This is a genomic window from Flavobacterium reichenbachii (genome assembly GCF_002217435.1).
GTDB lineage: Bacteria > Bacteroidota > Bacteroidia > Flavobacteriales > Flavobacteriaceae > Flavobacterium > Flavobacterium reichenbachii.
On record NZ_MUHF01000027.1, the window covers coordinates 57672 to 109126 of the forward strand.

41 protein-coding genes (1 of these 41 only partly in view) are annotated in these 51455 nt (G+C 34.4%); 13 read left to right on the forward strand and 28 right to left on the reverse strand.

Annotated features, from left to right (window positions below):
- The 11 genes from B0A68_RS20845 to B0A68_RS20895 all read right to left on the reverse strand — a co-directional run.
- Window positions 1-1337: the 5' portion of a hypothetical protein gene (locus B0A68_RS20845; protein WP_123947535.1), read on the reverse strand. Its footprint begins 130 nt before the window's first position; the window shows 1337 of its 1467 coding nt (coding positions 1-1337); it begins with the start codon at window positions 1335-1337; its stop codon lies beyond the left edge, outside the window.
- Window positions 1324-2781: a RagB/SusD family nutrient uptake outer membrane protein gene (locus tag B0A68_RS20850; RefSeq protein ID WP_240475219.1), complete on the reverse strand. Its 1458-nt coding sequence runs from the start codon at window positions 2779-2781 to the stop codon at window positions 1324-1326. Before B0A68_RS20850 ends, B0A68_RS20845 begins: the two co-directional genes overlap by 14 nt.
- A gap of 4 nt (window positions 2782-2785) precedes the next feature.
- Window positions 2786-6154 (reverse strand): SusC/RagA family TonB-linked outer membrane protein, encoded by a 3369-nt coding sequence (locus B0A68_RS20855; protein WP_035680430.1) that lies wholly within the window; start codon window positions 6152-6154, stop codon window positions 2786-2788.
- Between the two features lie 7 nt (window positions 6155-6161).
- Window positions 6162-7268, reverse strand: a complete 1107-nt coding sequence (locus B0A68_RS20860; RefSeq protein WP_035680429.1) for a FecR family protein — start codon at window positions 7266-7268, stop codon at window positions 6162-6164.
- Window positions 7269-7335: 67 nt separating this feature from the next.
- Complete coding sequence (locus B0A68_RS20865; protein WP_035680424.1) at window positions 7336-7935, reverse strand: RNA polymerase sigma-70 factor; 600 nt, start codon at window positions 7933-7935, stop codon at window positions 7336-7338.
- Between the two features lie 373 nt (window positions 7936-8308).
- Window positions 8309-9655 (reverse strand): DUF3526 domain-containing protein, encoded by a 1347-nt coding sequence (locus B0A68_RS20870; protein ID WP_035680421.1) that lies wholly within the window; start codon window positions 9653-9655, stop codon window positions 8309-8311.
- Window position 9656: 1 nt separating this feature from the next.
- Entirely contained in the window at window positions 9657-11108 is a 1452-nt protein-coding gene (locus B0A68_RS20875) for an ABC transporter permease (protein WP_051892423.1), read from the reverse strand.
- A gap of 5 nt (window positions 11109-11113) precedes the next feature.
- Window positions 11114-13414: a TonB-dependent siderophore receptor gene (locus B0A68_RS20880; RefSeq protein WP_035680418.1), complete on the reverse strand. Its 2301-nt coding sequence runs from the start codon at window positions 13412-13414 to the stop codon at window positions 11114-11116.
- 30 nt (window positions 13415-13444) lie between these two features.
- Complete coding sequence (locus B0A68_RS20885; RefSeq protein ID WP_035680414.1) at window positions 13445-14140, reverse strand: ABC transporter ATP-binding protein; 696 nt, start codon at window positions 14138-14140, stop codon at window positions 13445-13447.
- A 269-nt stretch (window positions 14141-14409) separates the two neighbouring features.
- Window positions 14410-14760 carry a hypothetical protein gene (locus B0A68_RS20890; protein ID WP_035680412.1) on the reverse strand — a complete coding sequence of 117 codons (351 nt, stop codon included), beginning with the start codon at window positions 14758-14760 and terminating at the stop codon, window positions 14410-14412.
- A gap of 174 nt (window positions 14761-14934) precedes the next feature.
- Window positions 14935-16215, reverse strand: a complete 1281-nt coding sequence (locus B0A68_RS20895) for an acetyl-CoA C-acetyltransferase (protein WP_035680407.1) — start codon at window positions 16213-16215, stop codon at window positions 14935-14937.
- Between the two features lie 239 nt (window positions 16216-16454).
- Between B0A68_RS20895 and B0A68_RS20905 the strand changes: the two genes are divergently transcribed.
- Entirely contained in the window at window positions 16455-18878 is a 2424-nt protein-coding gene (locus tag B0A68_RS20905; RefSeq protein ID WP_035680400.1) for a TonB-dependent receptor, read from the forward strand.
- A gap of 166 nt (window positions 18879-19044) precedes the next feature.
- Here the strand turns inward: B0A68_RS20905 and B0A68_RS20910 are convergent, their stop codons facing one another.
- The 4 genes from B0A68_RS20910 to B0A68_RS20925 form a co-directional block, all read right to left on the reverse strand.
- On the reverse strand, window positions 19045-20064 hold the full coding sequence (locus tag B0A68_RS20910) for an LLM class flavin-dependent oxidoreductase (RefSeq protein WP_035680397.1): 1020 nt from the start codon (window positions 20062-20064) through the stop codon (window positions 19045-19047).
- Between the two features lie 167 nt (window positions 20065-20231).
- Window positions 20232-20639: a DUF1634 domain-containing protein gene (locus B0A68_RS20915; RefSeq protein WP_084678964.1), complete on the reverse strand. Its 408-nt coding sequence runs from the start codon at window positions 20637-20639 to the stop codon at window positions 20232-20234.
- The gene (locus B0A68_RS20920; RefSeq protein WP_035680395.1) at window positions 20626-21462 is read right to left on the reverse strand and encodes a sulfite exporter TauE/SafE family protein; all 837 of its coding nucleotides are present in this window, start codon (window positions 21460-21462) and stop codon (window positions 20626-20628) included. Before B0A68_RS20920 ends, B0A68_RS20915 begins: the two co-directional genes overlap by 14 nt.
- A gap of 229 nt (window positions 21463-21691) precedes the next feature.
- On the reverse strand, window positions 21692-22684 hold the full coding sequence (locus B0A68_RS20925) for a helix-turn-helix domain-containing protein (protein ID WP_035680393.1): 993 nt from the start codon (window positions 22682-22684) through the stop codon (window positions 21692-21694).
- Between the two features lie 142 nt (window positions 22685-22826).
- Here B0A68_RS20925 and B0A68_RS20930 point away from each other — a divergent pair, with 142 nt between their 5' ends.
- Together B0A68_RS20930 and B0A68_RS20935 are read left to right on the forward strand one after the other, a co-directional pair.
- Complete coding sequence (locus B0A68_RS20930) at window positions 22827-25181, forward strand: TonB-dependent receptor plug domain-containing protein (protein ID WP_089069773.1); 2355 nt, start codon at window positions 22827-22829, stop codon at window positions 25179-25181.
- 25 nt (window positions 25182-25206) lie between these two features.
- The gene (locus B0A68_RS20935; protein WP_035680390.1) at window positions 25207-26472 is read left to right on the forward strand and encodes a hypothetical protein; all 1266 of its coding nucleotides are present in this window, start codon (window positions 25207-25209) and stop codon (window positions 26470-26472) included.
- Window positions 26473-26556: 84 nt separating this feature from the next.
- On the opposite strand, the gene B0A68_RS20940 is transcribed toward B0A68_RS20935, so the two are convergent.
- The 6 genes from B0A68_RS20940 to B0A68_RS20965 form a co-directional block, all read right to left on the reverse strand.
- On the reverse strand, window positions 26557-27315 hold the full coding sequence (locus B0A68_RS20940; protein ID WP_035680385.1) for a LytR/AlgR family response regulator transcription factor: 759 nt from the start codon (window positions 27313-27315) through the stop codon (window positions 26557-26559).
- Between the two features lie 73 nt (window positions 27316-27388).
- A complete protein-coding gene (locus B0A68_RS20945; protein ID WP_035680383.1) occupies window positions 27389-28708 on the reverse strand; it encodes a RagB/SusD family nutrient uptake outer membrane protein in 1320 nt (439 codons plus the stop codon).
- 11 nt (window positions 28709-28719) lie between these two features.
- On the reverse strand, window positions 28720-32055 hold the full coding sequence (locus B0A68_RS20950) for a SusC/RagA family TonB-linked outer membrane protein (protein WP_035680379.1): 3336 nt from the start codon (window positions 32053-32055) through the stop codon (window positions 28720-28722).
- A gap of 20 nt (window positions 32056-32075) precedes the next feature.
- A complete protein-coding gene (locus B0A68_RS20955) occupies window positions 32076-34673 on the reverse strand; it encodes a zinc-dependent metalloprotease (RefSeq protein WP_035680376.1) in 2598 nt (865 codons plus the stop codon).
- Window positions 34674-34778: 105 nt separating this feature from the next.
- Window positions 34779-36341, reverse strand: coding sequence for a histidine kinase (locus B0A68_RS20960; protein WP_051892753.1), 1563 nt, complete (start codon window positions 36339-36341; stop codon window positions 34779-34781).
- A gap of 114 nt (window positions 36342-36455) precedes the next feature.
- Window positions 36456-37013, reverse strand: a complete 558-nt coding sequence (locus tag B0A68_RS20965) for a GNAT family N-acetyltransferase (protein WP_035680374.1) — start codon at window positions 37011-37013, stop codon at window positions 36456-36458.
- A gap of 331 nt (window positions 37014-37344) precedes the next feature.
- Here B0A68_RS20965 and B0A68_RS20970 point away from each other — a divergent pair, with 331 nt between their 5' ends.
- Together B0A68_RS20970 and B0A68_RS20975 are read left to right on the forward strand one after the other, a co-directional pair.
- Window positions 37345-38358, forward strand: coding sequence for a zinc-binding alcohol dehydrogenase family protein (locus B0A68_RS20970; RefSeq protein ID WP_035680372.1), 1014 nt, complete (start codon window positions 37345-37347; stop codon window positions 38356-38358).
- A gap of 123 nt (window positions 38359-38481) precedes the next feature.
- Entirely contained in the window at window positions 38482-39204 is a 723-nt protein-coding gene (locus B0A68_RS20975) for an MBL fold metallo-hydrolase (protein ID WP_035680370.1), read from the forward strand.
- 137 nt (window positions 39205-39341) lie between these two features.
- On the opposite strand, the gene B0A68_RS20980 is transcribed toward B0A68_RS20975, so the two are convergent.
- Window positions 39342-40142: an SDR family NAD(P)-dependent oxidoreductase gene (locus B0A68_RS20980; RefSeq protein WP_035680367.1), complete on the reverse strand. Its 801-nt coding sequence runs from the start codon at window positions 40140-40142 to the stop codon at window positions 39342-39344.
- A 124-nt stretch (window positions 40143-40266) separates the two neighbouring features.
- On the opposite strand from B0A68_RS20980, the gene B0A68_RS20985 reads away from it, so the two are divergent.
- A complete protein-coding gene (locus tag B0A68_RS20985; RefSeq protein ID WP_035680365.1) occupies window positions 40267-40845 on the forward strand; it encodes a TetR/AcrR family transcriptional regulator in 579 nt (192 codons plus the stop codon).
- 47 nt (window positions 40846-40892) lie between these two features.
- Here B0A68_RS20985 and B0A68_RS20990 read toward each other — a convergent pair whose 3' ends face one another.
- Entirely contained in the window at window positions 40893-41690 is a 798-nt protein-coding gene (locus tag B0A68_RS20990; protein WP_035680362.1) for an alpha/beta hydrolase, read from the reverse strand.
- 69 nt (window positions 41691-41759) lie between these two features.
- Complete coding sequence (locus B0A68_RS20995) at window positions 41760-42176, reverse strand: OsmC family protein (RefSeq protein ID WP_035680359.1); 417 nt, start codon at window positions 42174-42176, stop codon at window positions 41760-41762.
- A gap of 133 nt (window positions 42177-42309) precedes the next feature.
- On the opposite strand from B0A68_RS20995, the gene B0A68_RS21000 reads away from it, so the two are divergent.
- Window positions 42310-43278 (forward strand): hydrogen peroxide-inducible genes activator, encoded by a 969-nt coding sequence (locus B0A68_RS21000; protein WP_035680357.1) that lies wholly within the window; start codon window positions 42310-42312, stop codon window positions 43276-43278.
- Between the two features lie 80 nt (window positions 43279-43358).
- Window positions 43359-44933, forward strand: a complete 1575-nt coding sequence (locus B0A68_RS21005) for a Na+/H+ antiporter (RefSeq protein ID WP_035680355.1) — start codon at window positions 43359-43361, stop codon at window positions 44931-44933.
- A 1-nt stretch (window position 44934) separates the two neighbouring features.
- Here B0A68_RS21005 and B0A68_RS21010 read toward each other — a convergent pair whose 3' ends face one another.
- Window positions 44935-45270, reverse strand: a complete 336-nt coding sequence (locus tag B0A68_RS21010; RefSeq protein WP_035687647.1) for a winged helix-turn-helix transcriptional regulator — start codon at window positions 45268-45270, stop codon at window positions 44935-44937.
- Window positions 45271-45367: 97 nt separating this feature from the next.
- Here B0A68_RS21010 and B0A68_RS21015 point away from each other — a divergent pair, with 97 nt between their 5' ends.
- The 5 genes from B0A68_RS21015 to B0A68_RS21035 all read left to right on the forward strand — a co-directional run bounded on the left by B0A68_RS21015 (window position 45368) and on the right by B0A68_RS21035 (window position 48951).
- Window positions 45368-46111, forward strand: coding sequence for an SDR family oxidoreductase (locus tag B0A68_RS21015; protein WP_035680353.1), 744 nt, complete (start codon window positions 45368-45370; stop codon window positions 46109-46111).
- Between the two features lie 190 nt (window positions 46112-46301).
- Entirely contained in the window at window positions 46302-46793 is a 492-nt protein-coding gene (locus B0A68_RS21020) for a GNAT family N-acetyltransferase (protein WP_035680350.1), read from the forward strand.
- Window positions 46794-46795: 2 nt separating this feature from the next.
- Window positions 46796-47278, forward strand: coding sequence for a MarR family winged helix-turn-helix transcriptional regulator (locus tag B0A68_RS21025; protein ID WP_035680348.1), 483 nt, complete (start codon window positions 46796-46798; stop codon window positions 47276-47278).
- Between the two features lie 17 nt (window positions 47279-47295).
- Window positions 47296-48144 carry an AraC family transcriptional regulator gene (locus tag B0A68_RS21030; RefSeq protein WP_035680346.1) on the forward strand — a complete coding sequence of 283 codons (849 nt, stop codon included), beginning with the start codon at window positions 47296-47298 and terminating at the stop codon, window positions 48142-48144.
- Window positions 48145-48225: 81 nt separating this feature from the next.
- Window positions 48226-48951: a siderophore-interacting protein gene (locus tag B0A68_RS21035; protein ID WP_035680344.1), complete on the forward strand. Its 726-nt coding sequence runs from the start codon at window positions 48226-48228 to the stop codon at window positions 48949-48951.
- Between the two features lie 351 nt (window positions 48952-49302).
- Here the strand turns inward: B0A68_RS21035 and B0A68_RS21040 are convergent, their stop codons facing one another.
- From B0A68_RS21040 to B0A68_RS24640, 3 genes are all read right to left on the reverse strand, one after another.
- Window positions 49303-50106: a hypothetical protein gene (locus B0A68_RS21040; protein WP_089069774.1), complete on the reverse strand. Its 804-nt coding sequence runs from the start codon at window positions 50104-50106 to the stop codon at window positions 49303-49305.
- Window positions 50107-50166: 60 nt separating this feature from the next.
- Window positions 50167-50808, reverse strand: a complete 642-nt coding sequence (locus tag B0A68_RS21045; RefSeq protein ID WP_089069775.1) for a hypothetical protein — start codon at window positions 50806-50808, stop codon at window positions 50167-50169.
- A gap of 266 nt (window positions 50809-51074) precedes the next feature.
- Window positions 51075-51455: hypothetical protein (locus tag B0A68_RS24640; protein ID WP_207763280.1), on the reverse strand; the 381-nt coding region annotated here is incomplete at its 5' end.

Consider the following 51455-nt stretch of genomic DNA (forward strand, 5'->3'; position numbering starts at 1 on the left):
AATGAAATTTCATATAAACCTGCGCTGATTTCTTTATACGTTCCATCGCCAGAAATGGCAATAACATGCGTATTTGAAGCACTGGATCCAATAGTTATATCCTGCGGAATTACGAGAACTGTTCCTTGTGTTTTGCTGTTACCGTTTGCAGGGAAAAATTCTAAAGCCGAAGTGATATTGAATCCGGGAGAAATCGCTGCTGCGTTACTTTCGTTAGAAAACCATCTTTTTAAACCAAAAGAATTGACTGTATTAGTCCCGCTCGCCACATTAAAACCGATTTTGAAAGCATCATGATACACATCATCATTAGGGTTTGGGGTTCCTTTGTCACTGTACAATATGGCATTTTCGTTGTCTTTTGTTACTACAACCGGAAAGGTTAAAGCATTAAAAGTCTGCCAGGTACAGTTTCCGTTGTTGTTAAACCAATGTTCGCCGTACGTTAAGTAAAATGCATTGGTAGGATCTGTAAATTTTGATGCAGGATAGGACTGAACATCTCTCGGAGATTTTATTGGTTTTACGATAGTAAGATTAATGCTTCCCGTTGCATTATAGTTTGGAATATTTACCAAAGTAATTTTTGATTCGTAACGGGCATCATCATTTTGTATATCTTCCAGAAGCGTTAAATGATAGGTAATAGAACTTCTATTATCTCCAAAGTCATCATGTGTTAAGGAATATTCAAAACCATTTTGAAATTTAAAAATCGAAGTATTTTCTATTTCAGAAGGGAAAAATCCGTTCGGGAAATTTACTTTAAAATCAACTGTTTCACCAACTTCACCTTTAATAACAAGTTGATTTACCGGAAAAGTATAATTAGTTGTAATGGCAGTCAAATCAATTTTGAAAGTATCATTTGGATATGTTGTATTTAAATTTCCGATATGAATTTCAGGATCAGAAACAGTTTCCAGTTTTAAAGTAATGCTTTGATTTGCTGCCCATCTTTTGTCAAAAGAAACAAAAATAGTATCGGTCAATTTACTTCCTTCAAAAACCAATTGATTGACAGGATTAACTGTAAAACTTTCATTATCGCCAGTTGAAGAAACGGCACTGAAATTGGCCGTTACTGCGCTTTTTAACGAACGAGTTGATAACGCCACAGGTACTTTTAATGTTTTTACCGAGCTGTTTGCATAAGTATCTTTAGGAATTAACATCGAGCTTACAGCAGGATATTCTAACGGAATATTAGCGCTGGTTACCAGAAAGTTAAATCTTAAATGCGGTTCAATTTCAGAACCTAATTTATAATCGTCTTTTGAACAAGAAGTCAATAACAATGCTATTGCAAATATGCGGAGTATCTTAATAGGATTCATTTTGCTGTAAGTTTTCATTAAGATTAATATTGTATAATGGTATTGGTAACACGAATTTTGGAGAAGGATATGCGATACTGCAATTGGTAGAAATACAGCCGTCATTTCTTGTAATTCCCAAATGATTGCGTCTTAAGTCGAAGAATAAATGTCCTTCAAAGCAAAGTTCTTTTCTTCTTTCTAGAAGTATATTTTCTTTTAGATTTAATGTATTTGTTAGTAGAGAAGCGTTGGCACGAGCACGAATGATATTAATATCTGACATTCCAAGATTGGGCTGACCGTTTTCTAATGCAGCTTCGGCACGAATTAGATACATTTCACTTAGTCTAAAAGCAACATATCCGGCGTTATCCTGAAATTTTCGTGTAAAATTATAGGGAGCGGGCGTTAATAAACCATTTACAAGAGTTTGAATATTAACGGTAAGAAATAATTGTTTTCTTAGATCATCAGCTTCATAAAGATTTACCAAGTCGTTTGAGGCCACATATCTTGCATATGTATTTGCATTGAAACCAAAATAGCTTGCCATAGTAACTTTTGCTGCACTTTCAGCATCTCTTGGAATTGTAAATTCTAATAAAGCCTCGGAAACAGGAAGATCAGGCTGCACCCATTGCGCTACTAAATTTGAAGAACTTACCAGTTGTACTCCTGAATTTGTGATCACATCATTAGCAGTTTCATAAGCATTTGCCCAATCTTTTTTATATAAATAAACTCTAGCCAATAAAGCTTTTGTATTATTTTTATTGAAATAAGAATAAACAGGACCAGTCATTGCAGACGTATCCGAATAATTATCAATTGCTGTTTTTAAGTCATTAATAATTAGAGAATAAGTAGTGGCTAAAGTTTCTCTTTTAGGGTATTTTAACCCCGCTTTTATAGATTCTGTGCTATATACAATTCCTAAATGAGAAGCATCTGATGTGTAACTGTAATCTTGACAATAAATCTGAGACAAAAGAAAATGAGAATAGGCTCTAATCGCTAAAGCTTCTGCCTTTATCTGATTTTTTTCGGCATCAGTTGCATCGGTTAATTTTGGAGTATATTCTAAAATTAAGTTAGCCTGATTAATAATACTGTAATGACCAGTGTAAACGGATTCAAAATTACTGGTCTCTTCTGTATCCTCAAAAGAATATACTTCTCTAACATTAAGTGCTGGTGTGATCTGTCCGATGCTGCTTCCAGATGAAGTTGGCGTAAATTTGATATTACCGCCTTGCAAATCAGAGTAAACGGCAAAACGTTCGCCTCTTACGTTTTCTTCAACTGCACCATAAAGTCCTTTCATAGCGGTTAAAACACCCGCTTTATTTTGTAATAACTCATCTATCGAGGTTTGAGTTCCGGGTTCCTGTTCTAGAAAATCACTGCAGCTTTGCAATGAAAAAATCAGGAATGCTGCTGTTATGTATTTTAAATATTTCATCGTCTTAAAATTTTGCATTTACACCAAGCGAAATAGTTCTTGCCTGTGGATAAGTATAACTAAATTCTCTAATTCCGTTCATTCCCTTCGGGCTTTTTTCTTTATACCAATACAATACATTGGTTGCATCTGCAAAAACAGAAAGTGCATCTAGAAAAATATTTTTGATCGGAACATTGTAACTGAGGTTAACGTTGCTTAATCGTACATAAGTAGCATCGTAAACATACTTACTTAAATTTGCTGTAACGGGTACAGTTGTTACGGCAGCGTAAGGCACAACATCTCCAGGATTTCTCCAGTGATGATCAGCATTTACAGAAAGATTTCGGTTTGAACTGTTGGAGTATTTATCGATAATCGCATCAGAGGCAAAGAAATCACCGCCTAATTGAAAATCACCTCTAAAAGTTAAGCTTAGGTTATTGTAAAAAGTAAAGCTGTTGTAGAAACCTCCATATGCTTTTGCCTGAGTATCTCCAATTGGTTCCCAATCAGCTTGTGTAAACAAAGTTTTGTAAGTTGCAAGATCATAAACCTGACCATTTTTAGTAACCAAATCTCTTCCAGTAGCTGGATCAACACCTACCCAGTGGATTCCCCAAACAGTTGTAGTGCTATAGCCGATTTTTTGAGCCAAAGCTAATTCACCAACAGAAAAATCACTTCCTAAACCTTTTAAATCGGTTACTTTGCTATCTACAGTAGAAATATTAAATGAAGTAGTCCATTTAAAATTATCGCCTTTAAACCATTTAATTGTAGTCTGAAGTTCCAATCCTTGATTATACATACTTGCTGCATTCAACTGCATAGAGCTGTAACCTGTTTCTGTTGGAATATTTCTCGTAGTGATCAAATCAGTTTTTTCATCACGGTAATATTCAAGAGAAAATTCTATGCGGTTAAAAATATTAAAATCGATTCCGGCATTAAATTTTGTGTTCTTTTCCCAGCTTAATCGTCCGTTTGGAGCAGCACCAACAACAGCACCTGTTCCGCCATTATAACTATTCTGCTGATAATTGTACAAACCTTTTGAGCGGTAAGAACCAATTCTAGAGTTTCCTGTTGTACCGTAACTTGTTTTAAGTTTTAATAGATTAATCCAAGAATTGTTGTTAAAGATTTTTTCGTTACTAATAATCCAGCTTGCACCAGCACCGCCGTTATTAGCCACATCAGTATCATCTCCAAAAACAGAACTTTGATCGCGACGGAAGTTAGCCAGCAGATAATAACGTTTTTTATAATTATAGTTTACCTGAGTAAATAAGGAAACTCTAGAGTTATAGCTGATTTCAGTCCCAACAGATTGATTGCTCTTGGTTTCGTCCACATCTGGAGTTGCTGGATTATCGTCTCGGATTGCATTAGAAATTGGATTAATAACAGCAGGATTCACAAAACCAACTGCAGATTGATATTCAAAGTCGGTTTTATCCTCAGAAAGTTCAAAACCAACAACCCCGTCAACAGCATGATTTTCTGTTAGCTGTTTGTCAAATAAAGCTTGTCCCTGCCAGTTCCATTTAGTTGAATTTCTTTCATTCAAAAGTCGGCGTCCCCATCTTGGATATGTGATATTATCTAAAACAAAAGTTCCTGCAAACTGACCACTTTCATTTGCAGCAGAAAAATAACGATCCTGTTCTTTATCTGTATAATCCATTCCGAAAAGAGTAGAAAATTTGATCGCTTTACTTAATTTATACGAAAGACTTAAACTTCCTAAAAGACCGTAAGTCTGTGCTTCATTTTTATTTTGTTCAATTGCTGCCAAAGGATTTCCTCTCATCATACCGCTGACACCTAAGTTGGAGTACGATCCGTCTGCGTTGTAAGGAGAAAGGGTAGGAAGATAAGCAAAAGAATAAAAGATATTTGGTGCGTCCTTTTGAACAAAACTAGGATTCAACATTAATCCAATGTCAAGTTTATCAGAGCTGTAACCTAAATTTATTCCCGCATTTAATTGTTTGGTTGTGTTACCCATCTGAGGCTCATCAATTTTAGTATAACTAATATTGGTGCGGTATGAAATTTTTGTGGTAGAACCAGAAACATTAAAATTATATTTATTGAAGATTCCTGATCTGTTCAAAAGACCAAACCAATCTGTATTTACTCCGTTATAAGTAGTTAGAGCCGATCCTGGTGAAGTGTTTTTTACAAATTCGTTTCGCAGTTCTGTGTATTGTTCACCATTAAGATATTTAATTTGATTGATAGCAGAAGAAACCCCAAGCTGATTAGAAAAACCAAATTGAGTTTTTCCCTTTTTTCCTTTTTTGGTAGTAATTAAAATTACACCGTTTGCTCCATCAGCACCGTATATACCAACAGCTGCCGCATCTTTTAAGACTGATATTGTCTCAATATTTTCTGGAGCAATTTTCATTAATGGATTCCCGAAACTTTCAGAAGCATCTCCATTACCATTAAAATACGAACTGTCTATACCAAATTCTTCACTCATAATAATTCCATCAACAATAAAAAGAGGCTGGCTAGAAGTTCCTGTACGAGCACCAGATAAAGAAGGAAGTGTTCCCTGACCGCGAATGTTGATTTTTACTGGACCGCCGACTCCAGAAGTATTTTCTACCAAAACTCCGGCAATCTGCCCCGTAATCATTTTGTCAATACTTTCTGAAGCCTGTTCTACAGCAATATCTCTGGCTTGTAAAGTCGAAATACTCCCAACAATTTCTTCCTTTAATTTGGTAGTTCCGTACGATGAAGTAATAACTACAGGATTTAATTCGTCTGCTGCTTCTTCAAGGAAAAAAGAAAACAGTTTTTTGCTGCCTGCTTTTTGCGACTGAGTCTGCATTCCTAAAAATCCGACTTCTAGTGTAACATTCGGAATATCATTTCCAGTTAATTGATAGACAAATTTCCCGTTAAAGTCTGTAATAGCGCCCATTCCTCCATTTCCTATTCCTTTTATGCGGACAGAAGCACCAGGAAGCGGTAGTTTACTTTTAGCATCATAAACAATTCCGCTTATAAATCGTTCTTTTTCCTGAGATTCCGTCTCAGAGGCATCAGGTGTTTTACTAGTTAATAAAACCTGCTTTTTCTGAATGTAATAGGAAATGTTTGTGTCTTTTAATAATTGCTTTAAAACAGTTTCTAGAGTTGCATTATTAATGTCTAAATCTGCAGATTGTTCGGCATCAATTTTTCTGGCATTGTAAATAATTCTAAAATCACTTTGTTCTTCTATTGATTTTATAATGGTGCTGATAGGTTTGTTTTTAACATGTATTGTGATCAATTTATTTTGCGAAAAACCTTTAAAACCAGATATAAGAAGGGCTAAGAAAAACAGAATTTTTCTTAAATTTTTGGGTATCATTAATGTCATGTTTTATTTAGTTTGGAATATTGGTAATGGTAATAGTATTTTGTTTAATGGAATAATTAAATGGCGTATCACGTTTTAGAAGCTCTAAAATGTTTTCGACACTAGAATCACTAATATTAATTGTACCTGTAAAGTTCTGTCTGGCCAAATCAGAATTTTCATTGATAATTTCAACGTCATAGGTACGCTGAATAATCTTAGCGATTGTTGAGAATGGGGTATCTTTAAAAGCAAGTTCTCCTTTTGTCCAGGCAGAATAGAAGGAAGGCTCGACCGTTTTTGTTACAATTTTCTTAGAATTATTAATCCAGGTTGCCATTTGATTTGGCTCCAGTAAAACTACATTTGATGCATTTTCTGCTTCATACATTTTTACACTTCCTTCTATTAATGTACTATTAACAGTTGGGTTTTCAGGATAAGCACTTACATTAAACTTAGTTCCGAGAACTTCAATTGCAGCCTGATTGGCGTGTACAATAAAAGGATGTTCTTTATCTTTGGCAACTTCAAAAAATGCTTCTCCGGTTAAAAAAACATTTCTTTTTCCGTTAATGCCAAACTGCTCCGGATAACGAAAAGTAGTTCCGGAATTTAGACTCACAACTGTGCCATCAGAAAGTTTAAGTCTAAATGTTTTTCCGTAAGGAATTGTAAGTGTGTGATATAAAATGTCTTTATCAAGAACTTTCCCGAAGTATACAATTTGGTTTGGAAATTTTTCAGCAATCAATTCGCCATTGTCATTTACCAATGTCGATTGATTTTTTTGCGTAAAATATTCTACACGTCCATCGCCTAAATCCAAAACAATTTCTTTGTTTTCTTTTGTGTCGCTGGTAAAATATAAAGCCGTTTTTCCTAACCCAAAAACAATCGCTGCAACCGCCGCATATTTGCAGTACTGTACTACTTTATTTTTTGGCTTAAGGGCAATTACAGCAGCTGAATCTCGAGCGATTTCTCCGGATAGCGCTGTAAGTGTCCAGGCTTTCTTTAAGGTTATAAATTGTTTTTTATTATCCTCAGAAGCTTCAATCCATTCAAAAAGTGCTTGAACTTCTTGTTCTGATGCTTCATTAGATAAATATTTATTTATTATTTCCGATGTCATATAGGCGGTTTTAAACTTCTCGCTTTAGTAAGTACACCTAAGTTTTAAAATACCCTATCTTTTATTTTTAATTATTACAAATAAGAATAAAAATAAAGAACAAATAATCGGATAATTTGGTTTTTAAAATCTTCAAAGCCTTTGTCATATGGGCTTCAACCGCTTTTAAAGTAACTTGCATTTCTTCGGCGATTTCTGCGTTTTTTTTATTTTCAAAACGTTTTTTAATAAAAACTTCTCTGGTTTTGGGAGGTAAATCGTTTATGGATTCCTGAATTATGCGTTCTAATTCGGTCAATTCTAAAGTATCAAATTGAATGGAATTTAAAACTTCAATATCCAATTCTCTTTCTTTTTGATTTAAAAGGTCGTTCTTAAATTTATCCTTCACTTTATTATGACGAATAAGATTTAAACATTTGGATTTAGCATACGTATACAAGAAAGACTGAATCCCGTTGATAGATTCTACACTTTCTCTGTTCTGCCATAAATGCAGAAAAGCTTCCTGCGCCAGATTTTCTGCTTCTTCGGGATCGTAAATAAACTGAACGCTGAAAGATTGAATCCTGCGAAAGTATTTGTCATAAAAATAAGTAAAGGCAGTTTCGTTTCCTTCTTTGAAAGATTCAAAATGTGTGGATTCTAAACTACTATTTATATTCATTGAACAGGATTACTTAGGAAAGCAATATAAGTATTTATTTCTATGAGTGCGTACTTGAATTTGCTTGGAAAACGGCAAATATAAAAGTTTATTTATATTAATTCTAAATAAAATAAAATTATTGAATGTTTCAGGAAAAATTATTCAGAATAGGTTTATTTAACCGCAAAGTGCGCTAAGAATTTTTTAGATTCTAGATTTAAAAAACGCAAAGTCCGCAAAGCTTTATGGAAAAACTTTGCGGACCTTTTTTAAACATTTCCCAAGGTTTCAACCTTGGAAAATGTCGGGTTTTATGGTCTTCCAATGGTTGAAAACATTGGTTATCTTTATCATTTTGGCGAACTTAGCGTAACCTTTGCGTTCTTTGCGGTTAAATAACGCCGCGTTTAAAATTTCTCCATCCAAAACCAATCAAAATTAAAATGAAAAGAACCAGTGGTAAAAACGCTTTTGCAAAGCTTGTTTTTGTAGAATCATTAAAAGTTTCGACTTTATATTTTGACCAGTTTTCTTTTTCTACCAGAGCTTCGTCAAATATTTTAGGATAAAAATGCAATCTCATTTTTTCGTGGAATTTTGCTGTTTCTTTCAAAAATAAAAGCTGATTTCCCAGATCGGCATGAGCAATTTCATTCAATTGTAACTGCGTATGGAGCGTCGGAATAAATTGTGCGATTTGCTGGCTGGCAAGATTACGCTGCTGTAATTTTGCTTCCAATTCGCGCGATTGTCCAGCCGATTCGTCATCTCCCATTTGCTGCATCGCATAATACCAAAGCCAGCTGAATTCTTTTTCGGGGAGCGGGTAATGTTTAAATTGAGGATAATGTTCGTAGAATTTGTTCAATGTTGTCATTTTATCCATATCCCATTTTTCGTGATACGCATTTCGCTGTGTCAGCGTAAGTTCTAGCGCTTCAGGAACTTTGTATTTATTGACAATATAAGTATTGATTGCTGCCGGAAGAATGACAATTAAAAAAAGCCAGATCGTTAATAAGATCACGGCATTATAGTTTGAATGCTTTTGTAATGAAACAATAAAGAAACAAACTGCAAACCAAAATAAAATATACAAAATACCAAGTACAAAAAAGGTTAGGAGCGAGACATCAATCGGAATGTTTAAGAACAAAACTGCAGCAACAAGAATAATGGTAAAAAGCGCCGCTAAACTCAGAATCCTGACGTAAAACAGTTTTAATATAAAAGCAAATGTATTCTGACTCTGCGTTGCCACGATTTTCCAGGTGCCGCTTTCTTTTTCTTCTGAAATAACATTGTATGAAAATGCCACGATTAACAGCGGAAAAAGATAAATCAAAACAAAACTAAAATCGATATTTCCCGATAGTAAATTATTCGGATTATTGAGTTCAGCATCATATTTCTGAGCTTCTAAACCGCGAATCGTAACACTCTGAATCGATGGATTTACGTCGCGCTGTCCAATTGCAAGACTGTTAATCGGAAGGGTTTTATTGACTAGTGAAAATTTGATGTAATAGAGTAAAAGTCCAATATCATCTTTATGATAAACAGCATTTCTGGCAATATGTTCTTTTTGATAAACCGAAGCTTCAGTTATAGTATTGTATTGTTTTTCCTGAAATTGATGTCCGATTAAAAGACTTATAAAACCAATTAATAGTAAAAAAAGTAATCCAATTTTGGTACCCTTTGATCGTAAGAAATTTTTAAATAGTAGTACTAACATATTAGATGGCTTTAAGTTTTTTTGAAGCAGTTCTGATTAGAATAAGCAGTAAAGTGATCCAAAGAATAATAGAAATAATCGAGATGATTTCGCTTTTTAAAACCTCCCAGATTCCTTTTGGCTCATAATGAAATTCTTCAACATCTGCCCAATGGTCCTTATTAATAGTAAGAGGTTTATCTTTTGCAACGGGCTTTTTATTACTGATGTATTTTATCTGCAGTGCATTCATTTTCTGCGCCATAGTGTAACGATAAGCTTCTGCTTGTTTTTGAAAATCGATGTACGAATCGTAATCTGTATTAGACAATCCCATCGACAGGTTTTTCATTGCGATATAAGGATTTAAGAAAGAAACGGTTTTAGAAAAACTGTTTTGTTGCTCATAAATCTGCAAGAGTTGTTCTAAATGTTCATTGTAAATTCTGGAACTTATTTTTTCGCCTTCGGTCATAATAAATCCCGAATAATTGAAAGGAAGTTTCTGGACCGAATCGACTTTGTAAACCCGCAGCAAAGAATCTTTTATGGCTTTGTAATGCGGATCGTTTGGGTTATGGCTGTCGCCCTGTTTTAGAATATCTTTTTCGATATCACTGCTGAATTTTATTTTTGAAGGCGCTTCAAAGATATAAGCTCCAACTGCTTGTGTAGTTCTTGGCAGAATGATCGTAAATACAAGCCAAATTCCGATAAGGGAAATTAAAGCTTTTTTTGACGTGGTGCTTACGGCAGAAACCAAAACTGCGATGATGCAGAAAAAGATCAGGTAAACAAAATGGAACCCAATAAACAAAAGCAATTTTATTGTTTCATCTGTCGTAATGGTAAAGTTTTGAAGTACTAACCAAATCAAAACTAAGATCAAAATTGTTGGTAAAAAGAGCAGCATGATCACACTTGCAACTCCTAAAATTTTCCCCGTTAAAAGCTGTTTCCAGTTGATTCCTTGTGTTAAAAGAATTTTTAAAGTTCCATTTTCGCGTTCATAAGCGATAGAATTAAAACCTAAGAAAAAGATCAGCAAAGGAAGCAGTACCTGCAAAACCATTGCTATACTGATTTCTCCAAAACGCAGCATGCTGTTAGAAAATCCAGCTTCAGAAAAATTGGCTGTATTTTGTTTATGAGCTTCAAGAAAGATAGCATTCCCGAAGAAAGGCTCCATTCCGAATTCGAAAACACTTAGGGAAGTACTTTTTCTAAAAGCAAAATTCCCATAATGTGCCATTCTATGCGGGTTTTTATCCGGATTTTTTAACCAGTCTTCCCGAGATTGATGCTGGTATTTTTCGCTGGTTTCATTTTGGTTCGAATAATTTTCCCAACCCGAAAACGCAGCATACAGCAGTAAAATGCCAATAAATAGAGTAATAATAAAAATGGCGCTATTTTTAAAAACAGAGTTTCTAAAATGTCTGGCTATTAAAATTTCGGCGTGTAATAATTTCATACCAATTAAAATTTATAAGTTACGGTCAGGCTTACGTTTCGCGGACTTCCGGGAAACAATCTCAAATAATTCTGAGCGCCGAGCCAATAAGTCTTGTTGAACAGATTTCCTGCGTTTGCCGCTATCTGAATGTTGCTGTTGTTGGGTTTGTAATATAAAGCAGCATCAAAAATTGTGAAGTCAGGAAGTGTGAAATCTCTTGTAAACCAAGGCACTTTACTGCTTTGATACTGCATTCCGAAACCGATTCCTAAATCTTTCAAAGCAGAATCTCCAGCAAAGTTGTATCGTGTCCATAAATTGGCGCTGTTCTTTGGCGTATTTTGCTTTCTCTGGCCAATTAAAGAAACATCTGCATCTTTGGTAATTTCGGCATCAATATAACTGTAAGAGGCGTTGATCTGCCAGTCTTTGGTAATATATCCGGCCAAATCACATTCGAAACCACGGCTTCTTTCACCACCTCTTGTAACCAATAAATCCGGATTTACAGGATCATTTGCTTTCATCAAAATATTGCGCTGCCTGATTTCGTAAACAGCAGCATTAAAACTGAATGTGTTATCAAAGAATGTGGCTTTTACTCCAATTTCTTTTAAGTCGCTTTCAAGAGGTTCAAACAAACTTCCGGCGGGCAGACTTCCTGTCTGAGGCATTAAAGTGGTGGTATTAGATTGCGGTTGATATCCTTCCAGATAAGTCGTATAAACGTTAATCGATTGGTTAACTGCGTATGTAACTCCAATTCTTGGCAGCAGTGCCGATTTCTTAACCGTCAGCTCGTTGTTGGTTTTATAATTGGTAATATCCTCAAACCATTCGTTTCTTAAACCCAATAAAAAAGTAAATTTTTCCCACTGAATCTGATCCTGAATATAAATAGCATTTGTCGTGGTAAGTGCCGACGGAAGTGCGGTACGAACATTCAAAACATAATCTTCAGAATTTCGCATCGCGTACGACGGATTGTTCAAATTAAAAAATTCTACATTTGGTTTTGGCAGTACCACACCATCAATGGTAACTGTTTGATAGTTGGCAGCATTTGCGGGTACAAAAGAACTTGCAACAGTTCCGTTATTCAGCAAAAAACCTCTTGCAGCATTTTGTCCGCCGCCTTTGTTTTTATTCCAGCTGCTCAGATCATAACCCGTTAGCAGTTTATGATTAAGCCCTCCGGTTTTAAAATCAAAATTAAAATAAGCGCTTAAGTTGTCTATATCCCAATACTGCTGGCGTTGCACAAACTGCATCATGGCAAGGCTTGTCACCGGCTGATTGTTCATATCAACAGCAAATCCGTTTGTAGTTCTGTGTTCCTGAAGGTCTTCTGTCCAAGTCTGCTTCATATAAGAAGCGTTAAAACCTATTTTTGAAGTGAATTTATGAGCAAAATTGGTCATCAAAATCATTTCTTTAGATTTAAAATAATCTCCAGAAGCGCCGAGATTAAGACTTATAGGTGTTTTGTTTAGATTGGTAACACCAGCGACGGCTCCAAAAATAGGCTGTCCGCGATCCAGAACTCCGGTCATGTCGCTCAAAATTAATTCGGTATTGAAAGCCGTTTTTTCATTCGGAATATAACTGAAAGAAGGAGAGATCAAAAAAGATTTATTGTTTACCAGATCACGAAAGGATTTTGCTTCCTGATAAGCGCCGTTTACGCGGTATAAAAGTGTTTTGGATTCATTCAAAGGTCCGGTAAAATCAAGCGTTCCGCGTAAAGTGCTAAAACTTCCAACAGTAAGACTTATTTCTTTTCGCTCGACTGCTAATGGTTTTTTAGTCACCATATTAATACTTCCGCCTGGATCTACAGACGAAAATGTAGCGCTCGAAGGTCCTTTAATGACTTCGACACGCTCGATATTGCTTGTCAACGGCTGCAGGAAATAATACTGGCGTGTTCGCATTCCGTTGATAATCTGGCCTTCTTCATTTTGGCTGATCCCCCGAATAGTGTATTGATTGTAATAACTAGCCGGAATTACACCACTCGACATTTTTACAGCATCGGCAAGATAAATAGCTCCTTTGTCGGCAATTAGCTCTTTGGTAATCGTAGAAATAGATTGCGGAATATCTTTATTTAGCGCTGCAATTTTTGTTGCCGAAAACGAATAATCGCTGTTGTATTTTTTTGAGGAACGCCCTACGATTTCTACAGTCTGCAATTCATTTCGCTTAGCTTCAAGTTCAATAGAATCTTTAACAATACTATCGCGTACCTTCTGGTTTTTTGTCTGTGCCTGAAGCAAAGCAAAATTGCTTACTAAAAGAAGTAAGATAAATAGATGTTTCATTTTTATGTGAATGGAAATCAAAGTTTCCTTTTAGACAGTTTGTAAATACAGATCTTCGAGTTCGTTTGCAGAAATTTTAGAAGCCTCAATAACTGTAACCAGATTACCTTGTTTCATTATTCCGATATGAGTTGCCACTTCTCTAGCTCTAAAAATATCGTGTGTGGCCATTAAAATTGCCGTTCCATCTGCAGAAAGCTCTTTTAAGATCTGAGAAAATTCATTTGAAGCCTTTGGATCTAAACCACTTGTAGGTTCATCCAGCAAAAGCACTTTGGCTTTTTTTGCAATCGCAATCGCAATACCTACTTTCTGTCGCATTCCTTTAGAATAACCTCCAAGATTTTGATCGTGCGCTGCAGCCTGCAGGCCTGCTTTGTTTAAAAAATAAGTTAGTTCGCCAAGCGAATATTTAAAACCTGCCAGAGAAGAGAAGAACTTTAGGTTTTCTAAACCAGTAAGATTGGGATACAACATCACGGTTTCTGGAATGTAGGCAACATATTGTTTTGTAGTCGATGCGTTTAGCAGTACCGGAATATCATTTATTTTTAGAACACCGTCTGTCGGTTCTATAAAGCCTAAAAAAAGATTAATCGTAGTGGTTTTGCCTGCACCATTCTGGCCCAAAAGGGCAAAAATCTCTCCTTCTTTAATAGTTAAATTTAAAGCGTTTAAAGCAGTGTGACCACCATATTTTTTGGTCAGATTTTCAGCAGTTAGCATATGATATTGATTTGGTTGAATTGACTTCAGTGAATATAAATTTCAGCATATAGTATTAAGCTATAAGCGAGATTTATATAATTAATTAAAATGTGGGATGTGTCGCATGCATAGCGGCGCACAATTTTTATTCTAAGATTAAAATAATAAGGCTAGTATAGATCTTGGTAAGATTTACAAAATCAAACAAAGCACAAAACAGCGTTATATCTGCCGATTTTGTTAGAAGGGCAGACGGTTTTTTAAGTCTCGAAAATAAAAAATGTAAATTAAAACAGGGCAGGAGGTGCTCTTAAAGCAAAAAGACTTCCTCTAAAGAAAGTAGAAACTGATTTGGTATATTCAAATACAGTAACGGTTTCAAATGTATTTTTTTGAAAAAATAAAGTCTGAAATGGGTTTAGAATAAACGTGCTGAAAGAAAAATGGCAAATATGACATTTTGTATCCACAGAGTGACTGTGTGTTATCTCTTTTTGATTCGCACTTGTATGATGTTCACAGGGTTTTTCTGTAAACTGTTTGATAACATGTTCGTAGGAGTGAATGGTCTGAAACAGCATTGCGGACAATACCATTAAAGACATCAGGAAATTGATAAAAATAATTTTCTTCTTCATTCTACAAACAACTTTTGGCTTTTTTTAGTAAAAAACGCAACAGTGTTGCAAAGATAGATTCTAAATTTATTACTCCCAAATTATAATTGTTTTATTTAAATAATTTGGTTTTGATTTTTAGTGAAATAAAAAGCTTTGTCAAAGTTTAAGACTCCGACAAAGCTTAATTTTATCTTATTTTTCAATAATCATTGTAACTCCTTGTCCGCCTGCTGCGCAGATCGATACAAAACCTCTTCCAGAACCTTTTTCGTTCAATAGTTTTGCCATAACTCCAATAATTCTGCCCCCGGTTGCGGCAAAAGGATGTGCTGCGGCAAGACTGCTTCCTTTTACATTAAGTTTCTCGCGGTCAATTGCTCCCAAAGGTTTCTTTAATCCGATTGCACTGCTGAGTTCAGGACTTTCCCAAATTTTTAAAGTGGTAAGAACTTGTGCTGCAAAAGCTTCGTGAATTTCGTAATAATCAAAATCCTGAAGAGTAAGTCCTGCTTTATCCAGCATTCGCGAAGCTGCAAATACAGGCGCTAATAATAAATTCTGCTGATTTTTGACATATTCAACAGCTGCAATTTCAGCAAAAGTAATGTAAGCCAAAATCGGAAGTCCTTGCTCTTTTGCCCATTCTTCGCTCGCAAGAAGTATGCAGGAAGCACCGTCTGTAAGTGGAGTAGAGTTTCCAGCTGTCAGTGTTCCGTTTGTTTTATCAAAGGCAGGCTTAAGACTTGCTAGTTTTTCTATTGTGCTGTCTTTTCTAAGGTTATTGTCTTTTTCAAGTCCGTTAAAAGGCGTAATCATATCATCAAAAAAACCTTCATCGTAGGCTTTTGCCATATTCAAATGACTTTTTAAAGCCAATTGATCTTGCTCTTCTCTGGGTATTTTATAATATTTTGCGGTGATTTCTGTATGTCCGCCCATCGAAAGTCCGGTTTGAGGTTCTTCGTTGCGGGGAACCAGAGGAGAAAGATCTTTTGGTCTGATTTTTAGAAAAAACTTTAATTTTTCGCCAAAAGACTTTGCTTTTCGGGCGCCTAATAATATTTTTCTAAGGTTCTCGCTTACCGCAATCGGCATATCGCTGATAGAATCTACACCTCCGGCAATTCCTGATTCTATTTGTCCCAAAGCAATTTTATTTGCAATATAAACAGCACTTTCAATTCCGGTATCACAGGCTTGTTGTAAGTCACAAGCCGGAGTTGCAGGATCAAGAGCGGTTTTCATTACACATTCTCTAATCAGATTGTTATCATAAGTATGTTTAATTACGGCTCCTCCGGCAACTTCGCCCAAAAGTTTTCCTTTTAAATTGTATTTGTCAACAAGACCATTAAGCGCTGCAGTCATCATTTGTTGGTTTCCGACATCGGCGTAAGCGGTATTTGCTCTTGCAAAAGGAATTCTGTTATAGCCGACAATAGCTACTTTTCTTATTGTAGTTGTGGTATTCATATAGGGATTTTTATAGTTGATGGTTTATTTTTCGATCCTAAAGATAAGTAGACTTATTTATAATTTAACAGTTGTTTTATATTATTATGCTGTAAAATTTCGCCATTTCCCGCATTCGAAACACATTTTCCTGCAAATTTATTACAAAATGTTATATTTATTTAGAATCGTTAAAAATAATTTGGATTTAAGGATATTACCGTATACTTTTGCATCGGAAATCAAAAACCCTTACAAAAATGAATATAATAACCATTAAAAAAATCTGCTTTTTTGTACTTTTTTTAACATCATTAAATATGATGAGTCAAAACGGCAAAGTGAGCGGGAGAATATCTTTGAGCGGGAATGTTCCTGCAGAAGGTGTTTCTGTAGCTCTTAAAGGAACAAAATACAGCGCAGTTACCGGCGAAAGCGGCAGTTATGAAATTAGAAATGTAAAACCAGGAAGCTATGTAATCAGTATTAGCGCTGTTGGAATTCATTCTGTAGAAGATAATGTTGTTGTTAAAGAAAAAGCAACAACAACTAAAAACTTTTCTCTTTCTGAAAATCAGGAAGATCTTGATGAAGTTGTGATCACCAAAAATAAATACAAACAAGACAAACCTTCTTTGTCTTTACGTCTTCAGACTCCGGTTTTAGAGATTCCGCAAAACGTACAGATTGTAAGCGGCCAGACATTAAAAGATCAGCAGATTGTAAGCATGAGCGACGGAGTAATTCGTAACGTGAGTGGTGCTGTTCGTTTAGAACACTGGGGAGATATGTATACTAATATTACCATGAGAGGTTCTCAAATTCAGGCTTTCCGTAACGGATTTAATGTAGTATCTTCTTTCTGGGGACCATTAACAGAGGATATGAGTTTTGTAGATCATATTGAGTTTGTAAAAGGACCTGCAGGATTTATGTTGTCAAGCGGTGACCCAAGCGGACTTTATAATGTGGTTACTAAAAAACCAACAGGAATTACAAAAGGAGAGGCTACTGTAATTGCAGGAAGTTATGACTTTTACAGAGCAAGTCTTGATCTTGATGGTAAATTTGATAAAAAAGGTAAATTTTTATATCGATTTAATGGTGCAGTGCAAAAGAAAGGTTCTCACAGACCATTTGAGCACAATGATCGTTATGTGATTGCTCCGGTACTTTCGTATCAATTAGATGATAAAACTAAAATTACGCTTGAATACAACTATCAGCATGCAAATATGACAGAAGTTGGTTCTTATTATGTGTTTGGAGCAGATTCTGGCGGTTATGCAACTATGCCAAGAAATTTTACGATGACACAACCTGGTGTGCCAGATACAAAAATCAATGACCACAGCGGTTATTTTGTTTTCGAACATAAATTTGATGACAATTGGAAACTTACTGCACAAACGACTTATTTTAAATATTTACAAAAAGGTTACAGCTCTTGGCCAAAAGCCGTAGGACCTGGTGATGTAGATGTAGATTATAATGGTATTATTGATGGTACACTTAGTACGGGCGAAATTATCAGAAATGTAGCCATTTGGGATTCAGAAAGTAATATGTTCTTAGGGCAGTTATTTGTGAACGGAAAATTTAATACTGGTCCGGTTTCTCACAAAGTATTGGGTGGTGTAGATTTAGGAAACAAAGATTATATGGCAGATTGGGGACAATCGCATGATTTAGATACTGTTGATAATCCATTTAATGTGTATCATCCAAATTACGGACCTCCGTCTAACGGAATGCCTAATTTTGACCGCGAAACTCCTCTAAGCCAGAGAGCAGGCGGACTTTATAGTTCGAAATACAGTGCAGGTTATATTCAGGATGAAATTGGGTTTATTCAAAATAGACTGCGATTGACACTTGCTGTAAGATATACCTGGATCAGCCAGTCTAGCAGCTATGATGTTATGGCACAAGAAGACAGCCATATCACGCCTCGTGTTGGACTTAGTTTTTCTATAACGCCAAGTACAGCAATTTATGGATTATACGATCAGGCTTTTACACCTCAATCAGGAATTATTAAAAATGGTGATAAAATACAGCCGCTTACTGGAAGCAATATCGAATTTGGTATTAAAAAAGATTGGTTTGACGGATCTTGGAGCACGACACTTGCGGCCTATAGAATTATAAAAGAAAACGAATTGACTTCTGACCCGACAAATGGTCCAAACGATCAGTTTAAAGTGGTATTGGGAGAAAAAAGAGCACAAGGTATTGAAGTAGATCTTAGAGGAAAAATCTTTGACGGGCTTAATTTAATTGCGAACTATGCTTTTACTGAATCATTAGTAAAAAGTTCTAATGTTCCGGGTATTATTGCGGGTTCTGTTGTACCTGGATATTCTAAGCATGTTGCAAATGCATGGTTAAACTACAGTCTTCAAAGCGGTAAACTTAAAGGATTAGGAGCTTCTATTGGTGGAACTTTCCTTGCAGGACGTGAAACAGACACTTGGAGTGTTGGTTTAGAAAGACTTCCGGAATATTTCAAACTTGATGGAGGTTTGTCTTATGAAACAGGAAAATTTAAAATTACAGCAAACGTATTTAATATTTTAGATAAATACCTTTACAGCGGTTCTTACTATTCTTACCTAAACTCTTATTACTGGCAGACAGAACAGCCGAGAAACTTTAGAGTTGGCGTAACTTATAAATTCTAAGAATTGTTTTAGTTGAAAAATTACAATTCAAAAAAAAAGCATCTGACTTAATTGACAGATGCTTTTTTTTTTTTGAGGTTCAAAGAGACAAAAGGACAAAGATTCAAAGCGGCAGAGGTTCAAAGTTTTTAAAAATCCTTTTAATCTGTGAAATCTTTGTGAGAAACTATCCCTTAATTAAAGGAATCAGTTTTGTACCGATTAGTTCTATAGCATTCATTAACTGCGAATGTGTCAATCCTGCATTATCCATTTGAAAAGTAAATCGATCAACACCGCCAAGTGCTTCACTGTGAAGCAGGATTTTCTCTGCTGCTCTTTCAGGACTTCCTACGATTAAAACCCCAAGATCATCAATTAAGCCGTCAAACTTAGCTTTTGTAACCGGAGGCCAGCCGCGCTCTAATCCTAATTTTGTCCAAAGTTCTGAATAGCCGGGATAGTATTCTTCGATTGCTTTTTCGTTTGTATTCGAAACATAACCAGGCGAATGCAAACCTACTTTAAGTTCGTGCGGTTTAAAACCTGCAGCTGCTCCCGCCTCACGATATAAATCTATTAAAGGGCGAAAACGATGCGTTTGTCCTCCAATAATGGCAACCATCAGAGGGAGACCTAAACTTCCGGCTCTAACAAAGGATTCTGGCGTACCGCCGACTCCAATCCAGATTGGCATTTTTTCCTGCAATGCTCTCGGATAAACCGGAAGATTATTTAATTCCGGGCGAAATTTTCCGGACCAGGTAACAAACTCATTGTCTCTAACTTGTAAAAGCAATTCGAGTTTTTCTTTAAAAAGTGCATCATAATTCTTTAAATCAAAACCAAACAGGGGATAAGCTTCAATAGCAGATCCTCGGCCTACTACAATTTCGGTTCTTCCTTTCGAAATTAAATCTAATGTTGCAAAACTTTGATAAACCCGAACAGGATCGGCAGCACTTAAAACAGTCACCGCACTTGCCAGTCGTATATTTTTTGTTCTTGCTGCTGCTGCACTTAAAATTACGGCTGTAGCAGAATCCAGAAATTCTTTTTTATGATGTTCGCCAATTCCATAAACATCCAATCCGGCCTGATCTGCAAATTCGATTCTCTGCAGTAATTGTTCCATAGCATCAACACTGCTCAAAGTATTGTTGTCGCCGTACATTGCCGAAGCAAAACTGTCAATTCCTATTTCCATATTTTTTTTAAGCTTTAAGGTATAAGCAATAGGCTTTAAGCTTTTTTGGAAGCCTGCAGCTTTTGCTTATAACAATTATTATTTATGGCTTTATACATTACGCTTTAAGTTTTAAGCTTTTTTTGGAGAGCTTAAAGCCTACTGCTTATTGCTTAGAGCCTAATGCATTAATGTGAAAATCCGAACGAAATACTCGTTATGATAATCGCAATTACAATCAAAGTAATGCCAACATATAAATAGTCTTTCTCTAAGATAAATGAGAACAGCGAAAGTAAAACTCTCAATACAGGCGTTAGAAACAATAAAATGATTCCGACAAATATTAAATATGATCCATTTCCCTGAATCGCACCATTATATACTGCAGTTATTACTTCAAAAATATTGCGGTCATTTTCTTTAAAAACAGAATAATCTTCGATATGAGATCCGTTATGGATCAAATAAACAATACCGCCCAGAAAGGCCACCGATAAAGAGATCCATACTCCATAGCGCAATAAGTTCCCGATAATAGTCTGAAAATCTTTTTCTCCAAATTTTTCGTGCTGCATAATTTTAGATTTTTCCATTAAGTCCGTTATAAATCATATTTACTGCAAGAACAAAAATCAGGCAGGCAAAAAAGACTCTTAGTTTTTTAGGGTTTGTTTTTACTAATACTTTTGCTCCGGCCATAGCGCCAAATAAAACACCAATAACAACCGGCATACAAATTCCGGGTTCTATATATCCTTTCTGAATATAAATTACAGAACTCGCCATAGCGGTAACGCCCATCATAAAATTACTGGTTGTGGTAGAAACCTTAAACGGAATCCTCATAATATTGTCCATTGCAATTACTTTAAAAGCACCAGAACCAATTCCTAATAAACCCGACATCATTCCGGCAATTCCCATCATGCTGAAACCGCCAATAACGTTTTTGGTTCCGTAGCTCACTATTTGTCCGTCATGTGTAGGATAAGTTCCTTCGAGTTTTAGTTTTTTGGCCAGCGGACTTGATTCTAAAACAATATGCTCTTCTTTTTTCCGAAGTGAATTTACCGCAGAAAAAATTAAAGTAAGTCCGAATAAAACGGCAATAAATGAAGTAGGAGCAATAGTAGAAAGTAATGCACCGCAAACGGCTCCGATAGTGGTTGCGATTTCTAAAAAGATTCCGAGACGCATATTGGTTATGCCTTCCCGAACGTAGGCTGCAGCAGATCCTGATGAAGTTGCGATTACAGAAACCAATGCCGCTCCGATAGCGTAGTGTATGTCAACACCCAAAATAATAGTTAAAAGGGGAATAATGATAATACCGCCGCCTAAACCTGATAATGAACCAATAAAACCTGCTAAAAAAGCACCAAGTATCATAATCAGGGTAAAAGTAAGTACAGTCATGCGTGTAAATTTTGTTTCTGCTAATTTACAAATACATATTTGTTCTTAGAGAAATTACGACCTTAAATATACCTTAAAAATTTTAGTGATGCGTTTTTTTAACCGAAGGGCGCTAAGATTTTTTATCTCGTTTTTATCCAATTAACGCAAAGTCCGCAAAGCTGTATGTTAATAAAGCTTTGCGGACTTTGCGGTTAAATTCTCACCGTAATACACTAAAAACGGACTACTAAATCTTCAGCCTCAATTTAGTAGGCGGATAACCAAAAATCCTCTTAAAGGCAATGCTGAAATTAGAAACATTTTGATAGCCGGACAAATGGCTTATTTCCTGAATAGAAAGCGAAGTGTCTGCGAGATAATGTCTTGCCTTATTCATTCTTATTTCTTGAAGATAACCAAAAACAGTATCACCAAAAACAGATTTAAAACCTTCTTTTAGTTTAGTCTGATTTACGCCGACTTTGCGAGCAAGCTCTACAATAGTAAAAGGGCTGTCAATGTTTTCTCTAATGAGCTGTGCTGCAAATTTTATCTTTTCTACATCGTCTCCAATTAAATTGGCAGCTTCTTTTTCGTTATCCAGACTATGATGACTTAAGGCAATAAGCTCATAGACTTTAGATTCCATATAGATTTTTCGGGTAAGTCCTTTGTAAAAACAGTTTTTGATATCCTGCATTACACCAAATATTTTGGCTCCAATTTTAATTTCGCCTTTAGACAAAGCAGTGCTGGTATTTTTCTGGATATTATTAAGGAAATCATCCATTACTTTAGATTCTCCTTCATATTTTTTGAGAACATCCAAAGGCAGGTGAATATCAAAAGTGTTGTAAATTATATCTTTTTTGAAATCAATTTTGGCGTGATTGTCTTCGGCAGAAAGAAAAGTAATATTGCCCGACATTGGCCCGGCAAAACCTGAAGCAGAACTTGGATTAATGTATCCGATTTTCTGATCAGAAAGATTAAAATGCATTTCTAAAAGTGCAGATTCTCCTCTTCCTGTAATGGCTACATCATCATGTAATTGATAATTTCCCTGAAGAATGGATAAATCGTCTGTAATCGAATGTTCGTGATAAACAATGTCGCCTTTTGGAGTAATAAACCTGATGTCTTTTTCTCCTTCCAGTTCTATCTTAGAATGTTCTATTTCAAAGGTTTTATCACTTTCCAGAAAATCAGCAAAATCATTTGAATCAATTTTAAATGCCATTTTTTATACTTCTATATTCATAATTAAAACTTCCACTTTCATAAATGCATCCATTAGTAATCAAATACTTTTGCACAGGCAAATATAATTTATAATCAGTTTAAATAAAAACAACTTGGCAATTAAATTAAACCTTCTGTGTATGTTCTTTTTTGGGTTTTTCTACGGAAATGCCTGTCCGGTATATATACATATTGAAGATAATCTTGGAAATTCAGTATCAAATGCAGCTGTTTTTGTAGACAGCAAATCGATGGGAGTTACTAATAACATCGGTATTTTAGAACTTTCGCTGGAAGCAGGAACGTATTCGATAGAAATTGTAAAAAAAGAAGGAATAAAAGTAAAACAGACTATTTCTGTAGTTTGCAGTGAGAACAATCATTTTAAAATTACGGTAAACTCTTCTGACTCCGATTCGGCAAAGCTGAGTGAAGTAGTCGTTCAAAATAAGACATTAAAAAAACAGATGGAAGAATCTCCGTTTTCTGTTCAGGTTATTGATTTAAAAAAACAATACGATAAGGCAGGAGATGTAGGTGATTTTTTAAACAGAGCTTCGGGTGTTAAATTAAGAACAAACGGAAATTTGGGTGCTGCAGTACAGATAAATCTGGGCGGACTTCAGGGAAAAGCGGTTCGTTTTTTTAAAGATGGTGTGCCAATTGAACTTTTTGGACACGGTTTCAGCCTCGGAACAATTCCTGTAAATATGCTGGACAGAGTAGAAGTTTACAAAGGCGTAATGCCGGTTTACTTAGCTTCTGATGCTTTGGGCGGCGGTGTTAATATGGTGACACGAACTTCTAATAAAAATTTTGCCGAAGTGTCTTACGAAATAGCTTCTTTTAATACGCACAGAGCAACGGCAAATCTTTATCTTCAAAACAAAAAGAATTTTTACGGAGGATTTAATGGTTCTTTGAATTATTCTGATAATGATTATAAAGTAAATGTTCCAATTCAGAATTCGACAAACGAAGAATTTAGAGATGTGAAACGTTTTCATGATATGACAAGATCCAATTATGGAGAAGCTTTTGTTGGATTAAAAGACAAATCTTGGGCAGATGATCTTCGTTTAACTTTAATTTATTCCGATTTCTACAAGCAGATACAAAATGATGCTCAAATGGTGAGTGTTTATGGTCAGGCTTTTTCTAAAGAACAGAATTATACGGGAATGGTCAATTACCGTAAAAAGTTTTTTGATGATAAATTGAAAGTGAGTTTCTTAACCAATTACAGTCATTTTAATACCAAATTTATAGATACAGCAACAGTTCGTTACAATTGGGCAGGTGATATTATTGCCGAAAACTTACAGCCGGGCGAAATTAGAAGCGGTAACGATCAGCGTTTAAAATACAATTTTGTTTCTTCCAGACTGAATTTAGAATATGCGCTTTCTGACCGTAACTTTTTAGAATTTAGCGAATTATATTATTATCAGCGAAGAAAAGGAAGTGATCCTCTGGGTGCCATTTCTGTAATTGAAGGTGTTGATGTACTCACGGTTCCGGCTACTTATAAAAAGGATAATATGGCACTGGCGTGGCGTTCTTTGTGGATCAACAGTAAGTTAGAAAGTATTATTGCCGGAAAATATTATCACTACAATACTTCTGGATATACGACTGATAACTATGGTTTTGCCTGGAAATCATCAAAAGATGATAATCAGTTTGGGTATTTAGGAGGTTTAAAATGGGCAGAAAACAATTATCTGATAAAATTCTCGTATGAGTATGCAACACGCCTTCCGGATGAATTCGAAATCTTTGGCGATGCAAGACTTATAAAAGAAAACCTAGATCTTGATCCTGAAAAAAGCCATAATATAAACCTGAATGGTCAATATTCTATCCTCAAAGAAAACAGCAGTTTAACGTTTGCAGCAGGTTTATTTTACAGAAAAGTAGAAGATGCGATTTTCCTGCAATATGATATCCCGTTCAGCCGATACATTAATTATGAACAGACTGAGGTAAAAGGGATTGAATTTGAAACCAATTATTCTCCTGTAAAATGGATCAGCACAGGATTTAATGCGACCTATCAGGACATAAGACGTGTAGGAATTAAAGAGCCGATTTATAGCTATTTGAATGATTCCAGAGTGCCTAATATTCCGTTTTTGTTTGGAAATTTTTGGGTAAACACGTACTTCAAAGATCTATTTAAAGACGGTGATAATATGAATTTTACGTGGAATGCCAATTACACGCATCGATTTTTCTTAGTTTCTATTCCAAAAAGTCAGGAGCCTTCTTTATTTGGACCGGTAAAAGATTTTCAGACTTCTTTAATAGTTCCTCAGGACGGGAGAACCGGACAGTTTACAAATGATGTTGGAGTTTATTATCATTTTTCGGATCAAAAAATAACGGTTTCAGCAGAATGCAGAAATATTGGCGGCGTAAAGCTGTATGACAATTTTAATGTTCAAAGACCGGGAAGATCCTTCCACCTCAAATTAGTTTATAATTTTTTTTAAATCAAACCAATAAATCAGATTAACTATGAAAAGAAGCAATTCACTTCGTTCAGTACTGGCAGGAATGGCTGCTTGTATGCTTTTATTTTCTTGCAGCAGCAATGACAATGATAACAATACAGAGAATGGTAATACCGACAGCACACTGCCAAAAAATGAAACTTGGGTTATTTACAATGGTGCGGCTAACTGGAGCGGAGGTATTTATGCATTAAAAGACAATAAATCAAGAGAAATCAATCTTGCCGGACTTCCTTTTCTTCAGGTATCGTCTTCTTTAGGAGGAAGATCATTAGATAAAACTCTTTTTAAAGTAAATGATGTTTCTAATGCAAAACAGGGAATTAATAAAATGGGCATTGATGCTTCTGGTAAAATAGTAGATCAAGGTTTTTTACCTTCTCTTTCTAATGCTTACGAGACTAACTTTTTGGTAGTTAGTGCAACAGAAGGTTACTATTGGGATAAAGTAAGAGGTGGTTTGAAACTTCAAAAATTTAACCCGTCTACAATGGAAAGAACAGGAGAAATTGATTTTTCTTCACTTTCAGAAGGGCAGCCTTTAGAGTCAATCGGACAGTTAATTATTGCAAAAAGAGACAACAAATTATACTTAGATTTATTATTAGGAAATAAAGCTTCAGGAAACTGGCAGGTAACTCCGGCAGTTAAAGAAGTTGCTATCGCAGTGTATGATTTAACTGCAAACAAAATCGAAAATGTAACTAAAATAGGCGGTACAACTAATTTAGGTGTATTTATTGACCATGTTTTATGGAGTTTAGATGAAGTTACAGGAGATTTATATTTTGCTACAGTTGGCGATATGAAAACACAGCCGTCTGATTATTCTTCAAAAATTCTTAGAATTAAAAAAGGGGAGGTTAATTTTGATGCAGCATTTGCAATTGACATGAAAACGTATCAGTTTCCAGCTGAATTCAACAGACTTTTTGCTTACAACAACAAAATTTATACTACAATTCCATCAAGAGCAGTTTCTTATTACAACGGAGGACAGCATGGAGTTAAATACAGAGATGATGTTTGGTTTTGGAATGAAATTGACGCAACTACAAAAAAGGCAACGCGTTTAAATATGCCGCCAGATAATTTCTATACAACACAAAATCCGTTTTTCCACAATGGAGAAATCTATTTCTTATCAAACAGTACTACAGATGGTTTCTCTGGAGTTAATCAGTACAATCCGTCTACTGGAGTGGTAAAAGAAACTTTTCGCCTAAAAGAAAGCGGAAGAATCCAAGGTTTTAATATTATTAAGGACTAATTGATTTCCAAACTTTTTACCTAAAATAATATTTTTTTAAACAGAAGTAATTTTAAATTGCTTCTGTTTTTTTTGTTCTAATTTCTAAGAATCAAGCCAGTTCTTAAAATTATTAATTTCTTTTTTGCTCAAAATAATAGGTTCAGAATCGGGGAGGTCTACGTTTATCAGGATTTCTATTTTCTGGCTCGAATGTTTGATGATCTGCTGAATATGTTTTCTGCTGAGGATATATTTTCGATTTACTTTGAAGAAAAGATTCGAACTTAACTTACTAACTAAATCCTTTAAATTGCTGTTGTACAAATAACTGCTTCCGGAGTCGGTATGAATAAAAAGGTGTTTTCCTGTGGCAAAAAAATAAGTAATTGCCGAATCGTTTATAGAAATTAATTTATCTCTGTGGCTGACTAAAAAATGATGCTGTACTTCGTTTTTATTTTCGATTTCAACCAAAGATTCTACAATTAGATTGGGATTAAAAGTTTCTCTAATGTTTTTGTATTTTATTAAAGCTTCTAATAATTCTTCTTCTTCGTAAGGTTTGAGCAGATAATCGATTGTAAAATGTTTAAAAACCTTGACCGCATAAGAATCATAAGCGGTGATAAAAATAATAGGAGAGGAAACAGGCGTTTCTTCAAAAATATCAAGACTTTTTCCGTCTCCCAAATGAATATCCATAAAAGAAAGATCAACCGTATTTTCTTTAAAGAAAGCTACAGCATCTTTTACCGATTTCAATACTGTAATGCTGCTTACAGGAATAATATCTTGTTGTTCCAGAATAGATTTTAGATAGCTTGAAGCCAGATGTTCGTCTTCAATAATGGCTATTTTCATTTCTTTTTTTTCGGGCAAAGATAAAAAAAAGTCCAGCTTTACAGCTGGACTCTTAATAAAAAAACAATAGGTATTATAGATTGGGATTGTTTAATCTCGCTTCTGCCGGGAAAATAATGGTATATCGAGGATCATTTTGTATCAAAGTATAATTTTCACCACTGAATGTGTGCACGATTTGTTTTTGAGTTGTTCTTCTCAAATCAAACCAGCGTTGTCCTTCAACTGCAAACTCACGGTGTCTTTCTTCTAAAATGAAGTTTGTTAAATCTGCAGCGTTCATTGCATTAACATCATTTTCAAGCTGCGTATATCCGGCTGCTGTATATCTGTTTTTGATAAAACCTAAAACAGTCGTTTTAGCATCTGCAATATTATTCAGTTTTAGAGAAGTTTCTGCTTTTGTTAAAAACAATTCAGAAGTTCTGAACGTACATTTTTGATCAATATTTGCACCTTTCTGGATTCTGAAACGGCTTCCGCTTGCTACAAAGTAAAGAGGAAAACGTAAATCTGCCGTTCTGTTATAAGAAGCAAGTAAATCTGCCGAAGCGTAAGAATTAAGTTTAAGACCGTTGATGTATCCGTCTTCAAGAGCTAAAATAGATTCTTTTGAATCGTATTTTGTTGCTAAAACTGGAGTTGCTTTTAAGTCAATAACATTGTTATTGATTGCTAACGCACTATTAGCAGCATCTAAAGATTTTTGCCATTGCTGCTGATACAAATAAATACGGCTTTGGAAAGTATATATTGCTACTTTAGAAAAACGGTAATTAAGACCTTTAGTCTGCGTATTTAAGTTGATTAATTGTGCAGCTTTGTCAGTGTCAGAATTAATTTGATTGTAAATTACTTGAACGCTTTGCGGTACAAAAACCTGCTCCAAGTCAATTTCTAAAGCCAATGGAACTCCTTTGTCTGAAGCAGCTGTAGCTGAGTTGTATGCTTTTCCAAAAAGGTTAATTAAATCAAAGTAAGCCAATGCTCTTAAAGCATAAGCTTCTCCAACTAATTGATTTTTTTCTGGAGAATCTGATAATTTAGACGACGCATCATTGATGATTACGTTTGTGTAAAAAATTACAGTATACAAATCCTGATAATGGAAAGCAGTTGTAGAACGATCCGGATTTGCATCATTCCAAGTATAAATATCTTTGAAGAGATTAATCTCATCTCCAAATTCATTCATTGTTAATTCGTCAGTACGAACCGCAGTTAGTGATTTATGTTCAGGATAAACATCATATCCTCTTGTTAAAACAGCGCGGTATTGTTCTAATGTTTCTGGAATAACACGACCAACAGGCGTAATGTCCAGATAGTCATCGCAGCTTGTTACTGCAATTGCGGCAACAAAAAGTACTATATATTTTGAGATTTTTTTCATCTTTAATTTTATTAGAAAGTTACATTACATCCTAAAGTGAATGATTTAGGAACTGGTTGTGCATAAATGTTTCCGAAAGTTTCTGGATCAAAGTAACCTTTATAATCTGAACTGATTACGAATAAGTTTCTTGCCTCAACATTAAATCTAATAGTTTGAATGTTGATTTGATCTGTAAATGCTCTAGGAAATGTATAACCTAAACGAAGACTGCTTAATCTCATATAACTCATTTCGCTTGCCCAAGTGTCTAAATAATTCATTGTTGGGATCACGTTTCTTGTTGAGAAATATTGGTATGACATCCAAGAATCTCCTGTACCAGATGTCTGGCTTGTAATTCCAGGTAAATTAGAAGGATTTGTTGGAGTCGAAGCATCCAAAATATCTCTACTGTAATTTTGTCCTCTGTCTACTTGCGTTCCGTTATATGGAGGAGTTCTTGTAACTGTTTGTTTGATGTTAAAAGAAGCAGCGATTGTAAGATCAAAATTACTTACTTTAACTGTGTTTGTTAAACCTCCTGTAAACTTAGGATCTCTGTCTCCTAAATAAACGAATAAATCTCTAAATTGAGCTGCTGTTAACTTTGTATCTGCAAATTCTCCAGGTAAGAAATCTGCCCATGCATCATATAAACCAAAGAAAGTTTGAGAGTTAACAGTTTCTCCATTTTTATTTACAAATAACGGATAACCATTTTCGTCTATACCATTTGTTTTAAATCCAAAAACAGCATTTACAGAATGACCTTCTTGGTTTGGCAGGTAACTGTTATCTCTTACTTGTAAACGATCTACGTTGCTTTTGTTATGAGAGAAGTTAATGCTTGTATTCCATTTGAAGTTTGGACGGTCAATATTTTTTGTAGACAAAGTAATTTCAAAACCTTTATTGCTTACTTGTGCCCAGTTCATATTAGTATATTCAAAACCATTTTCTAACGGAAGTGATCTTAAACCAATTAAGTCTGTACTTTTTCTTCCGTATAAATCGGTAACAAGACTGATACGATTATTAAAAAGACCAATATCTGCACCTACGTTTGTATTGGTAGTTTTTTCCCAGCGTAATTTATCATTTGGAGGGTTTATAACAGAAATAGTAGGCTCAGATTGTCCAGGAAGGATAATTGCTGTACCATTATTACCAACTACGTATGGAGACGTATTTTTGTCGATATTTCCTTGTAAACCGTAAGAAGCACGAAGTCTTAAGTTAGAAAGTGTTGAGTTTCCTTTTAAGAAATCTTCTTCAGAAACTGCCCATGAAGCAGATGTTGACCAAAGAGGTAAATATTTGTATTTAGGATCTACACCAAATAAATCTGAACCATCGTATCTAACACTTCCAAATACACTGTATTTTCTATCGTAAGTATATGAAGCTGTAGCGAAGAACGATGCAAATGCATTTTCATTTTTAGATTTAGTATATGTTTTCCAATCTGATTCTTTTGCGAAAGATGCATTAGGGAAAATAATCTGCTCTGTAGTTAAATTCTTCTCGTCAAAACCAAAACCTTTAGTTGAAACAAAAGTTGAGTAATTTCTTCTTAGTTCATTACCAATCATCGCTTCGATTTCATGTTTCTCTCCTAAAGTTTTAGTGTAATTCACCATTGTTTTTAGGTTGTACTGAAAAAAGTCTGTGTTTGAATTTTGGATAACACCTCCATTTGGAAGGAAGTAAAGCTGATTTCCACCACTAAAGTAACTTGATTTTTCTTTTAAGTTTCTTGTGTAATACGTGTCTTTACCAGCAAATTTTTCACTAGAAGAATTGTCCAATTGTAAACCTAACTGCGAAGTTACTTTTAAATCTTTAGTAACTTTATACTCTGCATCTAATAAGGCTTTTACAGCTCTTGTTTTTAATTCATGAGAAGTGTTTTCTCTTTCTTCTAAGAAATTAAAAGGTACTTTACGATCTGAATAACCTACGATATCAGCATCATATTTATAACTTCCATCAGCATTGTATGGAGTTAAATATGGATTTACGTTTCTAGAGTAATTAGATGGACTTGTAAAAGCGTAAGAATCTGTTAAGTAAGATGTAGCATTGTTTTCTGAACCAAAAATTCCAACACCAACTTTAAATTTATCTGTAATTTCGTAATTGTTTTTCAATGTTACGTTGTAACGTTTGAAACCAGTACCAACAGTAGTTCCTTTTTCATCATAGTATCCTAAAGAGAAATAGTAATCTGATTTTTCTCCACCTCCAGATAAACTTAAACCGTGCTGCGTATTGATTGCAGTTTGGTATAATAAGTTACCCCAGTTGGTGTTGTTGTTTCTCAAAGCGTTGATAGAATTTTGTGTAGCAGGACTCAAAGAAGAGAATCCACCGGCTCTGTAAGCAGCTAATTCATTCGATCCGTTAAGGATACGAGCTATATCACCACCGGTGTCTCTGTATGTTAAATCTGAACGGCTAGCCATATTAAGTTCTAAATCAACTTTTTCACTTGCGTTTAGTAAGTTTAATTTATCAAAATCCGGTCTTTGCGTAATAAAGGTATTCGTATTGAAACTTACCACCATTTTACCAGCTCTACCTTTTTTAGTAGTAACCACGATAACACCATTTGCAGCACGTGCACCATAAATAGCAGTTGCAGCAGCATCTTTTAAAATAGTAATATCTTTAATATCGTCTGGATTTAAACCAGAGATAGAGTAATTGTTCAATACATCGATATTATCCTTATCAAAGTTTTTTGGAACGTCATTTCCTTCTAATGGCAAACCATCAAGTACCCATAAAGGATCTTGTGAACCATTAAGAGAAGCTGTACCCCTGATTCTGATTTTTGCAGGTGCTCCAGGTGCTCCAGACGGAGTACTTACAGCAACTCCGGCAATTTGTCCTACCAATAATTGGTCAATACTTGAAACCCCTGTCTGTTGGATTGCCGCCATGTCAATTTTTGTAACCGCAGCAGTAAGTTTTCTTTTCTCAATTTTTTGGTAACCTGTTACTACAACTTCAGCAAGTTTTGCTGTTTCAGATTTTAAGTTAATCGTGTAGTTTTTTTGAGCATCCAGCTCAAGAGTGTATGACTTGTATCCCATAAAAGTAACTCTAAGGGAAGTAATGTTTTTTGAAATTCTTAATTGAAATTTACCATCAAAATCGGTAGTAGTTCCAATACTTTCACTCTGAATGATACCAGCCATAGATGTTTTGCTGGAAATGGAATTGTTTTCGACAAAAATCGAAGCTCCAGGAATTGGAGATTTGTCATTTTCGTCCAGAATAATTCCCGTAATCGTTCGGGTTTCCTGCGAATATCCTGCGATGGCCAGGAAAAGCAGTAAGGCATGTAAAATTTTTTTCATGTTTTGGGTTATTTATTTATTTAAAGGGTTGTGTTATTCAATGCTTTTTGGATACGCTGGATCAAGTCAAAATAATGGTTTTTGGTTTCTTGATTTCCAATGTTTCTTTTCGATTTTAACAGAATCAATATTTGGTTTAATTCTCCTTTTTTATCAGAAGTAACCTCTGTAACTCTTTTTAGAAAAGACTGATTAATATTTCGTGCCATTTTAGAATCATCTAAATCACATAAATGAGGCATGTTTAAATTTTCATTCATCAAAATGCTATTTTTCGGATCTGTTTTTTCAAACAATTTGTTGGTAGATACGATCAAAACATCCACATAGTTTTTCTGTGTCATACGCTCCAAAATAGTAAGTGACTTATTCTGGATTGTCGAAGCAAAAATGCTCTGACGAAGTGTTTTAAATAATTGTGTTACCGTAAAAACAGTTTCTTTAGCATCATTACGCTGATACAATTCGTTTTCTGTAATGCGCAGCAAACGATCGTCGCCCAGCATACTGTACAAAACACCGTATTGTAATTCTCTTGCCAATGTATAAGGTGTATACTCAAAAGGACCAACAGGAGAATCTTTTAAAGGGTTTGTTTTATCCAGAATCGAATTAAAAAACAACCAATCCGGAATCGTAAGTGTGTTTTTTAATAAATAAGAAACCGCTCTTTTCTGAATCGAAGCCGGAACAGCAACATAACTCGGTTTATTATCGCCATGAACAGTTGCGTTTAAATAAACTCCACCCAAATTGGCTAATACGTGATAGTTGTATAAATTCCATTGTCCAATTGCACCAATATAAAGTTTACCAGTTTCATAATAAGACGCATCTTTATCGTATGTCCATTCGAGCATGTTGTTTACAACTCTTTTTAAGTTTTTAAGACCGTATTCGCTGGCTTTCATAGCATCATCTCCTAAATCTTCAGACTGCGAACGCGGATCTAAAGCCTCCATAGACTGTTGTTCCCCATAAAAATAAATTGGATCATTTTGATGTTTTGTGATCAAAGCCTTCAATGCGTTACGTTCTTCTGTTTCATCAGCATACCATCTGTAACCCCAGTCGATTGCATATTTATCGTATTCACCAATTTTTGGTGTAATAGCTTCAACATGATCTTCTGGCTGTGCGATGTAATTATAACGGGCATAATCCATAATAGAAGGAGCAGTGCCGCCCATTTTTGCTGTAAATTCTTTAGAACGCAATGATTCTACAGAGTAAGCAAAAGAAGCACCCATATTATGTTTTAAACCAAAAGTATGACCCACTTCATGGGAAGACACAAAACGAATTGCCTCTCCCATATGTTCGTCGCTGAATTTGTTACCTCTTGCTTTTGGGTCTATAGCACCAGTTTGTATGCGCATCCAGCTTTGCAGCGAAGTCATTACATTGTGCCACCAGATAATATCAGATTCAATAATCTCACCGCTTCTTGGGTCAACAACAGATGGCCCCATCGCGTTTGATTTTGGCGATGCTGCATACGTAATAACAGAATAACGTACGTCATCAATGTCAAAATCTAAATCTTGTTCAGTAGGTTCTTTTGCGATAATAGCATTTTTGAATCCTGCTTTCTCAAACGCCGCCTGCCAATCGTGAACTCCGTCGATAATATACTTTCTCCATTGTTTTGGAGTCGAGGGATCGATGTAATAAACGATTGGTTTTTTCGGCTCTACTAATTCACCTTTCAAATAACGTTCTTCATCTTCTTTTTTAGGTTCTAAACGCCAGCGCGTGATCAATTCTTTTTCAAGCATTGCCTGCTGTTCATCGGCAAAGTACCAATGCTCTTCAGTAAAGTAACCAATTCTTTTGTCAGAAAAACGAGGTTTCATTGGAGTTTTATCCAATAAAATAATATTAGTTGTTACTCCCAGCGTAATCGGTACTGTTGGACCTCCATCGCTGAAAGAAGTTGTAAGCTGTGATTTTACAACAATGTTTTTAGGGAAAGATTTTAATCCTTCGATATAAGATAAGTCAGATTTTGCAGAACCGCTTAAGCCAATGTTATTGAAAACATCATTAAAACTTTTTTGTTTTCCGTCAAAAATCTTGTTTACTTTAATAACAATCGAAGTCGAATCGTTGTTCTTGGTTTCAATATCAAAAACTTCGATAATCGATTCAGAGAAATTGTCATTAACAGAAGCTGTGATAGCATCTTTTTTAGGAGAAGAAACTTTAGGCTGATATGTTTTTACCCAGACTTTTTTAGCAATTGTATCTTTATAAAAGGAAATGATTTTGTTTTCGTAATTCATCCCTTTGTTTAAACCACGGTCGTTAATCTCGTAGGGAACCTGAGATAATTTATTTACAACCAGAAATTCTCTTTTAAATAAACTATCCTGAATTTCAAAATAAACATCTGTTTTAACCTGAATAATATTGAACAGTCCTTTTTTTATCGTACCCTTTTTTATAAGGTCACTATATTTTTTTCCCTTAAAAGTTTTAGTGGTGTCTTTAACTTGTTCGGTTTTGTCTTCTTTATTTTTTTTATTCTTTTTTTGAGAAACTACGGTAGCAGTACTTAATATCATAACTAATAAAATGATATTTTTTAGGTTTCTCAACAATGCCTTTTCCCTCATTGAAAGTTAAGTTTAGGTTAATTATGGGGTTAAAAATATTGTATCCGAAACGTTAAAAAAAACAAAAAGGAGTGAGTGGCTTTTTTTTGGGAGTGAATGTTTTTTTTAGGCTATAAGTGGTAAAATACAGATGAAATATCCGTCATTTTTATAAGCCTTAAATTCTGTTTTCGAGTAATATTTATAAATACTTTTTAGGTATTTATGTCCAAATTTAGATCCTTTTTGAGGGTTTGATTTTTCTTGTAAATTATTCCTTATAATAACTTCATTCTCTTTAATATCGATTGTAATATGCAACGGAGAGTCTTCTGAGGCAATATTGTGTTTAATCGCGTTCTCTACCAAAATCTGAAATGCCAGATATGGAACCTTTTTTGACAACAAATTTTCATCTTCCATATTAATGGTAAAAACAAACTCTGCTGTAAATCTTGTCTGCTGTAAAAAGATGTATTTTTCTATAAAAAGCATTTCCTCCTGAAGCGTAACTATATTGTGATCCGGTGGATTTATAAGATATCTGTAGATTTTAGAAAGGTTCAAAGTAAACTTACGGGCTACGGCTGTATCACTCTCAATAAGCATATACAGCGAATTGAGCGAATTGAATAAAAAATGCGGATTAATCTGTTCTTTTAATTGCTGTAACAGGATTAACGCTTTTTCTTTATTCACTTTTTCGTTTTCTACCAGAAGCTTATTCTTATCTTCTGCCAGAATTTCTTTTTCGCGAAAGCTTTTTCGTCTAAAAAGCGTAAAGAAATAAAAGAACACAATCAGAATTGCCGTTGTCAGGAAATAAATTAAGGATGCGTATTTTTTTACTGCATTTACATCTTCATTAGAAATTTCTTTTGGAAAGTTGACGCACACATACCAGCTTGTTCCTTTTACATCAAGACGTTTTGTATACCTCACAATATCTAATTTGAGATATTCTGAAAGTGCTGTTTTTTTATTGAAACTTTCTTTTTCTGCAAAAGAGGTATCGGCAGGAGTAATATTTGTGATTTTAAAAATATTTTGCTGCAAAAGATTAACTTCGGGATGATACAAAACGGTGCCTTTTTGGTCAAATACAAAAGCGTAATTTGGCGTGTTTTGATCTATAGTCGAAAAAAAAGACTGCAATGATTTTAAATCTATATCATAACCGTAACGAACAACGCTGCCGTCTGCCGAATTTGACTTAGAATAAATACGCCAGAAAAATTCTTCCTTATTATTAACGATCGTACTAAATTCTTTTTGATCACCATTTTTAAGAATAAAATCCCGAATTGACGTTTCTAATTTTTTAGGATCTTTTGAAGCTGCAAATTCAATTTTATTATCATTAATCTGAAACCAGCTGTTCTTAACCAGGCTGTCATTATTATGTATAGTTCCCAGAACTTTTAAATGTTCTGATAAATTTTTAGAATTACTGAATTTAATAATCCTGTCGACTTCTTTGGGTGTCTGCAGTAAACGCGAAAATTCTGCGGCTATAATTTCATGCCTTTTTAAGAAACCACGCTGCGTAGTTTCGGCATTAGTTTTTTCTGAAACCTGAGTAATTAAATCGCTTAAGAGATAAGCAGCAAATAAAGTAAGAATGATAAAAACAATTCCTAAGAAAAAGAAGTAACGGCCCGCAAAGGTATTTTTTAAAGTAAATTTCAAAGACAATTTTTAAAAAATAAGGATTTTTTACGTCCTTATATATAGTGGTATTATTTTTTTTGCAAACATAACACTTTTCTTTGGTTTCTTTTTTGAGGTTGTAAAATTTAACAATCAGGGCTTTAGCTGTAAATGTTCCAGATTTTTTCCGGCTAGTTTTTTAGGTCCGACCGATTTAAAGCCCAATTTTAAATATAGTTTCTTAGCATTCGGATTTCCTTCTTCAACCAATAAACCTAAAACCTTATTGTTTTTAATAACATAATCATCAATCAAAAACTGCAGGATTTGTGAACCAATTCCTTTTCCCTGATGTCCACTATCCACGCCAATAGAATCAATATAAAATTCACCGTTTTCTGTTTCGTCTTCCGGATTAAAGTCCGGATTAAATTTATTTTGTACATAACGAATAACTGGCTCGCGCAGTTCATGAAATCTTGCTCCGTCGTAAATATTAACCGCTCCGATAATTTTTCCATTTTCTTCGGTAACAAAACAATTTTGATAAGAATATTGATTGTTTTCTCGTTCAACAAAAAATAGTAAAAGTTCTAAAGCAAGCTCATAGTTTTTTGTTCCAATAAAAGAATACACAATTTCTTCCATCGCAGTAAGTAAAAGTACCGCAATAGTTTTAGAATCTTTCAGTAATGCTTTTCTAATAATCATAATTTAGTTTTTAGTTATTAGTCATTAGTTATTAGTCATTAGTCTTTTCTCTAATATCTTTCCTCTAACATCTTTTCTCTAATATCTTTCCTCTAATATCTTTCCTCTAACATCTTTCCTCTAATATCTTTCCTCCAACATCTTTCCTCTAACATCTTTTCTCTAATATCTTTCCTCTAACATCTTTCCTCTAATATCTTCCTTCTAACATCTTTCTTCTAACATCTCAATTCTGTCAAATATGTACAAATATACGATGAAGTTATACCAGTTTTTAGATTTTTAACCCGTGTATCTTTGTGTTAGAATTTTAAACTTAAAAGTTATAAAAATGAAAGCAATAGGATTTAAAACATCATTACCAATAGGGGAAAAAGAGAGTTTTATAGAATTTGAAACTTCAAAACCAACACCAGGATCAAAAGATTTACTGGTAAAAATAAGTGCAGTATCTGTAAATCCGGTAGATTTTAAAATAAGACAGAGCAGTGCCAAAGATACTGTTCTGGAAACACCAAAAATTATTGGCTGGGACGCGGTAGGAATTGTAGAAGCTGTGGGAGAAAATGTAAACCTATTTAAAATCGGGGACGAAGTGTATTACGCAGGAGATATTACCAAACAAGGAAGCAATGCCGAATATCAGATTGTAGACGAGCGAATTGCCGGCCGAAAACCAAAATCATTAAGTATAGAAGAATCGGCTGCAATACCGTTAACCGCTTTGACCGCTTGGGAAATTTTGTTCGACCGCATTAGAATAAGTCCGGAGAAAGACAAAGGAAAATCTATTTTGATTATTGGCGGTGCCGGCGGAGTAGGTTCAATTGCCATTCAGCTGGCTAAAAAAATTGCGGGCTTAAAAGTAATTGCAACGGCGTCGAGACCAGAAACTGCTGAATGGTGCAAAGAACAAGGTGCTGATTTTGTGGTAGATCATAAAAACTTAGTTGAAAACGTAAGACAAAGTGGTTTTGAATATGTAGATTTTATTGTAGATTTTGTGGATACGAATACATATTGGGACAGAATGGTCGAGTTAATTAAACCTCAAGGACATATAGCATCAATTACAGGAAGCGCTGAGCCAGTTGTACTCAATAAATTAAAAAGTAAAAGTGTTTCCTTTTCTTGGGAATTAATGTACACCCGTTCTATGTACGAAACCGAAGATATTCAGGAACAACATAATATCTTAAATAAAGTAGCAGATTTGTTAGATGATGGAACGTTGAAAACTACACTGAATGAAACCCTGATCGGACTCTCTGCATCCAATTTCAAAAAAGCACACGAACAGCTTGAATCTGGAAAAACAATCGGAAAAATTGCCATAAAGTTTTAAGCATACAGTATTTAATATGATAAAATCCCAATGAGAGTTGGGATTTTTTTTATAGTTCTGTATCTTTAAAACAAATTAAAAAAAGTCTTTACAGCGTATAGATTTAGATTTAAAAACAAAAAAATGAGGATTATTGCATTAAAAGAAGGCGATTTTTTAGTCAACAAAAACAAGGAATTTGTTTTGCTCAATGAAGCAGATAATGTAGAAGGTTTAAGAATGGCGATTCAGCCTTTTTTGGTTGTAACCAACGACGATTACATTTTGCTGGATGGAGGAAACGGCTGGAAAAATGAGGGGAAATTAGTTGTCGAACAATTATTAAACCAAGAAAATATACAAACCAGCCAGATTACAAAAGTTCTTTTGTCACACTTGCATAAAGATCATATTGAAGGTTTGTTTTTGAATGATACCGATCTGGAACAAACTTTTCCCAATGCAGCAATTTACGTTCAAAAAAGAGAATTTGATTATGCTTTGACGCAGCAGGGAAATCCTTCTTTTGATTTTAATACTTTAGAGCGACTCCAAAAATTACCCAATATTCATTGGATGGAAGAAGACCACGGAGAGATTTCTCCAGCCATTTCTTTTGAAGTTACAAGCGGTCATACGCCGTTTCATCAAGTATTTTGGATCAGAGAAAACGGTGAAACTACTTTTTACGGAGCAGATAATTTACCACAGCGTTCTTATCTTAAATTTCACATTGCTTACAAAACCGATTTTGACGGAAAAAAAGCTAAAGAACTAAGACAAATCTGGGAGCAGAAAGCAAAAGAAGAAAATTGGAATATTCTTTTGTATCACGATATGAAGACTTCAGTTTTAAAGTTGGAGTAATGAATATTGCTCTGATTTAAAACTTTTTTTATTAGAGTTCCCTATTTATATCAATAAAACAGAAATCCGAAAAAGTAAATGATTAAAAAACCAGAAGCGTGAAACTTCTGGTTTAAAAAATATAGAAAAATAGAATATTAGTTTTGTAGATAACGTTCAGCAGGTTTTCCAGTCTGAGAACCTGTAAAAAGTTTGGTTCTTGCCTCTTCATAAGTATCGATCAATTCCTGATTGTGAACAGATGGAAAAGTAGCCAATTCTCCCGCATCTAATCCTGCAAGGGCAGCATCAACACAATCTTCTGTAGTCATAATAGCAGCCTGATCAAGAGCCGATAAAGGCACACCGCCAACCTCCCAGATTTCAGTAGCCGTAATAGACGGATTTACCAGTTGTACTTTTACATTAGTTCCTTTTACTTCTTCCTGCAGACCGCGTGTATATTGCACAACAAAACCTTTTGTACCACTGTAAATACTGCTGACAGGCAAAGTATAAGCACCTAAAACAGATCCAATATTAATTAAAGTTCCCTCATTACGTTTTATAAGTCCCGGCAAAACAGCATTTGACAACAACATCAAAGCAGTAATATTTACGTCTACCATTTCTTTTTGTTTTGCAATCGACGTTTGAGTTACAGGTGCAAGAGTAGAAGTTCCAGCATTATTAATAAGGAAAGTAATGGTGGTGTCATTTTGAAGAGCTGCCGCAACTTTTTCTAAATCTGCCGGAGCACTTAGATCAGCTACAAGATTGGTTACCGTTACGCCGTATTTTGAACGAAGCTCGACAGCAAGTTCATTTAATTTTTCTTCGCGGCGCGCTACAAGTTTCAAATTGTAGCCTCGTGCTGCTAATCTTTGAGCAAATACTTTTCCTAATCCAGATGATGCTCCAGTCACCACCGCAGTACCTAATTCGTTGTTTGTTTTCATTATTTTATCTTTTAAATTATTTATTTTGAATGCTTTAAATTCAATTTTAAATGTAAACTAATCTGTTTACACTTGCAAATGTATACAGTTCTGTTTACATTTGCAAAACAAAATCAATAAAAAAATGGTAAAAAAATCTGAAACCTCTGCAAAGTCACTAAAACGGGAGGAAATGGTTAAATATGCATTTGATACATTTTACAAAAACGGATTTCATGCCACAGGTGTGGATACGGTTATGGAAGGAACCGGAATTTCTAAAAGAACCTTATACAAACATTTTGGTTCTAAAGAAGGATTGATTCTTGCCACAATAGAATATTATAAAATTTTTATGCGCGAATTAATTACCAATTACATCAATCAGGAGAAAAAACCGATTGAGAAAGTGCTGCGTATTTTTGATTTTTTGATAGAAAGGGTAGAAGCAGGATATTCAAATGGATGTTTTGTTATGAATGCCAAAACAGAATATGTAAATAAAGCCAGCGATATCGAGACAAGCTGCGATAATTATACTGCAGGATTGCAAAATCTTCTTGAAACAGTAATCAAAGATGCAAACCTGCCAAATGCAAAAGAAAGGGTTATTCAGATTATGATTCTTTTTGAAGGTGCAATTATAAGAAGTAAAGTGACAAAAAATGCCGATACGGTACGAATAGCAAAAGATGCTGCACGAATACTTTGCCAGCATAAATAAAAAAACTCCGACAATTGCCGGAGTTTGAATTAACCTTTTATATAAAATTATTTTTTAGCAACATCTTGAGATGCTTTAATAATTACTGCAGCAACCGCTTTTGGCTGTGAAATAAATACCACGTGGCTTCCTTTTATTTCAGTGATTTTTGTATTTGAACGTTTGTACATTGCGCGTTCTATACTTGGTTCAATACTTTTATCTTCTGTAGCAACAATTCCGTACGATGGTTTATCTCTCCAGGCTGCTTTTGTAATTGGTGTTCCAAAACCCTGAGCAACAAATGCACCTTGAGAAGCAAACATAAAATCGGTTTGTTCTTTTGGAAGATCACCTGCAAATCCTGCGTGAAATTTAGCTTTATCGTAATACACAATTCCTTTATCGTCTGGAGTTAAAACACCATTTTCCGGAGCTGGAGGCGCAGTTTGCAGCCATTGTACAGAGTTTTCTCCGTTATCAGGCTGTAGTGCAGCGATATAAACCAAAGCAGCAACTTTTGGGTGATTTCCAGCTTCTGTAATTACAGTTCCTCCCCAAGAATGTCCTACCAAAATAGTTGGTCCGTCTTGTTTGTCTAGAGCTAAGTTGGTTACTCTTACATCATCTGCAAGAGAAGAAAGCGGATTCTGAACAACCGTTACATTATACCCTTTTTTAGTTAAAATATCATACAATCCTCTGTAACCCGATCCGTCTGCAAAAGCGCCGTGTACTAAAACCACATTTTTTACAAATGGAGCAGTTTGAGCAGTTGCAGTTGCTGTTGAAAATAAGAAAGAAAATAATAATACGGCGAACATGAAATAGCGATTCAATTGTTCTTTTAATGCGATTGTTTTCATAAGTAATTTATTTTATAATTAGAAAATTTGATAATTGAAATAATTTAATAGTTTGATTGTAATTGATATTTAGTTTAATACAATTGATAAAGTGATTTCTGTGTTTAATAATTTAGAAATAGGACAGATTTCTTTTGCTTTTTGTGCCAATTCCTGAAATTGTTCTGGAGTTATTCCCGGAACTTTTCCTTCCAACTCTAATTGGATCAAAGTAATAGTGCCGTCTTCAAAAGTTACTTTTGCTTTTGTATTCAAATCTTCCGGCACAAAACCTGCTTCAGATAATAAAAAGCTCAACTGCATAGTAAAACATCCTGAGTGTGCAGCTCCGATTAATTCTTCTGGATTTGTTCCAACACCTTCTGCAAAACGAGTTTTAAAAGATAATTGTGCATTATTTAATGTAGTGCTCTGTGTACTGATTGTTCCGTTTCCTTCCATTCCTGTACCTTTCCAATTTGCGCTTGCTGTTCTTGTAAATTTCATAATTTTTAATTTTATAATGAATTGATTTGTTGTTTTCTAAATCGTTGTTCTGATTTGATGAGACAAATTTATGGCAGATGTTTTTATAAATCAAATTAATAATTTTGTACCTTTATAAATTAAATTTATAATCATGACCATTCAGCAATTAAAATATATAGTAGCATTAGACGAAGAGCGCCATTTTGCAAAAGCTGCCGAGGTTTGCATGGTTTCGCAGCCGGGATTGACAATTCAGCTAAAAAATCTTGAAGAAGAAATCGGAATTAAAATTTTTGATCGAACGAAAGTGCCTTTAACCCCAACCGAACTCGGAAAAGAAATTATAAACCGTGCAAAAAAGATCCTGCGGGAAACCAACGAAATTCGTGATTTTGTGGTCAATGAAAAGAACGCGCTTTCTGGAGAATTAAAAATAGGGGTGATTTCTACTTTATCACCATATCTGATTCCGCTTTTTATTAAAACCATGAAAGAGATTACACCAAAGATGCATTTCATTATAAAAGAAGCCAATACAGGCCAATTGATGCACGATGTAGAGACCGGAGCGATTGACGTTGCGATAATGGCCACTCCAACGGGAAATAAAAATCTAATCGAACATCCCATTTTTCAGGAACCTTTCGTTGCTTATCTAAATGCAGAACATCCAATGGCAAAGGAAAATTTTTACGAACTCCAGTCTGGCGATAAACCCATGTTACTGCTTCTGCATCATGAATATTGTTATAATGCACAATTACTGGACATCTGCGGTTTGAAAACGCCCGGAAAAATAAAAGAGCAGTTTAGTTATGATATAAGTTCAATAGAAACCTTAAAAAATCTGGTGCGTGCCGAATTGGGATTTGCCATTATTCCCCAGCTTTCTATTATAAATGAAAAAGAAACAGAACTTTTTAAACCTTTTAAAGATCCCAAACCAGTACGCGAAATCAGTTTTGTGGTTTCTGATACTTTTTCTAAAAAATTATTATTAGAAAAAATGAATCAGGCCATTTGGAATTGTCTTCCCGATTCGCTTAAAACAAATTTCAGTTATAGAAAAATACGATGGAATGATTCGCCGTACTTTATAGATGCGGTGAGTAAGTTTTAATATTTCATTATAACACACAAGAAAGCGATTTTTTCTATTTTTATATCTTTACAAATGAATTAAGAAACCAACCAAAACCAATGATTGATAATTTTCCTTTTTATTTAAGTCTTATAGTCGTCATATTATTTTTAATAATGCTGGCAAAAAAAATAAAAGTAGCCTATCCTGTATTATTGGTTTTGGCCGGATTAGGCATCAGTTTTATTCCGGGAATTCCGATTCTTCATATCGAACCCGAATTGCTTTTTATTATATTTCTGCCTCCATTATTATATGAGGCTTCATGGTCAATCTCATGGAAAGAACTTTGGCGCTGGCGCCGTATTATCAGTAGTTTTGCCTTTGTCGTGGTGTTTCTTACGGCATTGTCTGTCGCATTTGCAGCCAATTATTTTATTCCCGGATTTTCGCTGGCATTAGGATTTTTATTGGGCGGAATCGTCTCGCCTCCAGACGCAGTAAGTGCTGGAGCCATATTAAAATTTGTGAAAGTTCCTAAAAGACTTTCTTCAATTTTAGAAGGCGAAAGCCTGCTCAACGATGCTTCTTCTCTAATTATTTTCCGTTTTGCAATGATTGCTGTTGCCACAGGCCAGTTTATGTGGTATGAAGCCGCATTAAGTTTTGGATGGATGGTAATTGGCGGTGTCGGCATTGGTTTGTTAATTGCTTTTATTTTTATGAAAGCCCATAAATACCTGCCTACAGACTCCAACATAGATATTGTTTTAACGCTTGTTGCACCGTACATTATGTATATTGTAGCAGAAGAAGTACACAGTTCCGGTGTTTTATCGGTAGTAAGCGGCGGTTTGTTTTTGTCGTATTACAGACATCATTTTCTCGACAGCCGCTCCCGTATTCGAAGTTTAAATGTCTGGGAAAGTTTATCTTTTGTCCTTAACGGAATCGTATTTTTGCTCATCGGACTGGATCTGCCTGAAATAACAGAAGGCCTTGGCGGTGTGAGTATTCCGTCTGCAATTGGTTATGGCGTAATCATTACAATTGTATTGATACTGGCGCGAATTATTGCAGCCTACGGAGCAGTAATCGTGACACTTATCGCACGTAATTTTATTAAAGTTGCTGATTCCAGAAATCCGGGATACAAAATTCCGTTATTAATAGGATGGTCGGGTATGCGTGGAGTGGTTTCGCTTGCGGCAGCTTTATCAATTCCGCTCTATCTTAAGAATGGCGAACCTTTTCCGGAACGAAATCTAATTCTCTTTATCACATTTGTAGTTATTCTGCTCACATTATTAATTCAGGGAATAACGCTGCCGTATTTAATTAAGAAGATAAATATGTCCGATCCCGATCAGCAGATTCCGGAGGAAGAAGTAGAACTTGATATCAGAAGACAATTGGCAGAAAAAGCCTTGTCGCATCTGCACACCAATTACAGTGAATTACTGGCAGAACATACAGCATTACAGCAGTTAGAACGCAAATGGGAAGACAACAAACAAATGGTAAATGATGTGGTTATGGCTGAAGAATGTAAGGTTGTTTATCTTGAAATTTTAAGCGAGCAGAGAGTTTGGCTCATCCAATTAAATAAAGACGAAAGAACACTAAATGAGGAAATTATACGCAAACAGCTGCAGTATCTTGATTTAGAAGAAGAACGACTACGCTATATTTAAGCTAAACCTTTCTGATAATTTCTTCTCGATGTGATTTTCCCCATTTGATCATTTCCTCGATTACAGGTCCAAATGATTTGCAGTACGGCGTAGATTCATATTTTACCTGAATAGCAGCATCTCTGTCTTCTGTTCTTTTAATGAGCATATTCATTTCCATGTCTTTGAGTTCTCTCGAAAGCATGCGCGTCGTAATACCCGGAATACTGCGCTCGATTTCCCTAAAGCGATGATTTCCGTTACAAATCGAATTGATAATGGGTAATTTCCATTTTCCTCCCAAAACATGCAGTGTATCCTGTAAGGCTTGTACTTCTTCTTTTTGATTTCTTTCCATCTTCGTAATTATTAGTTTGGTATACTCCGTGATACTGGTTACAAAGTTATACCATTTTGGTTTTAAATTTGTCAAATAATTTTTAAAGATTAAAAAAATGGAAAATTTAAAAGATAAAGTTGCCGTAATAACCGGCGGAAACAGCGGAATAGGATACGCGGCAGCAAAGCAGTTAAAAGAACAAGGAGCAACAGTAATTATTACCGGAAGAAGAAAAGATGCAATAGAAAAAGCAGCTTTAGAACTCAATGTTACAGCAATTGTGGCCGATCAGTCGAAGGTTGATGCTATTGAAAATTTAGCTTTAAAAGTAAAAGCTGATTTTGGTAAAGTAGATATTCTTTTTATAAATGCCGGAATTGCAGGTTTAGGAACAATCGCAGAAACCTCTGAAGAATTATTCGACAGCATTATGAATGTCAATTTAAAAGGAGCGTATTTTACCTTAAGCAAATTTATTCCGATTTTAAAAGACGGAGCTTCAGTGGTTTTTCTTTCTTCCAATACCGCAAGTATGCCGGGGCCTGGATCATCAGTATATTCTTCGAGTAAAACAGCTTTGAATTCGGTTATGAAATCGGCGGCTTTAGAATTGGCGCCAAGAAAAATCAGAGTCAATTCCGTTAGTCCGGGACCGACAGAAACCGAAGTCATGAAAAAAGTAGGTCTGGACGAAGCGACTGTAAAAACAATTATGGATGTTGTTGTCGATAAAATCCCGCTGAAACAAATGGGAAGGGCAGAAGACGTTGCAAAAATGGTTTCGTATTTAAGCAGTGATGCTGCGGTATTTATTACAGGTGCCGATATTATTATGGATGGAGGAATGGTTTTGAGTTAATTATTCCTAAAATTCAGACTCAAAAAAGGGCTTGCAGATTGCAGGCTCTTTTGATATATAATAGTTTTTTAACTGTTTGATTTTTAGTGTTTATATTTTGAATTTAACTATTTAATAAATAAAAAAATCAATAAATATTTTTATTTATGTATTTAACTACGTAGTTTTGTTTAATAAAATTTAGAAACAGATGAAACCAGTAATTCTTCCCATAGAAAACAAATACGAAAATGCTATTGCAGCTTTAATCATCAACATTCAGCAAAAGGAATTTAATGTTCCCATTACTTTAAAAGATCAGCCGGATTTGTTCAATATTCAGAACTTTTATTATGCCGGAGGCGGTGGTTTTTGGGGCGCATTTGTCAATGATGAATTGGTTGGAACAATTGCTTTGGTTAAGTTTGATGAACATTCTGCAGCAATAAGAAAAATGTTTGTAAAGAAAGAATTTCGAGGAAAAGAGTTTTCGATCGCACAGCAGTTGTTAGAGACTTTAATCGAATTTTGCAGCAAAAACGGAATCAATGATTTATATTTGGGAACCGTTTCTATATTAGAAGCCGCATTGCGTTTTTATGAGAAAAACCATTTTGTTCGAGTAGAAAAAGAATCGCTGCCAAAAGACTTTCCTTTAATGACTCCGGATAATGTTTTCTGTCATTTAAGCTTAAAAAAATAAAGATGAATATTATAGACGAATCAGGAATTTTAGCCATTTCGACGCGATTACAGCGTTTGAGCGAACAATTGCGGAAAGACGGCGCCTTAGTTTATAAATCTTACGGAATTGATTTTGAACCCAAATGGTTTCCTGTAATTTATACCCTTTATTATAAAGAAACTTTGAGCGTTGTTGAAATCGCTAATGAAATTGGCTATACACATCCGTCAACGATAAGTCTGCTCAAAGAACTGGAAAAACAAAAACTGATTCGTTCTAAAAAAGATAAAATCGACGAACGTAAAAGACTCATTCAACTGACATCAAAAGGCCGGGAATTAATAGAACAAATGAAACCCGTTTGGGAAGTCATGAAAACTGCTCTCACTCAAATTACAGACAATCAAAACAATTTGTTGAGAGCCATTGAAGAAGCCGAAAACAAAATTTCGCATCAGAGTTTTTTGCAGCGGGCTTTGCAGTTAAAGAGTGAAGAAAAGTAATCTCATTATAAAAGCATTTGAAAGAAATACCCATATACAATCAAAGTCCGGAAGCGTTAGGCGGTATTTTTATTGCCCATCATTCCGTTAAAGATACAGCAGAATTATCGAATAAACTCGAAGCACACCGCGATGATTTTTTTATATTTTTTGTAGTTACAAAAGGACATGCCGTTATAAAATGCGATATGACCGATGTAGAGTTAAATGCCCGAAATCTTTTGATTGTCAAGCCATTTCAGGTTCATTACGGTCAGGATATTTCGGCAGATGCAGAAGGTTATTATATTGGTGTTGCTCCATTTCTGATTCCGAACAGCTGTTTGGAAATTTTTCAGAACCTAAAAATTTCAGAGCAGTTAAATAAAATTGATCCGGCACAGGAAGAAGAACTTTTTGATACTATTTCTTTATTGTATCGTTTCTTTAAAGGTTCGAATCCGAATAAAAACCAAATTATAAATGGACTTTTTAATGCTTTGGTTTATAGTTTTTCTAATATATTTTCGAAATCACAGCATTCTGAGATAGTGTTTAAAAATCAATCGACGTTGATTTATTCCAACTTTAAAAAACTCCTGCTGGAGCATTCATTTTTAGAAAGTCCGTCTTATTTTGCAAAACAGTTAAACATAACGACTTCGCACCTAAACGATTGTGTAAAAGTTTCATCAGGTAAATCGGTTACATACTGGCTTCAAAACACAATGGTAATCGAAGCACAGCGGTTGCTTTATTACACAGAACGCGAAGTAAAAGAAATTGCTTTTGCGCTTGGTTTTCAGGATCATGCGTATTTTTCGCGTCTGTTTAAAAAAATCACAAAAGAAACACCGCTAGAATTTCGCAGAAAATTCCGCGGATAGTCCAATTATCACCCTTTAAAATGCAATGCTTTTTTATGGTTTTATTTTCAATTTTGAATTGAAATTTAAAATCTAAAAATCATGAATTCAATGCCGAAAATTATTGGCGATTTTTTGGAAACAGCGTTTAGCAGTAAAATCTGTAAAGTAACCGTTGCGTCTGTAGAAATGCCAGGTTCAAACATAAAAACAATTACATTTAAAGGTCTTTTTCCTAATGTTAATTTTAAGATAGGGCAGGCGCTAGTCATCAGAATTGACGAAACCAATTATCGCAATTATACTCCAAGCAAGTGGGACAGCAAAAACGGAACATTTCAAGTCATTTTTCATATTCATAATAATGGTCCGGGAAGCGAACGCATTAAAAACTTAAAGCCAGGCGACCAGATTAGCGTTGGTCTGCCCAGAGGTTTTAAAGTTTACGATACAGAAGCAAAATATCATTTCTTTTTTGGAGATGAAACCTGTATTAGTGTTTTCAAAAGCATGAAAGAAGAAATCAATCGAAGTGGAAAAGATTATTTGGGCATTTTAGAATTAGATTCCATTAACGCAGCAGTTCCTGAAAAATTAGGATTGATGGTTGACGTCGTTGCAAAATCAGTAAATAAGGCAGAATTTGCTATAAAAGCATTCCAAAACTTAGATCCGGAAATCTGGAATTTATGGAAAGAAGGCTGTTTTTATCTGATGGGAAATGCCAAATCGATTCAGGCGTTTAGAAAAGTTTTGAAAGAAAAAGGAATTTCAAACAAAAACATTCACACACAAGCTTATTGGGCAGAAGGAAAGATCGGACTTTGATTCTAGAAGAAAAAACGATAAATAGAAAGGGAAAACTCAATATGCTCCAAAAACTACTCCATCTGAATTTCACGCATCACTAAATACCGTTTTTCTGCATGTACGATAAGTTTTATGTTTTGGATTTGTGAAATTGAAAAAAAATGGAAAGTTTTTTGTTTTGGGGTGTTTCTGATAAAGTATAGAAATTTTTGCAACACTTATTTTACATAGATTTAAACCATTCTTTGTAAAAATATCCCTTTGGTTTTTATAAAGCATATATTTCTAAAGTCACATTTTGAAACTTGTATCTCTATTTACACTCTTAAATCTCTAAATGTAAAATCCGACAACTACTACAATATTTTTTCAGAGTTTATAGAACCATTTTGAATTTTTTTTATCCAATAAATCATAAATGAATATAATATCTTGTTCCTGTGTTATTTTTTCTTGTTCTTTTGATTGTTTCACTTTAATAAAATGATTTTTATCTACCTTAAACTTATTATCGCTTAAAGAGTAAATAGAAATTTTATCATTACGAAAATCCCAATTCAAATAGTCTAGTAAACCATCACTATTAAAATCTCCAAAACAATTATTACCTAATGTATAACCGTCTATAAAACAAAAAGATTGTAAAATATTTTTGTTTTCAACATTTAATAATATCCAATAATTCCGTTCTAAATTTCTAAAAAAACGTCTATCTCTAGCAGATAATAAAATAAAATCGTTTCCTTTAAACTTAAAAAAATCTATCCCTCCCGTAAATGAGACATAATTTTCATCTGAATATATTTTTTTATTTGAGTTATTTTTTAAAAGAGAGTTGATGTTAATTTTTGTATCATAAAATTGTAAATATTCACCATTGTTTTCATGTTTGTTATTTGGAATAGAATCATAACAACCATGATAAATTGGATATTTTTGACTGATTTTTATTTTATAAATTTTAGATTTTCTCTTGCTGTTGCTCTCTGCCTCTTTGATTCCTGAAATTCTTTCGTCGTAAATTTCCTGACCATTATCTATACTAATATCTTTAAATGCTATTTTTTTACTCTTTAGCTTATCAAAACTAAATTTTTCTAAATCTTGATATATAATAAAATTAGAGAAAAGTAATATTAGAAAAACACTTAGGAAGATCTTTGATTTTTTCATAACGCAACAATTTTTGCTTGTCCATGCCTAGATCCATTTGTAATTATCTCCTGCATGTAATTAAAATCTATAGCTATCAGGAACACATATTCTCTTGGTTGAATCAATCCTACACTTTATAGAATTTTTCGAATTATAAATAAATTTTTTATTTTTGTACTCAAAGTATTGTATTGAATCTATATCATTAGTTAATATGAATAATTTTCCTTTATTTATACCAATACTCGTAGCACCACCAAGACCAGAATCCCATTCATTAAAAGGAATGTATAGTTTATTATTAGAAAACAGAACAATTAAATTAAAGATTTTAGAATTTAAATAGTACCCATTTGATGTGTATAATTTTAACCAATAAAAAGTCCCCTCTTTGTTCTTAAACGAATCCATTTCCATTAAATCATAGTTATGGTTATAGTCTATATGATATCTGCTTAATTTGTCATTGATTATATATTTCTTTTTTTCAAATAAAATATAAGGATGCTCTTTAATATCCCTTTTCGCAAGTACTAATGTTGCTTTGCTATTGATTTTCATTTTATAATTGTCTTTAGTATCTATTTCAGTGTATTTACAACTTTTATAATCAATGGGATTTGAAATTACATCATTAAGTCCTTCGTCTAGGCATCTCCAATGTTCTTGGAAGTTAAACGGAAAAATAAATAGTAGGGATAAAAATAAGTATTTAATCATGATTTCAGGATTTTTTTTTCTTTAATTTATCAATGTCTGCTTGTAGACGTGTGTCTATAAAAAGATGACTATATTTGGATTAAGATATTATAAACAAACTCAGTATTTAAAAAACCAGCTTGATTTACTTTTATTAAATATAGAATACTCTATTCGTTACTTATGCAATGAGTATGTACCTACTCAGTCTGTCCTTTTGTTGGCTTTATACTAAATTTTAATAAAGAGATGAGTTTTATGTTCTATCTTAACTATTAAAAAAAAAATTAAATGCCTCCAGAACTACTTATCTCAAACCAATTGCTTTTTTTCCAATTTATGGAAAATGTATTATTAGGTTCTTCTTTTATAATTACAAATTTATTTTTCACATTTTTAAATTTACCACCAACCAACGTCAAACACTTTATTGGAGAATTATAAATCCAGTTTGCAAAATCGAGTGTTCCATCATTATTAAAATCGCCAAAACAATTTGGAGTAAAAGACATTTGTTCGTTGAAAAAATAAAGGTTAATATTTTTTTTATCACTTATATCAAATAGGATTATATAAAAATTTGGATCAGATGTAAGTAAGGTTGAGTCCCAAAAATACAATGAAATATAATCTTTTGAGTTTAAAGAAAAAGTATAACCAGCAGCATA

Coding starts and splice junctions, on each gene's coding strand:
- B0A68_RS20850 (WP_240475219.1), bottom strand. CDS start 2,781: ATGAAATATTTAAAATACATAACAGCAGCATTCCTGATTTTTTCATTG.
- B0A68_RS21040 (WP_089069774.1), bottom strand. CDS start 50,106: ATGAAAAAATCAAAGATCTTCCTAAGTGTTTTTCTAATATTACTTTTC.
- B0A68_RS20865 (WP_035680424.1), bottom strand. CDS start 7,935: ATGAATATAAATAGTAGTTTAGAATCCACACATTTTGAATCTTTCAAA.
- B0A68_RS20980 (WP_035680367.1), bottom strand. CDS start 40,142: ATGAAAACAAACAACGAATTAGGTACTGCGGTGGTGACTGGAGCATCA.
- B0A68_RS20875 (WP_051892423.1), bottom strand. CDS start 11,108: ATGAAATTATTACACGCCGAAATTTTAATAGCCAGACATTTTAGAAAC.
- B0A68_RS20905 (WP_035680400.1), top strand. CDS start 16,455: ATGAATATAATAACCATTAAAAAAATCTGCTTTTTTGTACTTTTTTTA.
- B0A68_RS20855 (WP_035680430.1), bottom strand. CDS start 6,154: ATGACATTAATGATACCCAAAAATTTAAGAAAAATTCTGTTTTTCTTA.
- B0A68_RS20885 (WP_035680414.1), bottom strand. CDS start 14,140: ATGCTAACTGCTGAAAATCTGACCAAAAAATATGGTGGTCACACTGCT.
- B0A68_RS20990 (WP_035680362.1), bottom strand. CDS start 41,690: ATGAAAACAATCGCATTAAAAGAACAATTGAATCGCTATTTCATGTTC.
- B0A68_RS20975 (WP_035680370.1), top strand. CDS start 38,482: ATGAGGATTATTGCATTAAAAGAAGGCGATTTTTTAGTCAACAAAAAC.
- B0A68_RS21035 (WP_035680344.1), top strand. CDS start 48,226: ATGAATTCAATGCCGAAAATTATTGGCGATTTTTTGGAAACAGCGTTT.
- B0A68_RS20860 (WP_035680429.1), bottom strand. CDS start 7,268: ATGACATCGGAAATAATAAATAAATATTTATCTAATGAAGCATCAGAA.
- B0A68_RS20995 (WP_035680359.1), bottom strand. CDS start 42,176: ATGAAATTTACAAGAACAGCAAGCGCAAATTGGAAAGGTACAGGAATG.
- B0A68_RS20985 (WP_035680365.1), top strand. CDS start 40,267: ATGGTAAAAAAATCTGAAACCTCTGCAAAGTCACTAAAACGGGAGGAA.
- B0A68_RS20920 (WP_035680395.1), bottom strand. CDS start 21,462: ATGACTGTACTTACTTTTACCCTGATTATGATACTTGGTGCTTTTTTA.
- B0A68_RS21005 (WP_035680355.1), top strand. CDS start 43,359: ATGATTGATAATTTTCCTTTTTATTTAAGTCTTATAGTCGTCATATTA.
- B0A68_RS20950 (WP_035680379.1), bottom strand. CDS start 32,055: ATGAAAAAAATTTTACATGCCTTACTGCTTTTCCTGGCCATCGCAGGA.
- B0A68_RS21000 (WP_035680357.1), top strand. CDS start 42,310: ATGACCATTCAGCAATTAAAATATATAGTAGCATTAGACGAAGAGCGC.
- B0A68_RS21015 (WP_035680353.1), top strand. CDS start 45,368: ATGGAAAATTTAAAAGATAAAGTTGCCGTAATAACCGGCGGAAACAGC.
- B0A68_RS20930 (WP_089069773.1), top strand. CDS start 22,827: ATGTTCTTTTTTGGGTTTTTCTACGGAAATGCCTGTCCGGTATATATA.
- B0A68_RS20895 (WP_035680407.1), bottom strand. CDS start 16,215: ATGAATACCACAACTACAATAAGAAAAGTAGCTATTGTCGGCTATAAC.
- B0A68_RS20940 (WP_035680385.1), bottom strand. CDS start 27,315: ATGAAAATAGCCATTATTGAAGACGAACATCTGGCTTCAAGCTATCTA.
- B0A68_RS20965 (WP_035680374.1), bottom strand. CDS start 37,013: ATGATTATTAGAAAAGCATTACTGAAAGATTCTAAAACTATTGCGGTA.
- B0A68_RS20890 (WP_035680412.1), bottom strand. CDS start 14,760: ATGAAGAAGAAAATTATTTTTATCAATTTCCTGATGTCTTTAATGGTA.
- B0A68_RS21045 (WP_089069775.1), bottom strand. CDS start 50,808: ATGATTAAATACTTATTTTTATCCCTACTATTTATTTTTCCGTTTAAC.
- B0A68_RS20935 (WP_035680390.1), top strand. CDS start 25,207: ATGAAAAGAAGCAATTCACTTCGTTCAGTACTGGCAGGAATGGCTGCT.
- B0A68_RS20910 (WP_035680397.1), bottom strand. CDS start 20,064: ATGGAAATAGGAATTGACAGTTTTGCTTCGGCAATGTACGGCGACAAC.
- B0A68_RS21025 (WP_035680348.1), top strand. CDS start 46,796: ATGAATATTATAGACGAATCAGGAATTTTAGCCATTTCGACGCGATTA.
- B0A68_RS21020 (WP_035680350.1), top strand. CDS start 46,302: ATGAAACCAGTAATTCTTCCCATAGAAAACAAATACGAAAATGCTATT.
- B0A68_RS20915 (WP_084678964.1), bottom strand. CDS start 20,639: ATGGAAAAATCTAAAATTATGCAGCACGAAAAATTTGGAGAAAAAGAT.
- B0A68_RS20970 (WP_035680372.1), top strand. CDS start 37,345: ATGAAAGCAATAGGATTTAAAACATCATTACCAATAGGGGAAAAAGAG.
- B0A68_RS20870 (WP_035680421.1), bottom strand. CDS start 9,655: ATGTTAGTACTACTATTTAAAAATTTCTTACGATCAAAGGGTACCAAA.
- B0A68_RS20945 (WP_035680383.1), bottom strand. CDS start 28,708: ATGAAAAAAATCTCAAAATATATAGTACTTTTTGTTGCCGCAATTGCA.
- B0A68_RS20955 (WP_035680376.1), bottom strand. CDS start 34,673: ATGAGGGAAAAGGCATTGTTGAGAAACCTAAAAAATATCATTTTATTA.
- B0A68_RS20880 (WP_035680418.1), bottom strand. CDS start 13,414: ATGAAACATCTATTTATCTTACTTCTTTTAGTAAGCAATTTTGCTTTG.
- B0A68_RS20925 (WP_035680393.1), bottom strand. CDS start 22,684: ATGGCATTTAAAATTGATTCAAATGATTTTGCTGATTTTCTGGAAAGT.
- B0A68_RS21010 (WP_035687647.1), bottom strand. CDS start 45,270: ATGGAAAGAAATCAAAAAGAAGAAGTACAAGCCTTACAGGATACACTG.